Genomic DNA, 57671 nt, shown 5'->3' with positions numbered 1-57671 from the left:
CACGCACACAAACATTTGCAACTTTTTTCAAACGTCGAGAAATCTCATCAATAATATCAAGCTCATATAGGCTATCTACGTTGATGATGTAAAGATCGTTTTGGATAGCAAATTCTAAATCAACCGGTTTTTTAACCACACCGTTGAAAACAATTTGGCTGCCTGGGAAACCGATTTCTAAACATTTACGAACTTCAAACATTGAGTTAGCTTCTGCATAGATACCCGCATCTTTAATCGCTTTAAGCACACCCATTACTGAACATGTTTTTGACGCATAGAAAATCTTAGTATTTGGATGAGCTTTAAACGAATCTTTGATCTCCTGAATATTACGGTCAATTTCTTTTTCAGAAAATACGTAAAAAGGTGTTGGATATTTCTTTGCTAATTCTTCCAAATTCACACCATCAAAACAAAGTTTGCCGCCTTGAGCACTGAAACGACGATCTTTAGTTATAAGATCTGTGCGTATTTTGTTATAATTTGACATAATTGTGTCGGACATATGACCTCCAGTTAATTAGTACATAAAAAAGGTAAGTAAAAAGATTACTCACTTACAATGCAATCAACGTGCCAACTTAAAAAAACACAAACAATCAATTGTTTAACAGAATAATTACAAATTTAATATTAGTCATTTAGTAAAAAATATGTTTTTATGACAAAAATTTGTCACTTTTTTTAGTAATAATTGAAAGATATTTAAATTAACGCTCGCTATACTTAGTAAGAATCCAACTTTCAAAAGGTTTTAGTATCATGATAATTGATCCTGAATTATTACAAGCATTGGAAATATTTAAACATTTTTTTGATCTAATACATCAGCCTATGGCTATTATTGACAAAGAAGGTAAATATATTTACTACAATCAGGAAAGTGCAGAACTTGATGGCTACCCAATGGAACAAGCCATAGGTAAACCAATGCTTAAAGTTTACCCTAATTTGAAAAAAGAAGATAGTACTATGCTACAAGCTTTACAGGGTAAAGAATATCAAGATACCTATCAAACCTATTATAATCATGTGGGCAAATTAGTTGATTATCAACATACAACGGTTCCTCTTTATAATCACAAAAAAGAAATTATTGGCGCGGTTGAAATTGGTCGTAATTTATCTAATGTTAGACAACTGCAAGATCAGGTATTCAGTCTTAATAGAAAATTATATCAAAATAAAGAACAACCATTACCAGAAATCGTTTTTGCTTCAAAAAAAATGCAACAGGTGATCGACCAGACTAATATTTTAGGTAGTAATGATGTGCCAGTATTGATTGTTGGCGAAACCGGCACAGGGAAAGAGCTATTTGCTAGATTAATTCACCAAACTAGCCAACGCCGTGATAAAGCGTTTATTTCACTTAACTGTAGCGCTTTGCCTACAACATTGATTGAAAGTACTTTATTCGGGACTGTCAAAGGAGCATTTACTGGAGCTGAAAATCGCCAAGGTTATCTTGAACTTGCTAATGGTGGTACGTTATTTCTTGATGAACTTAACGCGATGCCACTTGAAATGCAAAGCAAACTGTTACGATTCTTACAAGAAAAAACCTATTGGCCACTAGGCGGGAATAAAGAGCAACATGCTGATGTTCGAATTGTTGCAGCTATGAATGAATCACCAGCTGATTTATTAAAAACAGGCAAAATGCGTAGTGATCTATTTTATCGATTAAATGTCGGATTAATTAAACTGCCAGCACTACGCGAAAGACAAGAAGATATTCCTGTATTGGCAAGATACTTTATTGATAAACATAAAACTGATGTAAGCGTTGTGATTACTGGTATTAGTGAACATGCATTACAGCAACTTATGTCAGCGCCTTGGCCAGGTAATGTGCGAATGCTAGAAAACGCTATTGTCCGTAGTATGGTTTTACAAAATGAGCCAGGAGAATTGCAGCAGATTATTCTGGATGAAGAATTATTTGACCTTCATACTCCTTATCCACAAGATGAAGCCAAGCTTGAAAAAACGACTACCAGCGAAATAACTGGTAATCTTACCGAACAAGTCGAAAATTATGAAAAGCAACTTATTATTGATGCATTAAATCAGGCCAATGGGAAAATTATTACTGCAGCAAAACTACTCGATGTTTCGAGAACCACCTTACAATATAAAGTTAAGAAATATGATATACATATGGGGGTAATTGATAATTAATCAAAGGCTTGAGCGCAAGCAAATGCACTGCTCCAAGCCCATTGGAAATTATAACCACCTAGCCAACCAGCTACATCAACAACTTCACCAATAAAATAGAGATTGAGGTGATTTTTCGCCTCCATCGTCTTTGACGATAAAGCATCACAGCTCACACCACCCAAAGTTACCTCAGCTGTACGATAGCCTTCCGTTCCATTCGGTGTAACCATCCACCTAGTTAATGTTTGGTAAAGCACTTGCTGCTGAGTAGGCGTTAATTGCTTAACGGTTAAATCGGCTATCAAATTTAATTGCATCAAAACTTCAATTAACCGCTTCGGTAATATTTGCGCCAAACAATTTTTAATGCTTTGATTGCGATTATTTTCTAACAAGCGTTGAAAATCACCTTCAAAGCTTACGTCTGGCAACAAATTAATGGTAATGGCTTCACCTGCTTGCCAATAACTAGAGATTTGTAAAATCGCTGGTCCAGATAATCCTCGATGAGTAAATAGCAAATTCTCTTTAAAAGATATTCGTTCATTAGATACTTCAACCGGCACGGCAATGCCCGACAAAGTGGATAATACTTCTAGCAAAGGTTTATGTAAGGTAAATGGCACCAACCCTGCTTTTACGGGCACAACAGGAATCAAAAATTTTTCGGCAATTTTATATCCGATAGCGGTCACACCTAGTGCTGGCATAGATTGCCCACCAGTTGCTACAATTAATTTATCAGTATGAACAAAACCTTGTGAAGTCGATAATTTAAATCCTTGCTGCTCAGCCTCAACATCTTCAAGCTGAGTGTTTAACATGAATTTAACTTGCCCCTTTTGGCACTCTTGGGCAAGCATATCAACAATATCTTGCGCTGAATTATCACAAAATAACTGACCATGATCTTTTTCATGATAGGCAATATTGTATTGATTAACCAGTTGAATAAAATCCCATTGAGTAAAGCGCTTTAATGCAGACTTACAAAAATGACGATTTTCTGAAATATAATGGGTCGATTCTACGTTAAGGTTGGTAAAATTACATTTACCACCACCAGACATTAAAATTTTGCGTCCTAATTTTTTACCATTATCAATAACAGTTACATCATAACCTTTTTGTCCTAATAATCCGGCACAAAAAAGCCCAGCAGCACCCGCACCAATAATTGTAATTTTATTTTGCATATAAAACCTATTACCCATAATAAAGATTATCTATTATATAAGAGTAGCGATTCTAACTCACTCATTCTTGAAAAAATGTGTAAAAATCGCCAATTTTGATGCTCAAAAACCCCGTTCCTCAACTTTTTTTAATCAAATATTAATTATTATTATGAGAAAAAAACCAATTTCTGAAACTTTTGTCTCTATTAAATTTTAATTATAGTATAAACAAATAGTTAATATGAGATATTAGCTTCATTAATAAATATAGACTGAGTTATTAAAAGATTGACTTATAAGTAATATTTATTTGACCAAAAACCTATTTTTAATTACCTTCACACCTATTATGGGATTAATGCCTATATCTTCTCAAAAAATAATAACGATGAATTAGAGGCAATGATATGTTATATAACCAGCATCATGAGAAAGATAACTGCGGATTTGGTTTAATCGCTCATATTGAAGGGCAACCAAGTCACAAAGTGGTGCGTACTGCAATCCACGGACTTGCTCGAATGCAACACCGTGGTGCCATTTTATCCGATGGTAAAACGGGCGATGGCTGCGGGCTTTTAATGCAAAAACCAGATCGATTTTTTAGAGTTGTCGCAGAAGATGCCGGATGGCGTTTGGCAACAAACTATGCTGTAGGCATGCTATTTTTAAGCCAAGATGAAGCCGAAGCCCAAGCAAGCCGTGATATTGTAGAAGAAGAGCTAGCCGAAGAAACTCTATCTATTTTAGGTTGGCGTGAAGTACCAATTGATAAAAGCGTTCTGGGTGAAATTGCCCTGTCATCACTGCCAAGAATCGAACAAGTTTTTGTTAATGCCCCTGCTGGATGGACAAAAATTGATTTAGAGCGTCGTTTATATATGGTACGACGCCGCATAGAAAAACGTGTGCAAGATGATACGTTTTACGTATGTAGTTTTTCAAATCAGGTCAATATCTATAAAGGCTTATGTATGCCTAAAGATTTACCTAGATTCTATTTAGATTTGGCTGATATTCGTATGGAAACAGCAATTTGTTTATTCCATCAGCGTTTTTCAACCAATACCGTACCGCGTTGGCCACTTGCTCAACCATTTAGACATTTAGCCCACAATGGTGAAATTAATACTATCGAGGGTAATCGGCAATGGGCTAAAGCGCGATCTTACAAATTCAAAACGCCACTTATACCAGATTTACAAGATGCCGCGCCGTTCGTTAATGTTACGGGCTCGGATTCAAGCTCGCTAGATAATATGCTTGAATTATTCTTAGTAGGCGGTATGGATATTGTTCGTGCTATGCGTTTACTTGTGCCTCCTGCATGGCAAAACAATCCGGATATGAATGAAGATCTACGTGCTTTTTTTGATTTCAACTCTATGCATATGGAACCGTGGGACGGCCCTGCAGGTATCGTTATGTCCGATGGACGTTATGCCGCTTGTAACTTAGATCGTAATGGCCTTCGCCCTGCACGTTATGTGATTACCACTGACAAACTAATTACTTGTGCATCCGAAATTGGTATTTGGGATTATCAACCAGATGAAGTAGTGACCAAAGGACGTGTTGGCCCGGGTGAATTACTAGTGATTGATACTGAAGAAGGTCGCATTTTACAATCGTCAGAAACGGATAACGATTTACAAAAACGTCATCCGTACAAAGAATGGATGGCTAAGAATGTAAAACGGCTGATTCCATTTGAAGATCTTCCTGATGATGATATCGGCTCTCGTGATTATGACCATACTTTACTAGCTACTTACCAAAAGCAATTTGGTTATAGCAGTGAAGAACTTGACCAGTGTATTCGAGTTTTAGGTGAAAATGGTCAAGAAGCAACAGGCTCTATGGGCGATGATACGCCATTTGCGGTATTATCAAGTCGTCCTCGCTTAATTTATGATTACTTCCGACAAAAATTTGCTCAGGTAACTAATCCACCTATCGACCCATTGCGTGAAGCACACGTGATGTCACTATCAACGAGCATTGGTCGTGAAATGAATGTGTTTGCTGAAGCTGAAGGTCAAGCTCATCGAGTTGCTTTTAAATACCCGGTATTAGTTCATTCGGATTTTAAACAATTAACGACCTTAGAATCACGCTACTACAAATCTGAAACGCTTGACATCACTTATGAAATTGATGGTAGCTTACGTGATGCAATTGAACAATTATGTGGTGATGCCGAAGCAAAAGTACGTGAAGGAACTGTACTACTAATCCTATCTGATAAAAATATAGCGCCAGATCGCTTACCTATTCCAGCCCCAATGGCTGTTGGCGCAGTGCAACAACGTCTAGTTGAAAAAAATCTACGCTGTGATGCCAATATCATTGTTGAAACCGCAAGCTGTCGAGATCCGCATCAGTTTGCAGTCTTGCTAGGGTTTGGCGCAACTGCAATCTATCCATATTTAGCTTATGAAACTTTAGCGCAAATGGTCGATAATGGTACGATGAATAAATCTTACCGTGAAGCGATTATTAATTACCGTAATGGTATTAATAAAGGCTTATATAAGATTATGTCAAAAATGGGGATTTCAACAGTCGCTTCTTACCGTTGCTCTAAACTATTTGAAGCAGTTGGTCTCCATGAAGAAGTCGTTGAGCTATGCTTCCAAGGTGTAACTAGCCGTATCAGTGGTGCCAATTTTGAGGACTTTGCTCAAGATCAGTTTAATTTATCTAAAAAAGCATGGTTACGACGTAAACCATTAGAACAAGGTGGATTACTCAAATTTGTTTATGGTGGTGAATACCACGCTTATAATCCAGATGTGGTGCAATCACTACAAAAAGCAGTTAATGAAGGTAATTATGAAGATTATCAACGTTATGCGGATATTGTAAATAATCGACCACCAGCAACTCTGCGAGATTTATTAAAACTAAATCCTCCTGAAAACGCGGCTATTTCGCTTGATGAAGTTGAACCAGAATCATCATTGTTTAAACGCTTTGACTCCGCTGCCATGTCAATCGGTGCCTTAAGCCCAGAGGCGCATGAATCATTAGCTGAAGCAATGAATACATTAGGTGGTTTTTCTAATTCTGGTGAGGGTGGAGAAGATCCCGCTCGTTACAACACGATAAAAGTATCACGTATCAAACAAGTGGCTTCTGGTCGATTTGGTGTTACACCAGGTTACTTAATGAGTGCCGATGTTATTCAAATCAAAGTAGCCCAAGGCGCAAAACCAGGTGAGGGAGGACAATTACCTGGTGATAAAGTCACCCCTTATATTGCAAAATTACGTTTTTCTGTGCCGGGAGTGACATTAATATCACCTCCTCCACACCACGATATTTATTCAATTGAAGATTTAGCTCAATTGATTTTTGACTTGAAACAGATTAATCCAACTGCAATGATTTCGGTTAAATTAGTCTCTGAACCGGGAGTAGGCACTATCGCAACAGGGGTTGCTAAAGCATATGCAGATTTAATCACCATTTCAGGTTATGACGGTGGTACTGGTGCCAGCCCATTAACATCAGTTAAATATGCGGGTTCCCCTTGGGAGCTTGGCTTGGTTGAAACCCAGCAATCATTAGTTGCTAATGGGTTACGTCATAAAATTCGTTTGCAAGTTGATGGTGGATTAAAAACCGGGGCAGATATTGTAAAAGCTGCAATTCTAGGCGCTGAAAGTTTTGGTTTTGGTACTGGGCCAATGGTTGCATTGGGTTGTAAATACCTCCGTATTTGTCACCTAAATAACTGTGCAACCGGCGTGGCCACTCAAGACGAAAAATTACGTAGCGAACATTATCATGGATTGCCAGAAAAAGCGATGAACTACTTCCGTTTTCTTGCGCGTAATACTCGAGAAGTTATGGCTGAACTTGGTGTTAGACAAATTGTTGATTTAATTGGTCGTACTGATCTGCTTATTGAACTAGATGGTATTACTGCAAAACAGCAAAAACTGGATTTATCAAGTTTACTTAAAACAGCATCACCTATTGAAGGCAAACCAGTTCATTGTATTGAAGATAACAAACCATTTGATAAAGGTGTGCTTAATAAAGAGATCATAACTCAAGCACAAGATGCGGTTGATAATCGTCAAACTAAAAGTTTCTACTTTGACATTCAAAATACAGATCGCTCTGTTGGTACCACTTTATCCGGTTATATTGCTAAAAAATATGGCGATCAAGGCTTGGTTACCTCCCCTATTTCATTGAACTTCAATGGTACTGCAGGTCAAAGTTTTGGCGTTTGGAATGCTGGTGGTGTGGATTTAACCCTTACAGGGGATGCTAATGACTATGTTGGTAAAGGCATGGCTGGAGGTCGCATTGTCATTCGTCCACCACAAGGTTCTGCATTTTTGAGCCATGAAGCAACCATTGCTGGTAATACCTGTTTATATGGCGCAACTGGCGGTAAATTATTTGCTGCTGGTCGAGCGGGTGAGCGTTTTGCTGTGCGTAACTCTGGAGCCATAAGTGTGGTTGAAGGCATTGGTGATAATGGTTGTGAATATATGACGGGCGGAATTGTCTGTGTTTTAGGAAAAACTGGCGTAAACTTCGGTGCTGGTATGACTGGTGGTTTTGCTTATATTTTAGATACCGATGGTGATTTGCATAAGCGTATTAATAAAGAGTTGGTGGAAATGTTAAATGTGGCTGACTACTCGATTCATGAAGAACATTTACGTGGTTTAATCATGGAACACGCACAGCTTACTCACTCATCTTGGGCAGAAGAGATATTAGCTAATTGGGAAGATTTTGCGAAACAATTTGTTTTAGTTAAACCAAAATCTAGTGATGTTAAAGCGTTATTAGGTCACCGTAGTCGCTCTTCAGCAGAGCTACGTGTGCAAGCACAGTAAGGAGAAAACACGATATGAGTCAAAATGTTTATCAGTTTATCGATTTACAACGTGTTGATCCGCCTAAAAAATCGCTAAACGTCCGTAAAATTGAGTTTGTTGAAATTTATGAAGGCTTTTCAGCCTCGCAATCTCAAGCACAAGCAGATCGTTGTCTGGCTTGTGGTAATCCTTATTGTGAATGGCGCTGTCCAGTACATAACTATATTCCTAATTGGTTAAAATTAATTAATGAAGGAAAGATTTTAGAGGCGGTTGAGCTATCTCACCAAACCAATAGCCTACCAGAGGTGTGCGGTCGAGTTTGTCCGCAAGATCGTCTTTGTGAAGGTTCCTGTACTTTAAATGCTGAATTTGGAGCCGTAACTATTGGCAGTATTGAACGTTATATTACTGATGAAGCCTTTAAAATGGGATGGAAACCAAATCTATCTAACGTTGAAAAAACTGGACTAAGAGTCGCAATTATTGGTGCAGGCCCTGCTGGATTAGCTTGCGCTGATGTCTTAGTACGTAATGGTGTTACACCAGTTGTTTTTGATCGTCATCCGGAAATTGGGGGCCTATTAACTTTTGGTATTCCTGCTTTCAAATTAGATAAAGAAGTCTTAATTCACCGCAGACATGTCTTTACCGAAATGGGAATTGAGTTTCGCCTTAATACTGAAGTGGGTAAAACTGTACAATTAGCCGATCTCATCAATGAATTTGATGCAGTTTTTGTTGGTACTGGTACTTATCAATCAATGCGTGCAGGCCTAGAAAATGAAGATGCCGATGGAGTTTATGATGCCCTACCATTTTTAATTGCTAATACCAAACATATTATGCAACACCAACAAACTGATGATGCGCCTTATGTCGATATGAAAAATAAACGCGTCGTGGTATTAGGTGGTGGTGATACAGCAATGGATTGCGTTCGAACGTCTATACGTCAAGGTGCAACTGAAGTGACTTGCGCCTATCGCCGTGATGAAGCTAATATGCCGGGTTCTAAACGCGAGGTTAAAAATGCTAAAGAAGAAGGCGCACAATTCCAATTCAATGTACAACCTCTGAGCATCGAAATCAATGATGCCGGTCATGTTACTGGTGTAAAAATGGTAAGAACGGAGCTTGGCGAACCTGATGCAAAAGGACGTCGTTCTCCGGTGATAATTCAAGGATCGGAATTTGTACTTCCGGCAGATGCAGTTGTAATGGCATTTGGCTTTAAACCTCATTCTATGCCGTGGTTAGCCGAACATGGTGTTGATTTTGATGATAGAGGGCGCATAATCGCATCACAAAGCAAAGGTTACCAAACCAGCCATCCAAAAATCTTTGCTGGTGGTGATGCGGTAAGAGGATCGGATTTAGTGGTGACTGCCATTAGCGAAGGTCGCAAAGGGGCAGAAGGGATTTTAGATTACTTAGAAGTATAAAGTGATTAACTAAGTAAACCTTATTTCCATTCCCTACTGAGTGGGAGTAAGGCTTATTACTTAATATTTATTGATCTGCCTAAACCATAACGTTTATTGATTACAACCTAAATATCGTCATTTATCGAGTTGAAATCGCCAATGCATATTCACTTTGATAATTGGCATTAATGACTATTAGCTGATAACATGAAATTGTATCAGCTAATAACCTTTAATTATTGTATTATTTGGTTATAAATAGACAATCTGAGAACCATTTTCAGGATTTTTAGTCGCCTCAGCAAACCCTTCTAAGAAAAAGGCTAGATGATCAGCTTCATCCCCTAAAAGGCGCCCTTTGACTTTATTCCAAGTTAATAACACGATAGCTGCTTGTGGTTCACAACAAATTAACATCGGTTGTTCAAGTTCTTCATTCCAATAAAACTCACCGCCGTATAATTTTTGGGCTGTCAGTAATAAGTAACAACCATACTCTTGAGCAATCATATTAAGCTGTTCTTCAGGGATACTAAAATTTTTATCAGCTAATTCACCAATAATAATTTCAACAACAGAAATACTTTTTTCGGAATAATCGAGCTGGTTAATACTCCACGTTGGGCTATGTAAAATGGCATTTTGTGCCCATGCTTCGATTTCTTGATATAATTCATTTTTTTGTTCAGTCATTTTGATTTACTTCGCTAGATAATTGTTCAGATTGTTTGACAATTTGCCATGCATCTTCCATTTCTTCAAGTGTTGCATCAATTAAATTTTGATTTTTTTGTTTAAGTAATAATTCTACCTGCTTAAAACGCCTTATAAACTTGTTATTGGCATTTTGTAAACATAACTCAGATTTAACTTTTAAATGTCTGGCTAAGTTAACGGTGGCAAAAAATAAGTCGCCAAGCTCTTCTTCAATTTTGGATTGATCTTGTGCGGTTTTATTCAATTCCTCTTCCACTTCGCTAAGCTCTTCTTTAACTTTATCAATAACAGGTTTTAACTCTACCCAATCAAATCCAACTGATGCACAGCGTTTTTGTATTTTTTCAGCTTTCATTAATGCTGGAATGGCGGTGGGAATATCATCTAATAGTGAATATTGTGCTCGTTTATCACGTTCTTGTTGCTTAAGTTGTTCCCAATTTGGCTTAACAGTAGTATCATTTGAAAAGACATGGGGATGACGACTAATCAGCTTATCAGCAACAGAGAGGCAGATATCATCAAAATTAAATAAACCTTGTTCATTTGCTAAGTCAGCATAAAAAACAATCTGAAACAGTAGATCACCCAGTTCATTTTTAAGTTCAGCCATATCTTTTTTTTCTATGGCATCTAAGACTTCATAAGTTTCTTCTAGAGTATATGATTTTAATGATTCAAAAGTTTGCTTACTGTCCCATTCGCAACCTTTAATTGGATTACGTAATTGTTTAGTAATAGCTTGTAAACGTTCTAATTGGTTCACGATATTTCTCACAAAGTAGTAATTGTTAAATAACATTGTATCAAAACAAAATAGTAATGTTTTAATAACTAAATAGTAAGCATCCAAAATTTAATAAAAATATTTCCATTTAAAAACAATGGATAAAAATTTAAAAACAATAAAATCACACAGATTTACACTCAAAACACACAATTAAGTATATAATACATTTAATTTAAACTTAAAAAACACTAAAAATATGAATAAACTACGAGAACTTACATTTAGAGGTATTATTCTTGGTGCACTGATAACAATGATTTTTACTGCATCAAATGTTTATCTGGGCTTAAAGGTCGGTTTAACTTTTTCATCTGCAATTCCTGCAGCTGTAATTTCTATGGCGATTTTGCGGTTTTTCCCTAATTCAACCATTTTAGAAAATAATATGGTTCAAACGCAAGCTTCTGCTGCAGGGACATTATCTTCAATCATTTTTGTTATTCCGGGCTTATTAATGATGGGATACTGGCATGATTTCCCATTTTGGTTAACCTTTGCTGTATGTTTGGCTGGTGGTATGTTAGGTGTGTTATTTTCTATACCGCTTCGACATGTCATGGTAGTAAAAAGCGATTTACCTTACCCTGAGGGTGTTGCTGCTGCCGAGATATTAAAGGCTGGGTCAAAGGCAGAAGGAAATGACGCTAATGGTGGATTAAAAGATATTTTATTCGGTGGCGTAATTGCTTCTTTAGTCAGTTTATTTACTAATGGATTTAAACTGCTATCTGGAAATACAGCTTATTGGTTCACAGCAGGCAAAGCAATATTTCAAATACCCTTAGGGTTTTCTTTAGCATTATTAAGTGCAGGCTATCTAATTGGTATTATTTCAGGTATTGCAATACTACTTGGGACTATTATTGCTTGGGTATTTGGCATACCGATTTTAACAGTTATCAACGGTTATGATTCAAGTTTACCTTTATCTCAAGTTGCCATGCAAATTTGGGACAACGATATCCGTTTTATTGGTGCAGGAACGATTGCTATTTCAGCTGTTTGGACTTTGCTCTCTTTAATAAAACCAGTTATTGAAGGAGTGAAAATTTCTTTTAAAACTCTACGTTCAGATGTGTCAATAAAAGACACAACAGAACGCGATCTATCCCCTAAATGGATTTTTTCTATTATGGGGATGATGTTAGTCATTTTAGTCGTGACTTTTTATTCATTTATAGCTGATAGTGGCTTATCTACAGGCATAGCTTGGTCATTAGTTGCATGTGCGGTATTGTTTTCTTTTATTATGGGTTTTTTAGTTGCTGCAGCTTGTGGATATATGGCTGGTTTAGTCGGATCATCAGCAAGTCCTATGTCTGGTATTGCAATAGTTGCAGTTATTGCTGTTTCACTTATTTTATTAGGACTAGGTGAAATTAATGGCATGTTATCAACGATTGAAGGATCGAATTTTGCAACAGCATTAGCATTATTTACGACAAGTACTGTTTTAGCAATAGCATGTATATCAAATGATAATTTGCAAGATTTAAAAACAGGCTATCTAGTCAATGCAACACCATGGAAGCAACAAGTTGCTTTATTAATTGGTTGCTTTGTGGGTGCTTTAGTTATAGCTCCTATTCTAGAAACCTTATATCACGCTTACGGATTTACAGGTGCTGTTCCTCGCAGTGATATGGATCTTTCTCAAGTTTTAGCTGCTCCTCAAGCATCTTTAATGACAACTATTGCACAAGGTATTTTTTCGCATAAACTTGATTGGACAATGATTTTTATTGGCCTAGTATTAGGGGGAATAATTATCATCACTGATTTAATTTTTGCTAAAAATAACTCAAAATTTAGATTACCAGCTCTTGCTGTCGGATTAGGCATTTATTTACCACCAAGTGTCACTACACCGATTTTTGTTGGCACATTACTATCTTGGATTATAAAACGTTATACTTATGCTAACGCAAAGAAAAATAATGTTGATCCAGAAATACAATTTAAAAAAGTGGATAGCAAAGCAGCATTAATTGCATCTGGCTTAATAGTTGGTGAAAGTTTAATTGGCGTTATATTAGCGGTAGTAATTGTGATAAGTATTACTAATGGAGGAAGTGATGCCCCATTGGCAATATTTAAAAACTTAGGTGATTTACCACAATACCTAGGATTATTGGTATTTATCCTTATCTGTTGGCTTTTTATTCGCAGAGCTTTGTCGGCAATAAAAAGTAAAATTTAAGTGATATTAATATTTAGGCAATTATTACATTAATTATTAAATATGATTTTTATTCAACATATTAATAAATAATCTTATTTTATCATTTTCCGCATTGTTTACCGTATCAATCATAAATATTCGATTCAAATGCAATGCGGATAAATCACCGGTAAAACGTATTGCATAAAGTTCTTTTTTTGTTAGCATAGCTTTTTTTTAGAGTAATAGATGGCAATATTATGATTGTTTTTGATTCTATCCAAATTCGTCGTGGTGTTAATCTGCTTTTAGATAACGCTTCAGCAACAATTAATCCTAAACAAAAAGTTGGATTAGTAGGTAAAAATGGTTGTGGTAAATCCACCCTTTTTTCATTAATTAAAGGCGAAATTCACTCTGATGCTGGAAGTGTATCAATACCTACACAATGGCAGCTTGCTTGGGTTAATCAAGAAACACCTGCTTTAGATGTTCCAGCTATTGAATACGCTATTGATGGGGATCGAGAATATCGCCAATTAGAACAAAAACTAACGATTGCTAATCAAGCAAATAATGGTGAGCAAATTGCGATTATTCACGAACAACTCGATACCATTGATGCTTGGACAATACGGGCAAGAGCCGCAACACTATTACATGGTTTAGGATTTTCTAACGAACAACTCAATTTACCGGTTAAATCCTACTCGGGCGGTTGGCGGATGAGACTAAATTTGGCGCAAGCGTTAATGTGCCGTTCTGATTTACTGCTGCTTGACGAACCAACTAACCACCTTGACTTAGATGCAGTGATTTGGCTTGAAAAATGGTTGAGTAATTATCAGGGAACGCTTATTTTAATCTCTCATGACCGAGACTTTTTAGATCCACTTGTTAATAAAATTATTCATATTGAACAAAAAAGTTTATTTGAATATACCGGAAACTATTCTTCATTCGAAAACCAACGTATAACTAAATTGGCACAACAACAATCATTATACGAAAGTCAGCAACAAAAAGTCGCCCATCTGCAAAGCTATATTGATCGCTTTAGAGCAAAAGCAACCAAAGCAAAACAGGCTCAAAGCCGAATTAAAATGTTAGAAAAAATGGAGCTTATTGCACCGGCACATGTGGATAATCCTTTCCATTTCAATTTTAAACCTTCTGAATTTTTACCAAGTCCATTATTGATGATGGATAAGGTGGTTGCTGGTTATGGAGATAAAATCGTCCTTGAAAAAATTAAATTAAATCTTGTTCCCGGTTCGAGAATTGGTTTATTAGGACGGAACGGAGCTGGTAAATCGACTTTAATTAAATTATTAGCGGGAGAATTACAACCTAAAGAAGGTCATATTAATTTAGCCAAAGGTGTTCAATTAGGCTATTTCGCTCAGCATCAGTTAGAGTATTTGCGTGGTGAAGAATCCTCACTTTGGCATTTAACCAAGCTTTCTGATCCTAAAATAACAGAACAAGAATTGCGTAATTACTTAGGTGGTTTTGATTTTCATGACGATAAAGTCAATGAACCTGTAAAAACATTTTCAGGTGGTGAAAAAGCTCGACTAGTTTTAGCATTAATTGTTTGGCAAAAACCAAACCTACTGTTACTTGATGAGCCAACTAACCATTTAGATTTAGATATGCGCCAAGCATTAACTGAAGCGCTTATTGATTTCGAAGGCGCGTTAGTTGTTGTATCGCATGATCGCCACTTACTACGCTCAACAACTGATGAGTTTTATTTAGTTCACGATCACAAAGTTGAACCATTTAATGGTGATCTCGATGATTATCAAAAATGGCTTGCCGACGAACAAAAAGCTGAAAATCAGCCACCGCAACAAGATGATAGTCATAATGACAATAGCAAAAATCTTTCTGCACAAGACCGTAAAGAACAAAAACGCAAAGAGGCCGATCGGCGAGCACAAATGCAACCGCTGAAAAAACAGTTACAAAAAGAGGAACAGACGCTGGAACAGTTAAGTAAGCAATTAAAATTGATTGAAGAGCAATTAGCCGATTCTTCTATTTATGAAGCAGATAAAAAGAGTGAGTTAACACAATTATTGTTACAACAAAGCCAGTTAAAAGGTAAGCAAGAAGAGTCAGAATTGGCATGGTTGGATTTACAACAACAACTTGAAGAGTTTGAATCAGCATAAAAGGATTGGTAAGAATTGAAAAATACCATGGAGTATAAGTCAATTCAGATATCGCCTTATTAATACTGTTCTACATTAATAAGGCAAAAAAAATCACAGAATTTATTCTGTGATTTTTTATATGGGTATTTTGAGATATTAGCTTTTTTCGACTTGGCTAAAATCAAGTTCAACCGGTGTTGAACGACCAAAAATGGATACCGATACTTTTAGGCGACTTTTTTCATAATCAACTTCTTCAACTACACCATTAAAGTCTGCAAACGGTCCTTCATTAACTCGAACAAGTTCACCTGGTTCAAATAGGGTTTTAGGACGTGGTTTATCACCAACTTGTTGTAAACGATTCATGATAGCGTCAACTTCACGCTGGCTGATTGGTGCTGGTCGATCTGAAGTTCCACCGATGAATCCTAAAGTTCTTGGAACACTTTTAACTAGATGCCAAGTCGCATCGTTCATCATCATTTCAACTAAAACATAACCTGGGAAAAATTTACGTTCACTTTTACGGCGTTGACCGCTTTTCATTTCGACAACTTCTTCGGTTGGTACTAAAACTTCACCAAAGGAATCTTCCATATTATGTAATTTAATATATTCACGTAATGATTGTGCAACACGTGCTTCATAGCCAGAATAAGCTTGGATCACATACCAGCGTTTTTGTTGTGTTTCACTCATATTAACGCCCTATTAATGTTAAATAAAAGATGACTGAACGGAATAAAGAATCCATACCCCAAAGAGCTGTACCAACAATAATTGTAATAACAGCTATTAATAAAGTTGTTTGTACTGTTTCTTTACGAGTTGGCCATACAACTTTTCTTAACTCTTTTCGTGATTCTTGCAGAAATGTTATAAATGATTTTCCTTTATTGGTTGTAAATGCAATAAATAAGGTTAAAAGCGAAATGACAACAACCGCAATAATTCGAACAGCTGTATTTGGTTGATATATATCATTAGGCGCAGAGAAATAAGAATTTCCCCAAACAATTAACGCAATTAATACTAGAACCAAAACCCATTTAAACTTGTCTAGAACTGTGCTTGTATCTTGACTCTCGTTACTTACTAGCATATAGAACCTATAATTATGTTATTTATAATATTATCCATTTTCCAAAATGCTCTTTTTAATAAAAACATTTTGCTAAACAGACTAGATAAGAAAGGGCATCAAACGACACCCTTTCTAAATAGTGCTTGCTTAAATTATTTAATAACCTTAGCAACAACACCAGCACCAACAGTACGACCACCTTCACGGATAGCGAAACGTAAGCCGTCTGCCATTGCGATTGGGTGAATTAATGATACTGTCATTTTGATGTTATCACCTGGCATTACCATTTCTACGCCTTCTGGTAATTCAATAGTACCAGTTACGTCAGTTGTACGGAAGTAGAACTGTGGACGGTAGCCTTTGAAGAATGGAGTATGACGACCACCTTCATCTTTGCTTAGGATATATACTTCTGATTCAAAATCTGTATGTGGTGTGATTGAACCTGGTTTTGCTAATACTTGACCACGTTCGATTTCTTCACGTTTTGTACCACGTAGTAATACACCTACGTTCTCACCAGCACGACCTTCGTCTAGTAATTTACGGAACATTTCAACGCCAGTACAAGTTGTTTTTGTTGTTGGTTTGATACCAACGATTTCAACTTCTTCACCAACTTTGATTACACCACGTTCTACACGACCTGTTACCACTGTACCACGTCCTGAAATTGAGAACACGTCTTCAATTGGAAGTAGGAATGGTTTATCGATATCACGCTCTGGTTCCGGAATATAGCTGTCTAAAGCTTCAGCTAATTCAACAATTTTTTCTTCCCATGCTGCATCGCCTTCTAACGCTTTTAACGCTGAACCACGAATTACTGGAGTGTCATCACCTGGGAAATCGTATTGAGATAGAAGTTCTCGTACTTCCATTTCAACTAATTCTAATAATTCTTCATCATCAACCATATCGCATTTATTTAAGAATACGATGATGTAAGGAACACCTACCTGACGACCTAAAAGGATGTGCTCACGAGTTTGTGGCATAGGACCATCAGTTGCTGCTACTACTAAAATAGCACCGTCCATTTGTGCCGCACCAGTGATCATGTTTTTAACATAGTCAGCATGGCCCGGACAGTCTACGTGTGCGTAGTGACGAGTTGGTGTATCGTATTCAACGTGTGAAGTGTTGATGGTGATACCACGTGCTTTTTCTTCTGGTGCATTATCGATTTGATCGAATGCGCGAGCTTGACCGCCGTATTTTTTAGAAAGTACAGAAGTAATAGCTGCTGTTAAAGTTGTTTTACCATGGTCAACGTGGCCGATTGTACCAACGTTAACGTGGGGTTTTGTACGTTCAAATTTTTCTTTAGACATTTATAGTCCCTCAATGTAATACAAATCGGTGGTGAATCACCACATTAACCAAGTATCATATTTAGTTTTAACATAATACTAATTTAAAATTAGCTTTGCATAATAACAGATAAAGCCATCTAGTGACAAGCTTTAAAGCTATTAAATATAATTTTTTAGAAGTTTAGGAAAGTGACAAGAATGGTGCTGATAGGCAGATTTGAACTGCCGACCTCACCCTTACCAAGGGTGCGCTCTACCAACTGAGCTATATCAGCAATTGGAGCGGGCAGCGGGAATCGAACCCGCATCATCAGCTTGGAAGGCTGAGGTAATAGCCATTATACGATGCCCGCATGTTCAAACTCGGCTACCTAAATGCTTCAATTAGCAATTGCTAATGTTAGATAATGGTGGTGGGGGAAGGATTCGAACCTTCGAAGTGTGACACGGCAGATTTACAGTCTGCTCCCTTTGGCCGCTCGGGAACCCCACCCCGAATCATTATAAACTGTTTACTTAGGAAAATGGTGCCGGCTGCCGGAATCGAACTGGCGACCTACTGATTACAAGTCAGTTGCTCTACCTACTGAGCTAAGCCGGCCTAAGTGCTGCGCATTATGGACTAGAACATTTAACCTTGCAAGCAAAAAAAACATTTTTTTTATTGTTTGCTTAAAAAAAAATCAAAAATATAAAAAAAACCTGAAATATAGACTATTTCAGGTTTTTATTTAATCAAAAATAATGTGTTAAATTATTTCTTTTTTGTCGCTTTTTTAGTCGTTGCTTTTTTCTTAGTTGAAGCAACACCTTTAGCTGCTGTATGTACTGCTACATCTTCGCTGATATCACCTTTATCTTGATATGCACGACCGTAATAAGTATCAAGTAGAATTTGTTTCAATTCTGCAATTAAAGGATAACGAGGGTTAGCACCTGTACATTGATCATCAAATGCATCAACTGCAAGTTGGTCAACTTGAGCTAAGAAAGCTTTTTCATCAATACCAAACTCTTTAATAGAGAATGGAATTTCAAGATCTTTTCTTAATTGATCTAACCAACCAATTAATTTCTCAACTTTCTTCTCGTCTTTGTCTGATGCAGCAGTTAAGCCTAAGTGGTCAGCAATTTCAGCATAACGTCTAACGGCTTGAGGATAACCATATTGGCTAAACGTACCTTGTTTAGTTGGTTTATCTGTTGCATTGAAGCGAACAACATTACTAATCAGCATTGCATTTGCCACACCATGAGGGATATGGAATGCAGCACCAATTTTATGCGCCATTGAGTGACAAACACCTAAAAATGCTTGAGCAAATGCAACACCAGCTAACGTTGCAGCACTATGCACTTTTTCACGAGCAACTGGGTTTTTAGCCCCTTCTTTATAGCTTGTAGGTAGATATGCTTTCAATATGCTCAATGCTTGTAATGCTTGTCCATCAGAGAACTCGCTTGCCATAATTGACACATAAGCTTCTAAGGCATGAGTTACCGCATCATAACCACCTGCAGCACAAAGTGATTTAGGCATATTCATTACTAAGTTAGCATCAACAATTGCCATATTTGGTGTAATTGCATAATCAGCTAATGGATATTTTTGGCCAGTTGCATCATCTGTTACTACCGCAAACGGTGTAACTTCAGAACCAGTACCAGAAGTAGTTGTCACACAAATTAATTTGGCTTTTTTACCCATATTAGGGAAATGACAAGTACGTTTACGGATATCCATAAAGCGCAATGCTAATTCATCAAATTTTGTTTCTGGATGTTCATAAAGTACCCACATAATTTTTGCGGCATCCATTGGAGAACCACCACCTAAAGCAATAACAGTATCCGGTTGGAATGCTATCATTGAGTCAGTACCTTTACGAACAACACTTAATGTTGGGTCTGCTTCAACATCAAAGAAAGTTTCACAAATTACGCCACGTTCTTCAAGTTGATCGGTAATTTGTTTAGAGTAACCATTGTTAAATAAGAATTTATCGGTTACTAAAAATACGCGTTTGGCACCTTGTTCAATTACTTCATTTAAAGCAACTGGAAGTGAGCCACGTTTAAAATAGATAGAACTTGGTAATTTGTGCCATAACATGTTTTCTGCTCTCTTAGCGATTGTTTTCTTGTTGATTAAGTGTTTCGGACCGACATTTTCTGAGACCGAGTTACCCCCCCAAGAACCACATCCTAGTGTTAAAGATGGCGCTAAATCAAAGTTATATAAATCACCAATACCACCATGAGCAGCTGGTTGATTAATTAAAATACGACATGTTTTCATTTTACTACCAAAGTAAGCAATACGATCACGATTGCTATCTTGGTCAGTATAAAGCACAGAGGTATGACCCATACCGCCCATTTCAACTAATTTTTCAGCTTTATCTACTGCTTCATTAAAGTCTTTAGCTTTAAACATAGCTAAAGTTGGAGAAAGTTTTTCATGAGCAAATGGTTCCGATAAGTCAACTTTACTCACTTCACCAACAAGCACTTTTGCACCTGCAGGCGCTTTAAATCCAGCTAATTCAGCAATTTTAGTTGCTGGTTGACCAACGATATTAGCATTTAAGGCTCCTTTATCATTTAAGATAATACCTTGTACTGCTTTGGTTTCCTTAGCATTTAAAATATAAGCGCCATATTGTTTTAATAAATTACGAACTTCGTCATAAACAGAATCAACAACCACAATAGCTTGTTCTGAGGCACAAATCATACCGTTATCAAATGTTTTAGACATCAACACTGATGCAACGGCACGTTTTAAGTCAGCTGTTTCATCAATTATTACAGGAGTATTACCTGCTCCAACACCTAATGCTGGTTTACCAGAACTATAAGCTGCTTTAACCATACCTGGACCACCAGTAGCTAAGATAGCAGACACATTATCATGATGCATCAATGCATTAGATAATTCGATAGATGGTTCATCAATCCAACCAATAATATCTTTTGGAGCACCAGCTTTAATTGCAGCATTTAGCACAATTCGAGCAGCTTCAATGGTAGATTTTTTAGCGCGAGGATGAGGTGAAAATACGATAGCATTACGAGTTTTTAAACTAATTAGTGATTTAAAAATCGCTGTTGATGTTGGGTTTGTAGTTGGAACGATACCACAAATAATCCCTAATGGTTCAGCTACAGTGATAGTGCCATATGGCTCATTTTCAGCAACAACACCACAAGTCTTATCATTGCGATATTTATTAAGAATATACTCAGCAGCAAATAGGTTTTTGATAACTTTATCTTCAACAATTCCCATTCCTGATTCAGCAACAGCTTGCTGTGCAAGAGGGATTCGAGCTGCGGCTGCAGCTGTTGCTGCTGCTACGAAGATTTTATCAACTTGCTCTTGAGTATAAGTAGAATAAGTTTCTTGAGCTTTTTTCACTCGAGTCATTAACTCATTTAACTCATTCATATTGGTTACTGCCATAGATTTCTCCTTGAAAATTAAAAAATAAACTTGGATCGTTTGGCGTCTTCCTTGAACATATTTATAATAGCAAAACGAAATTGTGGAATATCGTAAATCAGTTTTTTACTTAATACAATAAGATATTTAACAAAAAATGAATGTTCTTTAAAAGAACAAAATTTATTATTACTTTAAGCGAATTAAATTTGAAGATTTTAAGAAAATATAATTAATTAGCTAAAGGAAGCAAAATTGTTTCTTTAGCTAAATTAAATTTAAAATCAAACATTAATTAACTTATCTAATACATAACTCACAGCCACAAAACCAAAAGTCGCTGTCACGGTAGTAATAGCGCCAAATCCGGACTGACAATCCATTTTTTTGCTACCTTCAGCTTGGCTTTTAGTGGAACAAACCTGACCATTTTGAGCTGGATAAGTTAACTGCTCAGTCGAAAAGACGCACGCAATGACATACTTACCTTTGCTATCTTTATTGAGTTTATAATCATTTTTTAAGCGCTCACGCAATTTAGCCGCTAGCGGGTCTTGAACGGTTTTGGCTAAATCAGCAATTTTAATTTTGGTCGGATCTTTTTGCCCGCCTGCGCCACCAATGGTGATAACTTTTAATTTATTTCGCTTGCAGTGTGCTAAAAGCGCAGCTTTATCACGCACGCTATCAATGGCATCAATAATAAAGTTGAAGCGAGGTTTTTGTTTCGACCCTAAATAATTTGCAACATTATCCGGACTAATAAAATCATCGATGACATTGACGATGCATTGTGGATTGATCTGTAAAATTCGTTCAGCCATAACAGCAGTTTTAGCTTTACCAATATTGGTATTTAACGCATGAATTTGCCGATTAGTATTGGTGATACACACATCATCCATATCAATTAAGGTAATTTGCCCAATACCACTACGAGCAAGGGATTCGGCCACCCATGACCCAACACCACCAATACCAATGACACAAATATGAGCTTGTGAAAATTGCGTTAATGCCGCTTCACCATAAAGTCTTGCAATACCGCTAAAACGTTGAAAGTAGGATTCTGATTTCATAATTGATTATCGAAGGTGCTTATCGTCAAACACCCAACACTCCAAAAACTTGTTTACCAATAATAAAGACAATTTGCTTTGCTAACTAATTTATATATAAATAATGTCGATATATTCGTTTTCAAGGACTCAAGTTGCAATATATGCTTTGCAATGCACTTTAAATGTACATCCCGATGATGCGCAACCAGTGGGATATTATTTGTCATTAATTGTATTCGTTTCAATTATTTGTTTTTCCTAAAATATAGCTGGTTAATTATGCTTAATAAAGAGGAAAAGCAAATGCGCAAACCTAAAAAATTACTCAACGATCCTAACAATGTCAGGCAAGAAGTGATGCAAGGCTTAGTATATGGATATAATGGCAAACTCACTGCAATTCCAAACTACTTTGCCGTTTATGGTAATCACATCACAGATGATCAAGTTGTGGTTATTTCCGGTGGCGGTAGCGGTCACGAGCCAACTTTTGCCGGCTTTATCGGTGAAGGCAGCATTGACGGCTGTGCACTTGGCGAAGTGTTTACCTCGCCCTCGCCTGATCAAATAATTGAATTGACCAAAGCCACACATCAAGGTCATGGCGCACTATTTTTATATGGTAACTATTCCGGGGACGGGATGAATTTTGATATTGCTGCCGAAATTTTAGCCGAAGAAAATATTACCACCAAAACCATTCGCGCAACCGATGATATTGCTTCTGCTCCGCTTTCTAAAATCTCAGATCGTCGGGGCGTTGCCGGTATTATGTTTCTTTATAAAATAGCCGGCGCAGCAGCGCAATTGGAAAAATATGATCTTGACCAGCTTTATCAAGTCGTAGCAAAAGCCAATAACAACGTACGCACTATCGGTGTAGCGCTCAATGGTTGCGCATTGCCTCAGTCGAATAACTTTAACTTTGAACTGGCAGATAACGAAATTGAAATTGGTATCGGTATTCATGGTGAAGCCGGTTTACGCCGTCAAACAATGACCTCCACCGACGATGTGGTTAAAGAGATGATAGATAGATTGTGTGACGATCTACCTTTTGTGCGTACCGATCGGGTGTGCGTACTGATTAATAACTTAGGTGCAATGAGTAATACCGAACTTTTAATCATTGCCAGAAAAGTCGGTATTGAACTCGATTCACGAGGCATAATCAGCCATGATATTGCCATTGGCCATTTTTGTACCTCATTGGAAATGTCCGGCTTTTCGATCACCTTAATGAAATTAGATCAGCAGTTACAACACCTTTATGACCTACCTTGCCAAACCTTAGGATGGAGAAAATAGAATGAACTTGTCACAACTACGTAAAATGATGTTATTTGTCGCCGAAAAAATGGTGGAAAGTGAGCCAACATTAACCGCTTTAGATCAAATTGTTGGCGACGGCGATCATGGTATTGGTATGAAGCGAGGATTTGCGACATTGATAGTACTGTTACAAGACAATCAGTTTAAGCCAAATGATATTGGTGATTTTTTCAATCAAGTTGGTACAAAATTAATGACCAGTATGGGCGGGGCTTCCGGTGCAATATTTGGCACTTTATTTAGAGCTGGCGGTAAAAGTATTATTGGTGAGGCAGAATTTAATACCAGCACATTAGCAACACTACTTAATCAAGGTTGGCAAGCCGTCTATCAACGAGGCAATGCTAAACCGGGTGATAAGACCATGGTTGATGCTTTAGCAGCTGCGGCAACCAGCGCAAATGAATTATGCCAATTACCCTTGAAAGAGGCGTTACCTAAAATTGCCCAATCAGCAATGGAAGGCGCAGAGCAAACCAAACAGATGATAGCGGTATTTGGTCGAGCTAAAAACTTAGGTGAACGTGCCATTGGTCATATGGATCCGGGCGCTGTTTCAATGGCTTATATTTTAAAATATATGAATGAATATATTCAGATGTCTTAAAAAAATAAATCCGCTAACAGTGTTGGCGGATTTATTAACTTATTTGTTTCTGTCATTTAGGCGTGACTTTTCCTCTCTTTCATTATCCACCTACCCTATTGTTTAAATTTTATTTGGGAAGGATATGCCCAACTTTGTAACTCTTGCGGCGGGAATCCACCCGGATCTTTACCACCATTAATCAACAATGCGTGATAATAAATCTCTGCCATTTCTTCAATGTAGGCCGCTTTTAATACCGCTTCATAGGGATCTTTATCCACCGCAATGGCGCCATGTTTTTCCATTAAAATGGCATCGGCTCGCTTAATTGGCTCAATGACACTAGTTGACAGTTCCGGCGTACCAGGGCGACCATATGGCGCAACCGGAATCACGCCGTCTTTTAAATTCAAAATAGCACACTCATAAACAACTGCCGGAATGGGCTTTGCTAATACCGCAAATGCCGTTGCAAAAATTGAGTGGGTGTGTGAAACGGCAAACACATCCGGACGAGCCTTATAAATTTCCAAATGCATCAAACATTCACTAGTCGGTCTTAATCCGGATTGCGCTTCAATCACATTAGCATCTAGATCCATAACCACAATATCACGTGCGGTTAATAGTTGTTTATCAATGGTTGTTGGGGTAACTAGCACATAGCCGGTCTGTTTGTCCCGAACACTTGAATTACCTGCTTTATGTTTACAAAGTCCCCATTCACTGGATTTCTTAGCCATATCGACAACATATTGTTTTTGAATCTCTAACATTTTAACACTCCTTTTTAGGCAAAATATTCATTGATAGCGGGCAAATAATTCCCAAATTTCTTGATTATTTTTGGCTTGGCGTAAATGGGTTGAACCGTCATGAAGTTCTAATAACTCATTTAATTGCGCCAATGCTTTAAGATGTTTTTGTGGATTGTTGGTCGCTAGCACTACAATTAAATCGGCTTGCATATAGCCACCAATATCGATTTTGTCGGGTAACCTAAGTAGCGACATGGCAACTTGATTGACACCATCATCAATACCGGCATGCGCAATAATTAACCCTTCAACCAGCATAATGTAGGGCTGTTCAAATTGGATTTTATTGATCATTCGTTCCAGATAATAACGTTCAATAAATTGTCCGTTTAATAGTGGTTTAGCCGCTAATTCCAGTGCCTGTTGCCATGAAATATCGGCTGTTTGGGCAAGGTAGATATGCTCTTTTTGCATTAAATCCGCCAACGAAGGGATCTCTTGTTGGTTGATTCGTAGCGGATTGTCATTGAGTTCATCATTATACAGGTAGGCGGTAAGCTCTTTTTGTAGCGCCTTTCTGTCTTTTATATGGGTGAACTTTTCAACAATTAACATCAGTTCTTCAACTTGGATAATGCTTGGGTCAATCCCTTGTAATGTGCCAATAACTTGATTACGCAATGCGTTTTTATGCAAATTATTTAACGAAGGGTTAACGATAAAGAGCAGTTTATCGGTGGATAAATGTGAGGTTGAAAAAACAATGTCATAATAGTGTTTATACTTTTCAAACTCTCGTTTAGACATGGCATCAGAAAAGTGAAGTTCCGGAAGCAATACCTGTAAAGTCAAATATAAGTAAGTAGAGACTGTGGCGCTATTTTCACAAACAACTATAGCAATTTTCTTTGTTTTAATTTGGTTAATTAGCCCTTCTCGTGTTAACCAGCCGCCTAATAAAACGGTAATAAACGCCACTTCCTCATCCGGCATATTACAATGCAGTATCTTTTCAAACGGCGCTATGGCTTTACGTACCATTTCATGTAAATGCCCGAACTCTTGCAAAACAATATCGTAAACACTGTTGATGTTGGTAATATGGTAACGGATGCGATAATAGGCCGGTTTCCAGTGTTGATAAATACGTTCAATTAATTCACTTTTGTCCTGAAAGGTAATACAGCTGATCTGTTCAAAATTATCGATAACTTCAACTACACTCTCTAATAACACGGCATCGAGATGAAAATATTTGTCTGATAATGCTTGGATATTGGAACTTTGTACCAATACCGTTAAAAAAATCTGCTCATTCAGATCGGTAATGCCAAAGCGTTCAATTAATTTTTTCATTAATTGAAAATCACGACTGTTTGCTACATCGGTATAGTTTTCCGGCAATAACTCTATTTTTTTGTTGGTTTCAATTCGGTGTAGCATAAAACCAATAAAATAGGTTAATTCTTGCAGTTGTTCATCGGTAAAAACAATTTTTAATTTTCGTTCAATTTCACTAAACACTTGTCCGACTTGTTCTAATCGGCCTTGAGTAATAATCTTATTGTGCCGAAAAATTTTATCGGCTATTGGCATATTAATGATGCGATGAATTAACTTTAATAATAAATAGCGCTTATTAATTTCTGTGCCAACAATGCGATAACCATTTTCACGATCATAAGTTACCTGCATATGATATTGATCGAGCAGGGTTTGCACTTTTTTAATGTCATTAATCACCGTATTTTGGCTAACGGTCAGCGCTGAGGAGAGATGAATTAATGACAAGCGCTCAGTTCTGGTTAATAAAAAAAATAGCAGCAGATGCACTCTTTCATCTTCTGAATAGATATATCGACCAATAGAAAGCGAGACGGGTTCGTCTCTAAAGGTTTCAATCACGACTTTAGGAATGCTAAATTTTCCGGTTTTAAATCGTTTAATTAATTCAAGATTTGATGATTCAAGAAAATCATTAATCTTTTTTAAGGTATAACTAAGCTGTTTACGGGTTAACCCAAATTTATTTTGAAGCTCTACGCCACTGACACTTGGATTTTGAATTAATGCATTTAAAACAGCATGAATTCTTTTATCAACAACCATATAATTATTAGCCTCTTGCTAGTTATCTGATGATAACGAGCATTACCATCAGTTTGTACTAATTACCTGTTTACAAATAGTCCAGTTTTACTCATCTATTTTCAGATCAACACTATCTTGTTGTGCCTCTTTTTTCAGTTCACGTGCATAAAAGAAATAGCCAGTGCACCAATAAATAGCCAATATCAATGGAACAAAATAGCCTTGTAAACATTGCCAAATAAATGAAAATGCATAAGTAAAGACAGGTGCATCAATAGAGCTGTTAGAAATAAGTTGGTTGTTTGGAATATCAATCGCCTTAGTGGCTAAGCCTAAATCGGTAATAATTGGCGCAAATTGGGTGCCGACAAACAGAAAAAATGGCACACCGATGATAGCTAAAATCACCATTCTTAATGTATTGCCTTTGGTTAAAATATAAGCTGGCACAACCAGTGCGATATTAATAATGCCGGCAAATGGTAAGATTTTATTGCCGGGTAAAATCACTGCCCAAATTAAGGTGATAGGAATGGCGACAATTAAAGTAAACCAGATTTCACTTGCTCCCCCCATAAACGGCCAATCAAGACCCACAAACAGTTTACGACCGGCAAAGCGTTTATTCATATAATCGCTGATCGCTTCGGAAATCGGGGATAGCGCCTGCATAAATAATTTTGAGATCATCGGGAACAGCATTAAAGCGGTCGCCGCTTGTACTCCTAGCATTAAAATGGCCGCCACATCATAACCAGCAATAATCCCAAAAATGACACCTAATAAAAATCCGATGACGTGATTTTCAGCAAATACCCCTAGTTTAGAACGCAAGGTTGCTGCATCCATTGGCTTATTCAAAGCGGGGATTTTGCGTAATAGAAGATCAAAAGGATAATAAATGGCACTGAAAAATAGCATTCGGTGCGTACAAGTTACGCCCGGAATACCGGTTAACTTTTCGATTCGATGCTGATTAATATCACCGGAATTGAGCTCTAAAATAATTTGCAACGTTGCAACAACAAAAGCCAATATCAGCGCAATTATTCCGCCCACAAGTGGCGTTGCTACGGCAACAACAATAAAGGCAGTAAAAATTTTACCCCATACATTCCATAAATCAGCATTAAACGTATCGGTCTTTTTCAATACCAACATTAAGATATTGACGCCTACTTGCAGTGGAAACATTAAAAAAGCATATGGCCAAGCCCACGAAACATTTGCCATTGTTGTCCAACCACCGTCAACAATACTGAGCTCAATGCCGGTTCGCTCCATCATGGTTTGTGCAGCAGCGCCTATTGCGCCAACCATAAAACCAATCAGCATACTCATTCCAACAAACGCAACACCTAAAGTAATAGCGGCCGATGCCCCGTCTCGAAATTTCATACGTACAATTAAGCCCGCAATGAGCATTATGATAGGCACAAATACCGGTGCACCTAAATTCAAAATATAATTTATAACTGTTCCAAGAAAGTCCATAATTACACTCCTATTTGCAGGCATCGATAATTTTTTGCAGTTCTGCATCCATATTTATTCCGGTTAAAAAAGCAATGCCATTAATAACCGGGATAGGATATGTTTTCTCAATTTTGGTAATGGCAATATATGCCGCACTGTTTTTAATGTGAGAATCTACCGACTTAAGATCGACAACTTCCACTTTAATATCATTAAGATTTCTCTCTTTTAATAAGCGTGTCACTTTACTTGCAACCGTTTGTGATGTGGCCACTCCACTCCCACATGCAACAATAACCTTTTTCATAATGCCTCCTTATAAATGGATATTTGACGTCAATAAGTTAAAAACTTCATGTTCTGTTTTTGCCTGATATAGCGCCTCTAAAAAACATGAATTTACCAAGCAGGACATCAATTTTTGTAATAAATCAATATGTCCATCTTTTTGGTTAAATCCCAATAGAAAGATAAAATTAGCATCTAAAACATGATCATTATTTGCCATTTCACACCAAGGGATTGTTCCTTTCACTCGAGTAAAGAAAATGAATGGTCTAATAACATGTTCGATATCGGTATGTGGCATTGCCACCACATAAGGTTTGGTCGGTAAAGCGGTCGGAAATAAAGACTCTCGGTGTTTAATCGCTTCTAAGAATGTTGGATTAACATAACCACCACGTTGTAGAATTGAAAAAGTAAAATCAAAAAATTGATTTGAATTTTGGAAGTCTCTATCTAACACAATCAGATCGTTACAAAACAGCTGGTTATTAGATTCATTTTCCATTTCATCCTCCATCATTATGTCGTTAGTCATTTTTAAATCGGGCTGATTTTGATGACTAACTCATACAGTAATTATTTGATGTCATTGATTTTAGGAAATTAAAACAGCGCAGACTATTGGATTTGATACCAAAAAATATCCATAAAATTGCACATCATAGGGATAAAAGTTATCGCTAAAAAATGCGGGAAATATCTGAGAATAGTTATACCAAGTTAGATAGTTAGGCAATTGTGATTCTGCTATTAGCAATTTAATAGACAGAATCACAATAAGTATTGAAGGTTATTTAATTTTTGAAAGAGTGAATTGGTGCCGGAATTCGTCCGCCACGATGAATGAAATCAAATGAACTGAATTTACTCACCGGCATCACAGGAGCATGACCGAGTAATCCACCAAACTCAATATTATCACCCACCTTTAATCCCACAGCCGGAATAATCCGCACGGCTGTGGTTTTGTGGTTAATTACACCGATTGCCGCTTCGTCAGCAATAATAGCCGAAATCGTTTCAGCGGAGGTATCACCCGGTATGGCTATCATATCAAGACCAACTGAACACACACAGGTCATGGCTTCGAGTTTTTCCAAATTAAGTGCCCCGCAATTAACCGCATCAATCATGCCTGCATCTTCAGAAACAGGTATAAAGGCGCCACTTAAACCACCGACATGACCACACGCCATTACGCCACCTTTTTTAACGGCATCATTTAACATCGCTAAAGCTGCCGTTGTGCCATGTGTGCCGACCACTTCCAGTCCCATTTCTTCTAAAATATGCGCAACCGAATCACCAATTGCCGGCGTCGGTGCGAGCGATAAATCTACGATACCAAATTTCACACCTAAGCGCTCTGATGCTTCTTTTCCAACTAATTGCCCCATACGGGTAATTTTAAATGCAGTTTTTTTAATCGTTTCGGCAACCACATCAAAAGGTTGACCTTTTACTTTCTCAAGCGCACGTTTAACAACGCCAGGTCCACTCACGCCGACATTAATCACACAATCGGCTTCACCAACACCATGAAATGCGCCGGCCATAAAAGGGTTGTCTTCAACTGCATTGGCAAATACAACTAATTTTGCACATGCCATGCTACTATTATCAGCGGTTAACTCTGCCGCTTGTTTGATAATTTGCCCCATTTGCTTAACCGCATCCATATTGATACCGGTTTGGGTTGAGCCAACATTGACCGATGCACACACACGCTCAGTTTGCGCCAGTGCTTGCGGAATGGATTTAATTAAAATCTCATCACCTTTATGGTAGCCTTTTTGTACCAAGGCAGAAAATCCACCAATAAAATTAACGCCAACCGCTTTAGCTGCGCTATCAAGGGTTTTAGCAAAGGCAACATAATCTTTGTCATCGCTGGCACCGGCAATTAATGACATCGGCGTCACTGAGATACGTTTATTGATAATAGGAATACCAAATTCGGAAGTAATTTGATCCCCAACTTTGACAAGATCTTTAGCCAATGTGGTTATTTTGTCATAAATTTTTTGACGCGCTTTCTCACCATTACTATCGATACAATCAAGGAGAGAAATTCCCATGGTTATTGTGCGGATATCAAGTTTTTCTTCCTCAATCATTTTAATTGTTTCGAGGATCTGTTTTGTTTCCATTAGTCCTATCCTTAAATAAGAAATGTAGAATTAGAATTGAAATTACAAACGATGCATAGCATCGAAAATCTCTTCTCGTTGAATATTGACTTTAACCTTGAGTCTATCACCTGTTTGCGTTAATGAAGTTTTCACTTCATCAAACGAGACTTTTATTTTGGATAAATCAAGCAACATAATCATGGTAAAATATTCATCCATAATCGTTTGGCTCACATCTAAGATATTAATATCTAATTCAAACAGCTTTTGACTAATTCCGGCAATTATTCCGGTTTGATCTTTTCCTATAACAGTTAAAATCGTTTTCATCACATACTCCGCACAAAATTCACACAATTAAAAGATATTTATTGAGTTGATTATAATAACATCTTCAAAAATTATCGAAATAGGAGTAGATTGTTTTTTTCAACAAAAATAAAAATATTATTAGCATAAATTGAAAGGGCGAAGTTATGATAAATTTCCAAAAATCCAATAAATTGGATCATGTCTGTTACGACATCCGTGGACCTATCTTAGATCATGCAAAACGACTTGAAGAAGAAGGTCAAACTATCCTTAAACTCAATATTGGAAACCCCGCCCCTTTTGGTTTTGCCGCCCCTGATGAACTATTGGTTGATGTCATTCGTAATCTACCTTCTTCGCAAGGCTATTGCGATTCAAAAGGGCTTTACTCAGCTCGTAAAGCCATTATGCAACACTATCAAGCAAGAGGGATCACCAATCTTGATGTTGAAGATATCTATATCGGTAATGGCGTGTCTGAACTGATTGTGCAATCCATGCAAGCACTGCTCAATAGCGGGGATGAAATTTTAGTACCAATGCCCGATTATCCATTATGGACAGCGGCAGTTAGTTTATCCGGTGGCAATGCCGTTCATTATGTATGTGACGAAGAGGCTAACTGGTCACCGGATTTAGAGGATATAAAACGTAAAATCACGCCAAAAACCAAAGGGATTGTGATCATTAATCCTAATAACCCAACTGGCGCCGTGTATAGCAAAGAAGTGTTACTTGAGATTGCTGAAATTGCTCGCCAACATAATTTACTTATTTTCGCCGACGAAATTTACGATAAGATTTTATACGATGATGCTGTACATCATTCGATTGCCTCCCTTGCTCCTGACTTATTTGTCGTTACTATGAGCGGACTATCAAAAACCTATCGAGTAGCGGGCTTTAGACAAGGTTGGATGGCGCTTTGTGGACCTAAACAGCATGTAAAAGGCTACATTGAAGGACTAAATATGCTCGCTTCGATGCGTTTATGCGCCAATGTGCCATTACAACACGCTATTCAAGGTGCACTCGGTGGCTATCAAAGCATTAATGAATTTATTGTACCGGGCGGACGTTTATATGATCAGTGTATGTTAGCGTGGCGATTATTAAATGAGATCCCGGGCGTTTCATGTACTAAGCCACAAGGCGCTTTATACCTGTTTCCAAAACTGGATCAGCAAAAGTTTAATATTCACAATGACCAAAAGTTGGTATTAGACTTTTTATTACAAGAGAAAGTATTGTTAGTGCAAGGCAGTGGCTTTAATTGGCACAAACCCGATCATGTGAGAATTGTTGCACTGCCACATACCGGTGATCTGGAAGATGCTATTAACCGTTTTGGTAACTTTTTATCTAGTTATAAACAATAATTAGATACAAATAAAAAAAGCGCCAGAATTGGCGCTTTTTATTTAACCAGTAATATGAATTAATTATCTTTTTAATTCAGCTAATCTATTACGGATATTTTGTGCACGTTTAGATGAAGATGGATGGCTACTTAAAATTGATGATTCACCGCCACCTAATTTATCAAATGCTGTTGCAAGACCTGCTGGATTAATTTTTCTCTTGATTAAATAATCGAATGAGAAGTTATCCGCTTCTTGTTCTTGTGCTTGTGAGAATTGAGCATTGATAACTTTTTCTGCTAATTTACCAATACTTGATTTAGATAATTTAGCAACTGCTGCATTACCTGATGCTGCTGCTGCATCGCGAGCAATTTCTGTAGCATAAGCAACTTGAATTGCTTTTTTACTGTGACCTAAAGCTACGTGACCTAATTCATGACCTAAAACACCTTCGATTTCGTTGTCATTCATCATATCCATTAAACCGCTGTAAACACGTACACAGCCGTTAGCCATTGCCCATGCGTTAACATCTTTAGTAATATATACTTTATAGTTAACTGGTGTACCGTTTATATTATTACCAAGAGCTTTAGCAATTTTATTTAAACGTTTAGCGTAAGCACTTTTAGCTGGAGCAATTTTTGATTGAGCATCCATTTGTGCACATGATTTTTGGCTTAATGCTTTCACATCATTATCACTGAGTGTTGCCGCTTTCAAACCTTTCATGCCAAGACTAGTTAAATCGTTAGCACTCATGTTTTTACAACCAGCTAACGACATAGCTGCAACTAAAGGTAGTGCAACAAGCAAAGTTTTTTGATGTTTTTTCATACTCTTTTCCTTATATTAACAAAATTTACTTTTTTCTAACTTAAAGCTAGATTTTTTGAATTTTAACGCAAATTTAATAATAATCAACAAATAATTACTTGCTTAGTCATTATTAGCACTTTAGACTAGTGCCTCATTTTTTGAGGAACACAAATATGCAACTGTCAGATTTTGATTTTACACTCCCAAAAGAACTGATTGCAAAATACCCATCAGAAACAAGAAGTTCATGCCGATTATTATCACTTAACAGCCGTACAGGTCATATTGAAGATAAAGTATTTACTGATATCACTGATTACATCAATCAGGGGGATTTACTTATTTTCAATAACACAAAAGTGATTCCGGCTCGAATATATGGGAAAAAAGCATCGGGTGGAAAAATTGAAATATTGATTGAGCGTTTATTAGAAGATAATCGAGCTCTTGCACATATAAAAGCATCTAAATCACCTAAAGCAGGTGCTGAACTCATTTTAGGTGAGGAAAATAATATTAGCGTTACCATGCTTGCTCGCCATGATACTTTATTCGAATTACAATTTCCTGATGATGTACTTAAAATTTTGAATGAAATTGGACACATCCCTTTACCACCTTACATAGATAGACCTGATGAAGATCAAGATCGTGAGGTATACCAAACTGTTTATAGTAAAGTACCTGGTGCAGTTGCTGCACCAACAGCAGGTCTTCATTTCGATGAGCCTTTATTAGAAAAGCTTAAAAACAAAGGTGTCGAAATGGAATTTGTAACGTTGCATGTCGGTGCAGGTACATTCCAACCAGTAAGAGTTGAAAATATAAAAACGCATATCATGCATGCTGAATATGCAGAAGTGCCAGAATCAGTTGTCAAAGCAGTTTTAGAATGCAAAGCCCGAGGAAATAAGGTCATTGCTGTCGGTACAACATCAGTCAGAGCGTTGGAAAGTGCAGCAAAACAATCTGGCAAAATTGCACCTTTTTTTGAAGATACTCAGATATTTATTTATCCAGGTTTTGATTTTAAAGTAATCGATGCACTTATTACTAATTTTCATTTACCTGAATCCACTTTAATAATGTTAGTTTCTGCATTTGCTGGCTATGAAAATACCATGCGAGCTTATCAACATGCAGTAAACGAAAAATATCACTTTTTTAGTTATGGTGATGCCATGCTAATTACTAAATAAGTTATAGCCAATTAAATTTTACCTAAATTTAATTGGCAAAATATAAAAATACTAATAATGCTTTAACTTGTTAGTGATGTTATTAATACGATTTATATTAGTTGGATGGGATGTTGGTTGATTTTTAGCATGAATTGGCATTTTTGTTAACATATTAACCAATCCTTTGGGATCTATTTTTTCCTTAACTAATAAATCAAAAGCATAATTATCTGCTTCAACCTCATATTGATGGGAAATTTCTTCTTTTACCATAATCACTATTTCATTGGATTTATCAGTAATCTCAATATAAGGCGCATGTCTAAGTAAACTTATTCCGTGTTTTAGTGCAATATGAGCCTGTTCATGAGCAATCACTGCTTGTAACTCATCATCTTCAAGTAATTTCATCAATCCACTATTTATTCGAATACAACCATTAGCTGTAGACCAAGCATTAGGTTCACTATCAAGATAAACTTTGTAACTTAATTCAATATTATTTGTTTTTCTAGGTAACTTATTGTTAAGATTAGATAATCTCTTACTAAGAAAATGATAATCAGGTGCAATAATTGCCTTCTTATCATTTTCAATGCAAGCTTGTTGGCTAATAGCTAATATATCAGAGTCAGATAATGTTTTAATTCGTTCAGATGAAATGATAGTTGGCTGTATTTGATTTTGACATCCAACTAACATTACTACAAATAATAAAATAATATATTTCAAAAGCTCAAAGATCCTTATAGATATTGTCTATTTAGGTTTAGCACGATAAACTACGCACCGCAAAAATAATACGATAACGTATTATATCAATAATTAGCGCCAAACTGTTTATTTGGTCGCAAGAGGTTAACACAAAAAATGAAATTTGAACTAGATAATACTGACGGCTTAGCTCGTCGTGGACGAATGAAGTTCGATCGTCGTGGTGTTGAATATACAGTTGAAACACCCGCATTTATGCCAGTTGGCACTTATGGTACCGTCAAAGGTATGACCCCTGAAGAAGTCGCTGCTACAGGTGCACAAATTTTATTGGGTAATACTTTCCATTTATGGTTAAGACCTGGACAAGAAATTATGCGTAAACACGGTGATTTGCATGATTTTATGCAGTGGCCAGGCCCGATTTTAACCGACTCTGGAGGGTTCCAAGTTTTTAGTCTTGGTGATATTCGAAAAATTAAAGAAGAAGGCGTCTATTTCCGTAACCCTATCAATGGTGATTCAATCTTTTTATCACCTGAAATTTCAATGGAAATCCAATATGATCTTGGTTCTGATATCGTCATGATTTTTGATGAATGTGCGCCGTTTCCTGCCGAGTGGGACTATGTCAAAAAATCAATGGAAATGTCTCTACGCTGGGCAAAACGTAGTCGCCAACGTTTTGACGAATTGGGCAATAAAAATGCCTTATTTGGTATAGTACAAGGCGGTATACATCAAGAATTACGTGATATCTCGATTAAAGGATTAACCGAAATTGGTTTTGACGGCTATGCCGTTGGCGGATTAGCGGTGGGTGAGCCGAAAGCCGATATGCATCGTATCTTAGAAGGAACTTGCCCACAATTACCAGCTGATAAACCACGTTATCTAATGGGTGTTGGTAAACCTGAGGATTTAGTTGAAGGTGTTCGTCGTGGTATTGATATGTTTGATTGCGTGATGCCAACTCGTAACGCACGTAACGGGCATCTGTTTGTTACTAATGGGGTCATTAAAATCCGTAATGCAAAATATAAAGATGACACGACCCCACTCGATCCTGAGTGTGATTGTTACACCTGTAAAAATTACACTAAATCTTATCTTCATCATTTAGACAAATGTGGAGAAATATTAGGGGCACGACTCAATACCATTCATAATTTACGTTATTATCAACGCTTAATGGCTGAAATTCGTGAAGCGGTTGCTAATCAACGTTACGAAGCATTTGTCGCCGAGTTTTACCAAAGAATTGGCAAAACCCCCGCTCCTTTCACAAAATAAAAATTATCATTATAATTTTTAGGCGTAACTATTGACACATCGAGGTTAGCGCAGTATTATGCGCATCCTAACGGCGAGTAGCGCAGCTTGGTAGCGCAACTGGTTTGGGACCAGTGGGTCGGAGGTTCGAATCCTCTCTCGCCGACCAATTTAAATAAAAAAGCCTGCTCATTGAGTAGGCTTTTTTATTATTCACTTCAGTCTAGAGGATGAGAACCGACGGAGGTTAGAGCCGAGCGCAGCGAGACAACGTTGCTTTAGCAACAACCAGAAGAGTTAGTATGAAATGCAAGGAATTCTCTCTCGCCAACCAATTTCATGAAAAGCCCGTTCTCGTTAATAGGCTTTTTTAAAACTAACTTATTTAAATTTAACTTCAAGTTAACTACAACAATCCTTCTTATTATCCTAAATTTTTAAAGCTATAAACTCGCTCTTGAACATATCATTGGTTCTAATGATGGCATGTCTGGGGTTAAATCATCTTCTTTATTTATTAAGTTATTCAGCAATAAACGAGCAATATATTCCCCTTTATTATTTGAAGGCAAAGAAACTGTTGTCAATGTTGGAAAACTCACCTTACTAAATTCGCTATCTCCAAACCCACAAACAGCTAACTGGTATGGAACACGAATATGCCTCCGCTGGCATTCATAAAGAACCCCACAAGCTAATTCATCTGTTGTACAGATTAATGCATCTATTTCTGGCCAATTCAATAGAATGTCTGATAGTAACTCACTTCCTGTCGTAAAGTTGGCTGGTTTGGCTGCATTAATGATTCTGTGTGTGGGTAAATGTTTACTTAACATAACTTTATGCCAGCCATGTAACCTTTGTTGGAATATATGATATTGGTGATTAGCACAAAGTAATCCTATATTTTTGTATCCTTTGTCAATTACATGTTCAGTTAACATTGACATTGCTAGACTATCATCTAATCCGATTTTAATGTTTGAGCATTCTTCATAATGTTTACCTACATTAAAAATAGGAATTGTTTTATTATTAGTAAGAAGTTTTAAGAAATCATCATCTTCAAAATAGAAAAGCAATATAGCTTCAAGATTATGACTATAAAGAATATTTAGCAGTTGAGATTCTCGCTTATAATAAAGATTAGATTCAAATATAAGGATTGTATAACCTTGTTTAGCTAAATATGTTTGTAACGAATTTAATGATATTTGTATAGAATGTTCGAAAATTTTTGTAGTTATAACAGCAATAACTTTATTGGCAGAAGCTGAAGCTAACAAACTGGCAGAAATATTTGGTTTATAACCTAATGTATCGACGGCTAATTGAATTTTTTGGCGAAGTTTATCTGATACCTTATCTGGAGTTCTTAAAGCACGCGAAACTGTCATGGCTCCAACACCTGCGTATTTAGCCACATCAAACAAGGTTGTTTGGCCTGTACCCTTACGTTTTTTTACATCCTGCATACTTAATCTCAAAAGAACAAATCTAATTCATACTATTTATATATTATATCATTTAGGTAATATGAAAAGTTTGTTAGATAAAATGCACTTATTAATATAATATCATTACGTTAAAACAATTAGCTTTTAGCAATATATCAAAAATGCTACCTAAATCACATAATCGAAAAAAAACGCACCAAAAATGATAGCGCTATCACATTTTTATCTTTTTTAAATTTTTATAGTTAGACAATATGTTAATTTTCAATAGAAACATATAGAGATCTATTTCGGAGGTAAAATGTTAAATCAATGGCTAAATTATCAAACCGTCAAAACTATTGATTCTGTACAAGATTGGAAAGAGGCAATAAAAATTTGTGCAGAACCTTTATTAAATAACCATTCAATTTCTTCTAACTATATTGATGCTATTTTTCAACTACATGAATCAATTGGCCCTTACTATGTATTAGCTCCAGGTATTGCAATGCCACATGCTCGTCCAGAACAAGGGGTAAATAAGCTAGGTTTATCTATGTTGCTTGTAAAAAAAGGCGTTAATTTCAATTCAGCAGAAAATGATCCAGTTTATTTAATCACTTTATTAGCCGCTAATGACAGTACTAGTCATATCGAGTTATTAACTCAATTAGCAACATTATTCGCCGAAACAAAAGATATTCAGACAATTTTCAATGCAAAAAGCAGCGATGAAATTTTGTCTGTAATTAATCGTTATTAATCAAATTAAACAAATAAAAGGATAAACAATATGAAAATTATGGCAGTTTGTGGCTCAGGCCTTGGTAGTAGTTTTATGGTAGAAATGAATATCAAAAAAGTACTCAAAAAACTAAACATTGATGCAGAAGTCACTCACGCTGATCTAGCTTCAGCAACCCCCGATCAAGCTGATTTGTTCGTGATGACAAAAGATCTAGCTACCAGCTCAGGAATTCCAACCGAAAAATTAGTAGTATTAAATAATATTATTGATATCAACGATTTGGAAAAGAAACTCGTTGAACATTTTGCCAAAAACTAAGCAAATTTTGAGGTGTTACTATGATTCAGGAAATAGTAAAATTTATTGTTGATATCCTAAAAGTTCCAGCGGTACTTGTTGGTTTAATCGCAATGGTAGGATTATTGGCTCAGCGTAAATCGTTTGCCGATACGGTTAAAGGAACCATTAAAACTATTTTAGGTTTCTTGGTATTAGGCGGTGGTGCAACAGTACTCATTAGTGCCATTACCCCATTAGGCTTAATGTTTGAACAAGCATTTGAACTACAAGGAATTGTTCCCAACAATGAAGCCATTGTTTCAATGGCATTAAATGAGTATGGCACAGCAACTGCTTTAATTATGGCGTTTGGCATGATTGCAAATATTATCGTTGCTCGATTTACTCGTTTAAAATACATCTTTCTAACTGGTCATCATACTTTTTATATGGCTTGTATGATTAGTATTATTTTAACTGTCTCAGGGTTTAAAGATTGGCAATTAGTCTTTACTGGCGCATTAGTTTTAGGGCTAATTATGGCGTTTTTCCCAGCTTTAGCTCAACCACAAATGCGCAAAATTACTGGTAATGACGATGTCGCGTTTGGTCACTTTGGTACACTAGGTTATGTCTTAGCTGGTTGGCTTGGAATGGCAGTTGGAAAAGGATCTCGTTCAACCGAAGAGATGAATTTGCCAAAAAACTTAAGCTTCTTACGTGACAGTTCAATTTCAATCTCGTTAACCATGATGATTATCTACCTTATTTTAGCTGTATTTGCCGGTTCAAATTATGTTGAAAGCAATCTTAGCAGTGGTGATAATTATTTAGTTTATGCCATTATTGAGGCGATTACTTTTGCAGCGGGTGTCTTTATCATATTGCAAGGCGTACGTCTAATTCTTGCCGAGATTGTCCCAGCATTTACAGGGTTTTCAGAAAAATTAGTTCCGAATGCCAAACCAGCTTTAGATTGTCCTGTGGTATTTCCTTATGCCCCTAATGCTGTATTAATTGGCTTTTTATTTAGCTTTTTAGGTGGCTTAGTCGGATTATTTGTTTTAGGTCAACTTAACGCCGTACTGATTTTACCGGGCGTGGTTCCACATTTCTTCTGTGGTGCAACTGCTGGTGTATTTGGTAATGCAATGGGCGGACGTCGAGGTGCAATGCTTGGTGCATTTGCTAATGGTTTATTAGTGACATTCTTACCTGTAGTATTATTACCTGTGTTAGGATCACTTGGTTTTGCCAATACAACGTTTTCTGATGTCGATTTTTGTGGTGTAGGCATTTTACTTGGTAATATGGCAAAATGGTTTAATAAAGATGTTATCATGATGATTATTGTTAGTATCTTCGCTTTATTAGTTGTGTATAACTATGTAGCTAAACCGAAATGCGATATCCATAATGATTAATAGATAATATTGTATCGATTAAAATCCATCTAATTTGCCAGACTAATCAGTCTGGCAATTTCATAAAAAAAGTCATTGTATAGTTATTTTTTATAGGAATAAAAAATGAATGATAACCAACAAAATGGAATTTATGGCATGGCCAAACAAATGCGAGTCAGATACGGCTAACTTTTTAGCAGATTGTTTTATTAAACATCAACGAGATGAAACTAAAACCTATATCATTTTAAATAATAACATACCAGTTGGATTACTTTCCTTTAACCACATTGATAGATAAAAGCAATAAAACAGCTTATATAGGCTATTGGCTAGATAGCAAAGCACAAGGAAAGGGTATTATTACACAAGCTATCCAAGCACTCACACATTATTATGCGATAAAAAACTTATTAAACGTTTTGTCATTAAATGTTCTGTCACTAATTTAAAAAGTAATCAAGTCGCTAAGCGTTGTGGTTTTGATTATGAAGGAACACTTAAACAAGCAGAATATCTTAATGGCACTTATTATGATCAAAATATTTATAGCTTAATTTCAAGTTATATCTAAGTTTAAAAAAATAAACCGACAATAGTCGGTTTATTGAATGTATTTATTAAGGAATATATTTCAATTAATTATATAACCATATACAATTAATGCAGTTATAAAGATTAAAGTTCCACAAGCAATAACGTATTGTGTTTTGACTCGATATTTTTTCATTTCACCAAGCGAAAGCTCTTTATTATGATTTTTTCTGTGATAATAGTAGTACAAAGGTAAGCCTATCAATGTCAAACAGATTGAAGCAATACCGTTTACAGTTTGATAAATCAACATACCATAAATAACATAAGCTGCTCCGCTTATAGCCACAATGGGAATAATAGGATAACCGATAACTTTATAAGGCCTAGGCACGTCAGCATATTTTTTTCTGGCAATAATCACGCCAACAAAAGTAAGTAGATAAAATACCCAAATCGCAAACATTGAAATCTCAGATAACCGATCAGCATCTAGTAATATTGAATACAAAAATGAAAAAAAGACCAAAACAATAATGGCATTAACCGGAGAACGGCTATCTTCATCAATAGTACTTAAAAAACGTGCTCCAATAATCGTACCTCGTTCCGCCATACTAAACATAGTTCGGGATAACGTCATGATATAACCATTGATACCGCCTAAAATTGAAACCATAATGCCAACTGCAACTAAATTACCACCTAAATGTCCAAACATTCGTTGTGAAGCCACCGCAGATGCATCATGTCCAAGCGTAACCATTTCTTTTACAGGAAATATTTTGAATAATGCAATATTAATACAGGCATAAACTATTACTAAAAATATAATGCCGAGAATAATGGCTTTGGGTAACACTCTTGATGGATTACGAATTTCACCAGCAACGGACGCTACTTGCGCCCAACCATCATAAGCAAACAAGGTTGCCAATATTGCTACTGCAAATGGCGCAGTAGTTTCAATTCCCTGGCCGCTTGAACTAAATAATGCAACTTGACCATTACCTTTCCATAATCCAAATATTGCTAACAACAAAATTGGAATGAGTTTACAAAAAGTAGCGATGGTTTGCAGATATCCAGCTTGTTTAACCCCTATTGAATTGATACATGCAATGAACCCCAAAACCCCAGCACTAACCGCCAATCGATAAGAATCATTGATATCAAATAATAAACAACAAACTGAGCTAAAATATCCTACCAATGCGCCTACTAATGATGGCGCAAATAAAACGGTTATCATCCAACCATATAAATGTGAAACTTTTGCACCATAAATCTTTTCTAAATAAACCAACATGCCACCTGTTTTCGGGAACATAACGCCCAATTCACAGAGTGTTAAACCACCACAAATAGAAAAAGCACCACCGATTATCCAAGCTAACAATGCAAAATTATAATCCCCAGCTACTTCCAGTACCGCTGGCGGTTTCATAAAGGCACCAGCCCCTAAAACCATTCCAACAACTAGTGATAGTGCAGAAAGTAAACCCAAATCTTTCCGCAAATTATTCTCTAAATTGTGCTCAGACATAAACAACCCCTTAAATCTATCAATTAAGCAAGCAAAATTGGCTTATGATAGGGTTTTATTTATAAAACACAAGAAAGATTATTCTTAATCTAAAAAAAGTCATACAAGTTGTAAAATAGTTAACATTCTGTTTAATAAAAAAGTCAGCATAAAGCTGACTTTTAACAATTCAATGATAATTATTATTTTTTCTTCATTTTCATATCGATAACCATACGACCACGAATTTTACCCGCTTTCATTTCATCAATCATATTATTGATATCTTCAAATGGGCGTTTTTCAACTATTGGCACAACTTTACCTTCAGCACTAAAACGAAATGCTTCGGCTAAATCTTCACGTGTACCAACTAGCGAACCTAAAACTTGAATACCATCTAAAACTGTCTTAGGAATACTTAAATCCATTGTTTCAGAAGGAAGACCTAATGCAACAACACGACCTAATGGACGAACAGAACCTATAGCCTGATTAAATGCAGTTTTAGTAACTGAAGTCACAACTGCACCATGAACACCACCACCTGTATGCTCTTTAATATAAGCACCAACATCTTCCACCTTTTTAGGATTAATAACTAAATCAGCACCAAGTTTTTTACACAATTCTAACTGGCTATCACTGTTACTAATAGCAACAACTTTGTTATTAAAAACATTCTTACCATATTCAATAGCCAACGTTCCAAGACCACCAATTCCAAATACTGCGAGCCATTGACCTGGTTTAGTATCAGCTACCTTAATTCCTTTATAAGTGGTAACCCCCGCACAAGTTACACTTGTTGCTTGAGCTGGATCTAATCCATCAGGGACTTTTACCGCATAATCAGCTTTAACAATACATTGCTCAGCCATACCGCCATCAACAGTATAACCAGAATTTAATGCACTACGACAAAATGTTTCGTTACCGGAAATACAATATTCACAAGTACCACAACCTGCATGGAACCATGCAATACTGACACGATCACCAACTTTCAAGCTTTTTACATCAGGCGCAATTTTAGTCACGATACCGACACCTTCATGACCAATTACACGACCAGGTTTTTTACCGAAATCTCCAGCTGCAACATGAAGATCGGTATGACAAAGTCCACAATATTCAACCTCAACTAAAGCTTCCCCCGCTTCTAAAGGACGTACAGGAATATCTTTAATTTCAACTTGACCATCGCACTCTTGTCTAATAACTGCAGCTTTCATTTGTTTCTCCTAGATAATTACAATTTAAAAACATAACTGCTTTTATTTTAGCCTATTTATTTAGAAAAAATATGCGCTATTTCACAATTATCAATAAAAATGAGAATTATTTTTAATTTATTGTGTATATGCGATATTTACCCTAAACATCTAAAAAAACTGGTGATCATAAAAATTCTACAAGTTAGCCTAGCGAGTAAATATATAACTAAAAGTAATATAAATATGCGATATCGGCATTTCTCAAATTTACTAAAAATTTTTATAGTTAAATCCTAAAAATTTTCATTGTTATAAATACCGAAAATATGGTGACAACAAGGAGCATACATGAAATTATTCAATATTAAACAAATATTTATTATAGGACTACTGTCAATTTTGTTGCCATTTTATTCGGTGGCGGATGAAAAAACACCACAACGAGGTGGAACACTAGTTGTCCATTATTCTGGAGAACAAAGGGTTCTCAACCCTGCTTTACGTGCATCAACAGGTGTATATGAAGTATCAGGAAAAGTAGTTGAATCATTAGTTGATCTCGATGCAGATGGCCAAATTGTTCCTGTTCTTGCTACATCATGGACTTCCTCACCAGATGGAAAAACAATAACATTCAAATTACGCGAAGGTGTCAAATGGCACGACGGTAAACCCTTTACATCACAAGATGTAAAATATAACGCACTAGAGTTTTGGAAAAAAAGATTAAATTTCTCAACTGCATTACAACTTAATTTAACCTCTGTCGATACACCCGATGACCATACAGTAGTATTCAATTATTCTCGTCCAATGCCATTAGATTTACTATTAAGAGCTTTAGTTGATCTTGGCTATGTTGTTCCCAAACATTTGTACGAAGGCACCGATGTATTAAATAATCCTTATAACACCGCACCCGTAGGGACTGGGCCATTCAAGTTCGTTGAATATCAACGAGGACAACATATTATTGTTGAACGCAATGCTGATTATTGGCGAAAAGGATATCCTTATTTAGATAAAATAATCTGGCGCATTATTAACGATAACTCTTCAGCATCAGCTGCACTTGAAAGTGGACAAATTGATTTAAGTGCATACTCAAAATTAAGCCTTGCTGATATTAATCGATTCAAACAAAACTCAAAATTTGAGGTTTTAACAAAAGGTTCTCAAGCAAATATTTTCAATAATACTTTAGAATTTAACTTCCGCAATCCGATCATTGCTAACCTAAACGTTCGCAAAGCAATTGTTCAATCACTCGATATTCCTTTCTTCATCGATGACTTTTTATACGGATTTGGTAAGCCTGCAACAGGTATTATTCCATCATCAAACGTTTTTTACCCTAAAGACAGTAAAATTGTTTACCCTTTTGATAGAGAAAAAGCTGAACAATTATTAGATGAAGCGGGTTATCCACGAAAAGCTGACGGCACTCGTTTTACCTTAAAATTAGTCCATATTAATAATGGTGAAGATGTTCCACTTTTTGCAACATTTATCCAACAATCTTTAGCTGAAATCGGCATTAATGTGGTTATCGTTAATCTCGACACTGCTGGCGCTTTAAATGCCGTTTATAAACTCCACGATTTTGATATTGCAACAGGGTGGCACCAATATAGAGGCGATCCAGCAGTATCGACAACTGTTTGGTTACGTTCTGGCAGTCCTGAAGGAGCGCCTTGGACAAATCAATATGGCTGGAAATCTGATGCTGTCGACCAATTAATCGATAGTGCCGCAACTGAAATAGATCCAGTCAAACGTAAAGCACTTTATGGTCAACTAGTTGATGTCGTGAATACTGAACTACCACTCTGGTTCGCAACAGAACGTGAATTCATCTCAGTGATTAATAACAAAGTACACAATCATCATAATACAGCACGTTGGCCATCAAGTAGTTGGTTTGATGTATGGATAGAACACTAAGTTAAGGTGAAATGATGACGCATATACTGACTTTAGCACTTAGACGATTATTAACCACGATTCCAGCACTGGTTATCATACTAATTGCGCTATTTTTATTATTGCAATTGGCGCCTGGCGATACAGTGGATGCTTTACTTGCCCAAATTGGTGGTGCCGAATCAAGCGTTATTGATGAAATGCGTCATCATTATGAACTTGACCAATCAACAAGTTCACGATTAATCAATTATTTATGGCGATTAGTTCATTTAGATTTGGGGCAATCAGCAATATATAATAAGCCAGTTAGCCATATGATCTTAGAACGTTTACCGGCTACATTACTATTGATGGTTTGCGCAATGTTCTTAGCGTTTACCTTCGGTACAATCCTTGGCATTTTATCCGCTCAAAAAGTGAATCGTTGGCCAGATACACTCATTTCAGTACTGGGACTAATTTTTTATTCAACACCTTCATTTTGGTTAGCTCTCATGGGAATTGTCTTCTTCTCAATTTATTTGAATTGGTTACCACCTAGTGGGTTTGGCAGTATCGGCGAATCATTAACGGGTATTTCAGCATTTTTTGATATTGCATGGTATTTAATCTTGCCAACTACCACCCTAGCTTTAGTTTATCTAGCAATCTATTTACGCATTATGCGCGCTTCATTACTTGAAGTATCGACCTTAGACTTTGTTAAAACTGCTAAAGCAAAAGGATTAAGTAGCCGCCAGATACTGGTTAATCACATACTACGTAACGCCATGTTACCAATGATAACGCTAATCGGTCTACAAGCAGGCACCATGTTAGGCGGTTCGGTGGTTATTGAAACCATTTTTGCTATTCCAGGATTAGGACGACTTGCCTATGATTCTGTAGTACAAAGAGATCTAAACACTTTACTTGGCGTAGTATTTGTTTCAGCAATACTCGTTATCATTATTAATTTTATTGTCGATATGCTTTACGCAAAGCTCGATCCACGCATTACAGGACATTAATGATGGCGATATTAAAAGACTATTTTCGTAGCCCAATTGCTAGAATTGGTACAATTTTACTGTTATTAATTATCATAATTGCATTAAGCGCAGATTGGTTTTTTCCTGGCAATCCGCTTCGCTTAGCGGGTCGCCCATTACAATGGCCTTTTACAAATCCTAAATTTATCCTGGGAACAGATCAGGCAGGAAGAAATATCGCTGCCCAGCTTTTTCATGGTGCAAAAGTATCACTGATTATCGGACTTATCTCAACATTCATAGCAATTATTATTGGTGTGGTTATTGGTGCCATCTCAGGATTCTACGGAAGATGGGTTGACGACATACTGATGCGCCTTACAGAAGCATTCCAAATTTTACCTAACTTTTTACTATTACTCGTTGCTGTTGCGGTATTTGGTTCAACAATCAATATTGTGGTGATTGCAATTGGTGTTGTTTCTTGGCCGCCCGTTGCAAGGTTAACTCGAGCAGAATTTTTATCATTACGCAATCGTGAATTTGTTCAGGCGGGAAAAACCATAGGCATGAGCTCAACTAGACTCATGTTTAAAGAGATTTTACCAAACGCATTACCGCCAGTAATTATGTATGCCAGTGTTATTTTATCAACCGCGATATTAATGGAAAGTGCGCTAGCTTTTTTGAGCCTTTCCGATCCCAATATTTCATCATGGGGGAATCTGGTCGGTAATGGACGACTAGTATTACGTCAACAATGGTATGTTTCAGCTATTCCTGGCATTGCAATATTGCTAACCGTTTTATCTGCATCATTAGTTGGACAAGGAATAAATGATGCACTCAATCCAAGGTTAAAAAAACGATGAATCAAAAAAGACTAACTATTAAAAATTTAACCCTAGATTTGCCTCATGGTTCGGATCGAAAATATGCGGTTAATGATGTGTCACTCGATCTTTATGCTAACGAAATCCTATGTATTGTTGGTGAAAGTGGTTCGGGTAAATCTTTATTATCCAATGCAATCATGGGATTATTACCTGACGGTATTATTGCTTCTCAAGGTGAGATTGATTTCGACGGAAACAACTTACTCACTTACCATGATGAACAAATGCGTAAAATTCGTGGTGCGCATATTGGTATGGTTTTCCAAGACCCGATGACTGCGCTAAATCCATTAAAAACCATCGCTAATCAAATTAGTGAAATGTTCACTATCCACACTAAGTTAACTAAACAAGAGATAAACCAAAAAGTTATCCAATTATTAACGGATGTGCAAATGCCCAATCCACAGTCTGTTGCTAAAGCTTATCCACATCAACTTTCTGGTGGCCAGCGTCAACGTGCCATGATTGCTATGGCATTAGCATTAGAACCCGCTATTTTGATTGCTGATGAACCAACAACAGCTTTAGATGTCACAACTCAAGCATGCATATTAGAATTGATTCGCGAACTACAATCACGCAAAGGTACCGCAGTATTATTCATTACTCATGATTTTGGTGTAGTTGCTGATATTGCAACTCGTATTGCGGTTATGCAGAAAGGACAACTCGTTGAGCAAGGCTTAGCGAGTGACGTATTAAATTCACCAACACATCCTTATACACAAGCGTTAATAGCCGCTGTCCCTCCCCTTACTCCTGGGGATGTTCGACGTATTAATAAAGAGATTATTCTTGAAGTGAACAACCTATCAAAAACGTATCACAATCATAGCTTTTTTAAGCAAAACCGACGTACAACCTATGCGGTTAATAATGTTAGCTTTAAGTTACATAAAGGTAGTACTTTAGGCGTTGTGGGAGAAAGCGGCTCAGGTAAATCAACGTTAGCCAGATGCATTATTAAATTATTAGAAATAGACAGCGGTCAAATCAACTTTGAAGATGTAGATATTGCCAATTTAAAAGGGAAAAAACTTAAACAATATTCACGCCATATTCAGATGGTCTTTCAAGATCCCTATGCGTCATTAAATCCACGTCGAAAAGTCGGCGATCAAGTTACGATTGGACCAATACTTCACGGAACAAACAAACACGAAGCCATCAAAAGAGCAAAAGCGTTATTCAACATGGTGGGATTGGAAAGCGAGGCATTAAACCGTTATCCTCATGAATTTTCAGGAGGACAAAGGCAACGAATAGGCCTTGCTCGAGCATTAGCATTAGAGCCGAAAATATTGATTGCTGATGAACCGGTATCGGCGCTTGATGTTTCAGTTCAGGCACAAGTTCTTGAACTATTAACGCAATTACAAAAAAAGCTGGATTTAACGGTTCTATTTATCACCCATGACCTGCGAGTTGCTGCACAAATTTGTGATCATATTATTGTAATGAAATCAGGAAACATCATCGAGCAAGGTATCGCATCACAAGTCTTTCTAAATCCGACAGTATCTTATACCAAAGATCTACTTGATGCGGTTCCTGGTAAAGGATGGAATCCACATCGATTAATTGATATGTCTCCCGCTATTCATATTTAAGGAGTGAATATAATGACAATACTTAGTCCACAAATTGATCATGTTGTAATCACCGTATCAGATCAGCTCGATCAAGCAAATTCTCAATATCAAAAACTGGGATTCACAACAACCCCAAGGGGCCACCATTCACTAGGAACAAGTAACAATTTAGCGATATTTACGACCACATATCTTGAGCTTTTAGGTTTTGAACCTCAAAATGCGGGTAAAGTAGATAAAAGTTGGTGTTTTGCTGACGGGCTAACTGGATTAGTTTTCAAAACCAAAGATGCCAACAAACTTTATCAACAACTTGTTAGCCAAAGTATAAAAGTTGAGGGTGACGGCCCTAAATCCTTTTTTAGACCTGTCGAATTAAATGATGGCACTAAACCTGAAGCGCGTTTTAAAACCGTCAGATTAGACCCTTCCTATACTCCAAATGGACAGATCTTTTTTTGCGACCAACTGACCCCGGAACTCGTTTGGCGTAAAGAGTGGCAAACGCACCCAAATGGTGTAATAAATATTAATCAAGTCATTATTGAAGCTCAAAAACCCCGCTCCTCAATTAAATTGCTTGAAAAAACTTTCCCTTCAGCAAAAATTATCGAAATTGACGGAGGCGTACGTCTAAAAGCTGAAGATAAATTTATTGATTACCTTACACCAAGTGCAATACAGCATCTTTTTGGCTCGTCAGTAAGTAAAGCGAATAACGACCAAGATCGTAAAGTTGCTTTAGGCTTCACAACAAAATCATTAGCGCAAACCCAACAAGCACTAGAAAAAGGAAAAATTAAATACAATTTACAAAATGATACGATTATCGTACCTGCCAGTGAAACATATGGTGTAGTTATGATTTTTAGCCAATTATAAATAGGAACTATGAGTATGAGTAAAATTTTATTTATAGGTAGTGGCCATATGTCTGAAGCGATTATTAGCGCTTTGATAAAAAATAAAACATATGAACCCCAAAATATATTAGTGAACGATATTGTTAAATCTCGCTTAGACTATTTACATTCAACTTATGGCGTTACCCCAACTGACAAAATCGTCAATGCAGATATTATTGTATTGGGTGTTAGACCTCAAGATGCATGGAGTAAGATAGTTCAACAATTGGATGTTAAAGAGACTGTTATCATTTCAATCATTGCTGGAGTAACAATTGCCCAAATAAAACAATCCTTAAAAGTTGATCTTCCTGTTATTAGAACGATTCCAAATACACTTACCGATACAGGTTTTGGTTATTCAGGTATTGCTACCGACGAGAATGATCAGGCTGTTGCAAAACAAAAGTCCGTCACCCAATTCTTCAAAAGTTTTGGTAAACTTGAATATATTGACGAATCACTGCTTGATATTTTTACTGGCTATGCTGTTGCAGGACCGAATTATATTTATTATTTTTATGAATCGTTAGTTGATGCTGGAGTTTTAGTTGGATTGCCCCGAGATATGGCCAAACGTATTGCGATCGAAAATTTACACGGCGCAGCCTCAATGCTTCAATTAAGTCAAAAACATCCAAGACAATTGCTTGATATTAATAACTCGCCAGCTGGAGTTGGAATACATAGTTTGTATGAACTAAATAATAGTGATTTTGCAGCAGGGTTACAACGAAGCGTGAAAGCTGGAGTCATTCGAACTATTGAGCTGGGAAAAAGCAGTAAAATAAGCTAAATATAACTGTTGAGGAACTTAAAAACCCCGCTCCTCAACTTTTTTTTATTATCTATTAAATGTTAAGAGATATCTTTTGCTATATATTTTTGGCTATTATTATTGATTAATAAAAATAGCCCAATCAATGCACCTAACACAAATAATCCAACAACATAAATAGCGGGCGCCATTTTACTCACAAAATCACTAAAAAATGAGATTAGTAATGGCGTTAAGCCACCAGCTATGGCATAAGCCATATTAAATGAGAACGACACACCGCTATAACGCACCTGAGTTGGAAACACTTTAACCATAAAATAAGCAAAAGAACCGACAATTCCAACACTAAAACCTGCTAATGAATAAGTGATAAATAGAAGATTCGGATTATCTAGTGATAGATAAAATATAGCAATCATGATAGCAGCCACGATACAACCAACAACAAGTACTTTGCCCATCGAAAACTTATCCATCATCATACCGTAAAACGTACAACTGATAATCAGTCCGATGATAGCCAATATATTCCCTTGCAAAGCTTCAATTGCTGAATAACCAAATTGCTTTTGTAACAAAATTGGCGTCATTAACATTATCACCATAATACCCGCTGACAACACCCAAGTAAGTAGCATCGATAAAATTGTTTGGGGTAAATATTGGGTAATCACAGTAATTACTGGCAACTTTCTTGATAATTCTTGATTTTTACGCTTTTGAATTTCAAGAAAAATCGGCGTTTCTTTTAGCCAACGACGTAGATACATAGCGATTAAACCGAAAATACCGCCGATAATAAATGGAATTCGCCATCCCCACTCATTCATTTGTTCTACCGAGATACTTTTACTCATTATTGTCGATACCAGTGAACCAAGCAGGATACCTAAACTTAATCCACTAGTTAAAATACCACACGCTAGACCTATTTTATTTTTAGGAACATGTTCGGCAACAAATGTCCATGCTCCAGGAACTTCACCACCAACGGCAAGTCCTTGGCATAATCGCATCATTAACAGTAATAATGGCGCAAAAATACCGATATTGGCATAAGTTGGTAGACAGCCAATAAATAATGTTGGTAAAGCCATTAATAGGATGCTAAGTGTAAACATTCTTTTGCGGCCAAATATATCACCAAAATGAGCCATCACAATACCACCAAAAGGGCGAATCAAATACCCGGCAGCAAAAATGCCAAAAGTCTGAACTTGACTTAACCATGTAGGCATATTAGTCGGAAAAAATAAATGGCTAATCGTTATTGAAAAAAAGACAAAAATAATAAAATCATAAAACTCTAATGCGCCACCTAACGCGGAAAGCGCTAAGGTTTTATAATCCTGATTATTTAATGTTCTCACATTTTTGGAAATTGCAGAATTTGGCATAATCATCCTTGTAAATAATTGTTTACAATAAGTCTATTAAATTGTACTACTATACAAGAACTAACTGTTATTTAAAAGAAAATATCTAAAAGCAAACAAAAATCAAAACTAGCACTAAATGATTAATAGTTAGCCATACAAATACCTACAATAACAAAATCTTAACAAATGGAGAGTTCTAAAATGGCAACAAAACGCATTTCTCGTGGAAAATTCAACCGTATGCAACAATTATCTAACCAAGATGGCGTAATTGCAGCATTAGCAATCGATCAGCGTGGTTCAATGGTAAAAATGATGCAAAATGCCGTTGGTCAAGAGCGTTATCACATTGACATGGTTTATGAATTTAAAGAGCTTGTTTCTCAGGAATTAACCAAATATGTTAGTGCCATTTTGCTTGATGAAGAACTTGGTTTCAAAGGTATGGCGGCAAAAAATAAAAATGCTGGCTTAATCATGTCTTATGAAAAAACTGGTTATGATGCCAATACTCCTGGTCGTTTACCCGATATTTTGCCTGAAGATTCACTGCAACGTTTATTGAAAAAAGGTGCTGATGCAGCAAAAGTCCTTGTTTATTATAATCCGGATGATCCTCAAGATATCTTAGATAAAAAACATGCCTTTTTAGAACGTTTAGGCAATGAAGCGAGAGCCGCTGATATTCCGGTATTTGTCGAACCAATTGTCTATGATAATGTGGTGACTGATGATAAAAGCCCTGAATTTGCAAAAATCAAACCTCAAAAAGTGATCAAAACTATTGAGGAGTTTACTAAAGATCACTATTACATCGATATCTTAAAAGTAGAAGTGCCAGTTCTATTTAAAAATGTTGAAGGATTTAACGACAATAATCCTGTGGTATATACCCAAAAACAAGCGGCTGAATATTTTAAACAAGCAAGTGACGCTGCTACACGCCCATTTATCTACTTAAGTGCTGGTGTACCAACCAAAACTTTCCATGAAGAGCTTATTTTTGCTGGCGAACATGGCGCTAAATACAGTGGTATTTTAGGCGGTCGTGCAACTTGGTTTGAAGGCGTAGCAGCATATGCTAACGGCGGTAAAGATGGCTTAAAACGTTGGCTAGATACAACTGGTCGTGAAAATGTTGAGCACCTTAACAAAATCTTAAAACAATACGCAACACCTTGGTATGATGTTTATGGTGGTAAAGACAAGATTGAAATTATTGATCCTGTATTAAGCAATTAATTGATTATTTTTTAAAATTTATAACGAAGATTTAATACAAAAAAGAGTACAAGTTTTCTTCCTACTTGTACTCTTATAATTAGCAATTAATTAGCTGATTACTTTTTGATACTCCTGCAAATATCTCCAATTAGATAGCTTTATCAAAAAATAAATTTACTTTACTTTTTTTAGACATAGATTCTAAATATTCTCTGATTTTAGTCGGAAATTTAAGTCCTTTAACACATGTCAAATTGCGTAATATTGGGAACAAACAAATATCATCCCAAGATAACGAGCCATTACATGCATTAGGCGATGCGATTAAGGATTCAAGTTGAGTGAATAAATCAGCAACCTTAGCGATTAACGAATCAGTTTGAGCAAGGCATTCATCAAACGATCCCATCTTTTTACTCTTATTTGTGACAAAATTATCAATAGCATCTTGAGTAGCAAATTCAGCTAAACCAAGTTTGATATAACGCGGACACTCTAACTTATAGTCATATTGTTGAAGTTGTTTTATCAATGCTTCAATTTTTGGATTTTTAGGTCCTGTTAAAATAGGGCTACCGCCATAATTGCTATCGATATAAGCAACAATATCCAAACTTTCTGGCATATAGCTACCATCTTCTTTTTGTAAGATGGGTACCATTTTTTCGCCAATCATGCTTTCTGGTGATTTAGCATCATTACTTAGAAAAACATGCTGCTCAACCGGAATATTTTTCAAGCCAAAAATCATTCTTGCACGTACACAAAAAGGACAGTGTTCATAAATAAATAATTTCATATTCGTCTCCTAAAACAATCAATGCCCCATAATAAAAAAGCCAAGACTAAAAACAGCACAAAAACCAATCCAGAGGAATAAAGCGCTTTAGCGTAACCAACCTTCACTACATTAATAAAAGGATAGGGATATTGATTAGTAAAATAACCTCTTGTGAAGATATAAATACCATAAATTAGCATTGACAAAAACGAGCCAACGATAACCTTGAAATGAATGCGTCGAAATGGCCCCCATATTAACCAACTTAATACGCCAGCAATAGGTAAAACGGCATGTAAACTCTCATTAGTAAATTGTAATAATGTACTCGGTGGTTTATGAATACTTCTTAATATTAGATTATAGACAACAGCCGTTATAATTACGCCAATTAAACCATTTAATCGAATCACTTTAAATAAATATCGATTACAGTTTGGATTAAAGGCTAACCACAAACAGCTAAATGCCAACATGAGATTAGACAACACGGTAAAAAAACTGTAATAAAAAACCATTCTCCCGATAGGTGTTCCTGGTTGCCAAGGCCGAAGTCGTGTATGCCAATAAATATAAGTTTCAAGACCTATTACCAAAAAAGCATATAGCACAATAAAAAGATTAATATTTCGTTTCAGCATAACTTATTATAAAAAATAACCGATAGTGCAGTATATCGTAGGCTAAAGAAAAGATACAAAAGATTCTTCCAACATAAACTAAAGTGAATAGTTATTAGCAGTTAGTATATAATAGGAAAAATCGTCGAAAAAAGAGTTGGCTTTTAATGTCTGATAAAGAAATATCATCACAAAATAAAATATTAATTGAACAATTTTTAGACTCAATTTGGTTGGAACGAAATCTTTCTGAAAATACTATCGAATCTTATAAACTCGACCTGTTTGCTTTAAGCCAATCACTGCAATCACAGCAAGTTAATTTCATCACTGCGCAATCAATTAATTTGCAGGAATTTTTATTGCAACGCGTTAAAGATGGTTATAAAGCAAGTAGTTCAGCTCGTTTACTTAGTGCGACTAAACGTTTTTTTCAATATTTATATCAAGAAAATTATCGTACGGATGATCCATCAGCTATATTATCATCACCCAAATTACCCAAAAAGTTACCCAAAGATCTAACTGAATTACAGGTTGATGCTCTTCTTGAATCACCAAGTATTGATGATCCAATAGAATTGCGAGATAAAGCGATGTTAGAAGTGCTTTATGCAACAGGGCTACGCGTTTCGGAGTTAGTCAATCTGGAGATTAGCGATGTAAGCCTTAGACAAGGAGTAGTTAGAGTCGTTGGTAAAGGAAATAAAGAGCGTTTAGTTCCTTTGGGAGAAGAGGCTATTTATTGGCTTGAATACTATTTCAAATATGCGCGCAACGATCTTTTAAAAAATGGTCCTGTTGATGTTCTTTTTCCAAGTCGATTGGGTAAAAAAATGACACGACAGACTTTCTGGCATAGGATAAAATATTATGCCATACTAACGGGCATTAATATAGAAGCCCTTTCGCCTCATGTACTTAGACACGCTTTTGCAACGCATTTACTTAATCATGGTGCCGATTTGCGTGTTGTACAAATGTTACTTGGGCATAGTAGTTTATCAACTACACAGATTTATACACATGTTGCAACAGAAAGATTAAAACAGTTGCACAGCAAACATCATCCTCGCGCATAGCGGTTCAATAAACTAAGGATAATTGAATGAAAAAATTAGTAATCAGTTTAGGTTTAGCATTGATCTCAACTTCAGTATTAGCCTCTAACGCCGATATTACAAAAACAATGGAAAAGTTAGGTTTTTCTAGCAAAGAAATTACAATCGAAAATAATCCAATACAAGGGCTAAAAAGTGTTACCACACCAGATGGTATCTTTTATGTCACTGATGATGGTAAATTCTTAACTCAAGGGCCAATCTATAATCTTGAAGGCAGTGAACCAGTAAATATTGCCAACAGCAATAACTTAAAATTAATGAAATCAATTGAAAAAGATGCCATTGTTTATCAAGCTCCAAATGAACAATATATTATCTCAGTTTTTACCGATTACACATGCCACTACTGTAAATTATTACACGAAAATATTGAGCAATATTTAAATGCAGGCATCTCAGTTCACTATTTTGCTTTTCCACGAGCAGGAGCAGATAGTGAAGTAGGTAAAAATATGCAATCCATTTGGAGTGTAGTTGATCGCAAAGCCGCTTTTGAAAATGCATATAAAGGTAATAAAATTTCACCTGCTAATAGCATGATCCCTTATGTAACACAACAATTTAACGTTGGTAAAAAACTCGGTATTAGTGGAACACCAGCAATAGTATTACCTGATGGACAACTTGTCTCTGGTTACGTTCCGGCTGATAAATTAATCGAAATTTTAAAAAAGAAATCTAAAAACTAGTACTGTATAATTTATAATCTTTAAATTATAGAATACAAAAAATTGTTAGCGCATACGCGCTAACATTCATCATATGAAAGCAGATAAATTAATACATCGTAAGTTACCCGAAACGCTACCAGAATTATCAAATGACATTCCGTTATTGTTGCAGCGAGTATATGCATTGCGCGGAATAACGTCTATGCAAGAACTAGACTATACCACTCGTAATCTATGTAACTACGACAATCTAGATGGGACCAATAAAGCTGTTGACATTCTTTATTCTGCAATGAAGAACAATGAGCGAATAATGATTGTTGGAGACTTTGATACCGATGGCGCAACCAGTACCGCATTAACGGTAAAAGCGTTAAAAAAAATGGGGTGTCAATTTGTCGATTATATTATTCCAAATCGTTTTGATGATGGATATGGCTTAAGTATTAACGTCGTAAAGAAAGCAATTTTACAAAAAGCGGATCTTATTATTACTGTTGATAACGGTGTTTCTGCTGTTGAGGCGGTCGAATTTGCAAAACAGTCGAATTTAACCGTCATTATTACCGATCACCACTTATGTCCAGAAAAACTACCTCCTGCGGATGCAATTATCAATCCTAATTTACCAAATTGCACTTTTCCTTCAAAACATTTAGCAGGTGTTGGTGTAGCTTTTTATTTTATGCTGGCATTACGGTCAAAATTACGCAAGGAAAACTGGTTCACCACACATAATTTAGAAGAATTTAATATTGCTAGCTTATTAGACTTAGTTGCCCTTGGCACTATTGCCGATGTGGTAAAACTCGACCTAAATAACCGAATACTAGTCCATCAAGGTGTTAGCCGTATCCGAGCAGGCTATTGTTGTGAAGGAATTAAAGCATTATTAAATATTTCCAGACGAGATCCCCTTACGTTCACCTCAACAGATCTTGCTTATTATATAGCCCCAA

50 protein-coding genes, 5 tRNA genes and 1 other RNA gene (2 of these 56 cut by a window edge) are annotated in these 57671 nt (G+C 36.4%); 28 read left to right on the top strand and 28 right to left on the bottom strand.

The annotated features are described in order from the left end of the window. On the bottom strand, nucleotides 1-508 hold the 5' end (the start) of the coding sequence (gene lysA, locus J3T98_RS05745; protein ID WP_065563732.1) for a diaminopimelate decarboxylase. The gene continues 890 nt to the left of window position 1, outside the view; 508 of the gene's 1398 nt are visible here — the first part of the coding sequence; its start codon is at nucleotides 506-508; the stop codon falls past the left edge of the window. Nucleotides 509-762: 254 nt separating this feature from the next. Here lysA and J3T98_RS05740 point away from each other — a divergent pair, with 254 nt between their 5' ends. Next, on the top strand, nucleotides 763-2187 hold the full coding sequence (locus tag J3T98_RS05740; protein ID WP_416380625.1) for a sigma-54 interaction domain-containing protein: 1425 nt from the start codon (nucleotides 763-765) through the stop codon (nucleotides 2185-2187). Here the strand turns inward: J3T98_RS05740 and J3T98_RS05735 are convergent. Next, nucleotides 2184-3365, bottom strand: a complete 1182-nt coding sequence (locus tag J3T98_RS05735) for an NAD(P)/FAD-dependent oxidoreductase (RefSeq protein WP_267357089.1) — start codon at nucleotides 3363-3365, stop codon at nucleotides 2184-2186. The two genes, J3T98_RS05740 and J3T98_RS05735, sit on opposite strands and share 4 nt — an antisense overlap. 389 nt (nucleotides 3366-3754) lie before the next feature. Here J3T98_RS05735 and gltB point away from each other — a divergent pair, with 389 nt between their 5' ends. Together gltB and J3T98_RS05725 are read left to right on the top strand one after the other, a co-directional pair. Beyond that, nucleotides 3755-8212 (top strand): glutamate synthase large subunit, encoded by a 4458-nt coding sequence (gene gltB / locus J3T98_RS05730; RefSeq protein WP_267362357.1) that lies wholly within the window; start codon nucleotides 3755-3757, stop codon nucleotides 8210-8212. Nucleotides 8213-8226: 14 nt separating this feature from the next. Next, nucleotides 8227-9639 carry an FAD-dependent oxidoreductase gene (locus tag J3T98_RS05725; protein WP_267357085.1) on the top strand — a complete coding sequence of 471 codons (1413 nt, stop codon included), beginning with the start codon at nucleotides 8227-8229 and terminating at the stop codon, nucleotides 9637-9639. A gap of 234 nt (nucleotides 9640-9873) precedes the next feature. Here J3T98_RS05725 and J3T98_RS05720 read toward each other — a convergent pair whose 3' ends face one another. Next, a complete protein-coding gene (locus tag J3T98_RS05720; protein ID WP_065735074.1) occupies nucleotides 9874-10314 on the bottom strand; it encodes a hypothetical protein in 441 nt (146 codons plus the stop codon). Next, nucleotides 10307-11104 carry a nucleoside triphosphate pyrophosphohydrolase gene (mazG, locus tag J3T98_RS05715; protein WP_267357083.1) on the bottom strand — a complete coding sequence of 266 codons (798 nt, stop codon included), beginning with the start codon at nucleotides 11102-11104 and terminating at the stop codon, nucleotides 10307-10309. The genes J3T98_RS05720 and mazG overlap by 8 nt, the downstream gene beginning before the upstream one ends. A gap of 220 nt (nucleotides 11105-11324) precedes the next feature. Here mazG and J3T98_RS05710 point away from each other — a divergent pair, with 220 nt between their 5' ends. Together J3T98_RS05710 and J3T98_RS05705 are read left to right on the top strand one after the other, a co-directional pair. Further along, complete coding sequence (locus J3T98_RS05710) at nucleotides 11325-13328, top strand: OPT family oligopeptide transporter (RefSeq protein WP_267352907.1); 2004 nt, start codon at nucleotides 11325-11327, stop codon at nucleotides 13326-13328. Between the two features lie 221 nt (nucleotides 13329-13549). Then, a complete protein-coding gene (locus J3T98_RS05705) occupies nucleotides 13550-15469 on the top strand; it encodes an ABC transporter ATP-binding protein (protein ID WP_267357079.1) in 1920 nt (639 codons plus the stop codon). 138 nt (nucleotides 15470-15607) lie between these two features. On the opposite strand, the gene nusG is transcribed toward J3T98_RS05705, so the two are convergent. The 9 genes from nusG to tcdA all read right to left on the bottom strand — a co-directional run bounded on the left by nusG (nucleotide 15608) and on the right by tcdA (nucleotide 22381). Then, nucleotides 15608-16153, bottom strand: a complete 546-nt coding sequence (nusG, locus tag J3T98_RS05700) for a transcription termination/antitermination protein NusG (protein WP_065563741.1) — start codon at nucleotides 16151-16153, stop codon at nucleotides 15608-15610. Between the two features lies 1 nt (nucleotide 16154). Continuing rightward, nucleotides 16155-16556, bottom strand: a complete 402-nt coding sequence (gene secE, locus J3T98_RS05695) for a preprotein translocase subunit SecE (protein ID WP_267362353.1) — start codon at nucleotides 16554-16556, stop codon at nucleotides 16155-16157. Between the two features lie 134 nt (nucleotides 16557-16690). Then, the gene (gene tuf / locus J3T98_RS05690; RefSeq protein ID WP_065733704.1) at nucleotides 16691-17875 is read right to left on the bottom strand and encodes an elongation factor Tu; all 1185 of its coding nucleotides are present in this window, start codon (nucleotides 17873-17875) and stop codon (nucleotides 16691-16693) included. Between the two features lie 181 nt (nucleotides 17876-18056). After that, nucleotides 18057-18132: transfer RNA gene (locus tag J3T98_RS05685), tRNA-Thr, on the bottom strand. 3 nt (nucleotides 18133-18135) lie between these two features. Continuing rightward, nucleotides 18136-18210, bottom strand: a tRNA-Gly gene (locus J3T98_RS05680). A gap of 55 nt (nucleotides 18211-18265) precedes the next feature. Next, nucleotides 18266-18350, bottom strand: a tRNA-Tyr gene (locus J3T98_RS05675). Nucleotides 18351-18382: 32 nt separating this feature from the next. Further along, nucleotides 18383-18458, bottom strand: a tRNA-Thr gene (locus J3T98_RS05670). A gap of 153 nt (nucleotides 18459-18611) precedes the next feature. Further along, nucleotides 18612-21323, bottom strand: a complete 2712-nt coding sequence (gene adhE, locus J3T98_RS05665) for a bifunctional acetaldehyde-CoA/alcohol dehydrogenase (RefSeq protein ID WP_065562060.1) — start codon at nucleotides 21321-21323, stop codon at nucleotides 18612-18614. Nucleotides 21324-21586: 263 nt separating this feature from the next. Beyond that, the gene (gene tcdA / locus J3T98_RS05660) at nucleotides 21587-22381 is read right to left on the bottom strand and encodes a tRNA cyclic N6-threonylcarbamoyladenosine(37) synthase TcdA (RefSeq protein WP_267358181.1); all 795 of its coding nucleotides are present in this window, start codon (nucleotides 22379-22381) and stop codon (nucleotides 21587-21589) included. 285 nt (nucleotides 22382-22666) lie between these two features. Between tcdA and J3T98_RS05655 the strand changes: the two genes are divergently transcribed. Continuing rightward, complete coding sequence (locus tag J3T98_RS05655) at nucleotides 22667-23671, top strand: dihydroxyacetone kinase subunit DhaK (protein WP_267358180.1); 1005 nt, start codon at nucleotides 22667-22669, stop codon at nucleotides 23669-23671. Nucleotide 23672: 1 nt separating this feature from the next. Continuing rightward, nucleotides 23673-24302, top strand: a complete 630-nt coding sequence (gene dhaL / locus J3T98_RS05650; protein ID WP_267330979.1) for a dihydroxyacetone kinase subunit DhaL — start codon at nucleotides 23673-23675, stop codon at nucleotides 24300-24302. A gap of 95 nt (nucleotides 24303-24397) precedes the next feature. On the opposite strand, the gene J3T98_RS05645 is transcribed toward dhaL, so the two are convergent. From J3T98_RS05645 to J3T98_RS05615, 7 genes are all read right to left on the bottom strand, one after another. Then, entirely contained in the window at nucleotides 24398-25060 is a 663-nt protein-coding gene (locus J3T98_RS05645) for a class II aldolase/adducin family protein (protein WP_065562056.1), read from the bottom strand. 27 nt (nucleotides 25061-25087) lie between these two features. Further along, on the bottom strand, nucleotides 25088-27151 hold the full coding sequence (locus J3T98_RS05640) for a BglG family transcription antiterminator (RefSeq protein ID WP_267362352.1): 2064 nt from the start codon (nucleotides 27149-27151) through the stop codon (nucleotides 25088-25090). 87 nt (nucleotides 27152-27238) lie between these two features. Continuing rightward, complete coding sequence (locus tag J3T98_RS05635; protein ID WP_220218835.1) at nucleotides 27239-28627, bottom strand: PTS galactitol transporter subunit IIC; 1389 nt, start codon at nucleotides 28625-28627, stop codon at nucleotides 27239-27241. 10 nt (nucleotides 28628-28637) lie between these two features. After that, nucleotides 28638-28916: a PTS sugar transporter subunit IIB gene (locus J3T98_RS05630; RefSeq protein WP_220218834.1), complete on the bottom strand. Its 279-nt coding sequence runs from the start codon at nucleotides 28914-28916 to the stop codon at nucleotides 28638-28640. A 9-nt stretch (nucleotides 28917-28925) separates the two neighbouring features. Continuing rightward, nucleotides 28926-29432, bottom strand: coding sequence for a PTS sugar transporter subunit IIA (locus J3T98_RS05625; protein WP_267362351.1), 507 nt, complete (start codon nucleotides 29430-29432; stop codon nucleotides 28926-28928). Between the two features lie 259 nt (nucleotides 29433-29691). After that, nucleotides 29692-31047 (bottom strand): PFL family protein, encoded by a 1356-nt coding sequence (locus J3T98_RS05620; protein WP_267339197.1) that lies wholly within the window; start codon nucleotides 31045-31047, stop codon nucleotides 29692-29694. A gap of 42 nt (nucleotides 31048-31089) precedes the next feature. Next, nucleotides 31090-31359 carry an ACT domain-containing protein gene (locus J3T98_RS05615; RefSeq protein ID WP_065562050.1) on the bottom strand — a complete coding sequence of 90 codons (270 nt, stop codon included), beginning with the start codon at nucleotides 31357-31359 and terminating at the stop codon, nucleotides 31090-31092. A 146-nt stretch (nucleotides 31360-31505) separates the two neighbouring features. Here J3T98_RS05615 and J3T98_RS05610 point away from each other — a divergent pair, with 146 nt between their 5' ends. Continuing rightward, nucleotides 31506-32720, top strand: coding sequence for a pyridoxal phosphate-dependent aminotransferase (locus tag J3T98_RS05610; protein ID WP_267362350.1), 1215 nt, complete (start codon nucleotides 31506-31508; stop codon nucleotides 32718-32720). A gap of 63 nt (nucleotides 32721-32783) precedes the next feature. On the opposite strand, the gene J3T98_RS05605 is transcribed toward J3T98_RS05610, so the two are convergent. Beyond that, complete coding sequence (locus J3T98_RS05605) at nucleotides 32784-33542, bottom strand: M48 family metalloprotease (RefSeq protein WP_267362349.1); 759 nt, start codon at nucleotides 33540-33542, stop codon at nucleotides 32784-32786. A gap of 155 nt (nucleotides 33543-33697) precedes the next feature. On the opposite strand from J3T98_RS05605, the gene queA reads away from it, so the two are divergent. Beyond that, nucleotides 33698-34723: a tRNA preQ1(34) S-adenosylmethionine ribosyltransferase-isomerase QueA gene (gene queA, locus J3T98_RS05600; RefSeq protein ID WP_065735062.1), complete on the top strand. Its 1026-nt coding sequence runs from the start codon at nucleotides 33698-33700 to the stop codon at nucleotides 34721-34723. Nucleotides 34724-34774: 51 nt separating this feature from the next. On the opposite strand, the gene J3T98_RS05595 is transcribed toward queA, so the two are convergent. Next, on the bottom strand, nucleotides 34775-35437 hold the full coding sequence (locus tag J3T98_RS05595; protein WP_267362348.1) for a M48 family metalloprotease: 663 nt from the start codon (nucleotides 35435-35437) through the stop codon (nucleotides 34775-34777). 138 nt (nucleotides 35438-35575) lie between these two features. Here J3T98_RS05595 and tgt point away from each other — a divergent pair, with 138 nt between their 5' ends. The 3 genes from tgt (at nucleotide 35576) to J3T98_RS05580 (ending at nucleotide 37025) form a co-directional block, all read left to right on the top strand. After that, the gene (tgt, locus tag J3T98_RS05590) at nucleotides 35576-36712 is read left to right on the top strand and encodes a tRNA guanosine(34) transglycosylase Tgt (RefSeq protein WP_267358173.1); all 1137 of its coding nucleotides are present in this window, start codon (nucleotides 35576-35578) and stop codon (nucleotides 36710-36712) included. 71 nt (nucleotides 36713-36783) lie between these two features. Next, a tRNA-Pro gene (locus J3T98_RS05585) sits at nucleotides 36784-36860 on the top strand. 40 nt (nucleotides 36861-36900) lie between these two features. After that, nucleotides 36901-37025: non-coding RNA, RtT sRNA (locus J3T98_RS05580), on the top strand. Nucleotides 37026-37134: 109 nt separating this feature from the next. Here J3T98_RS05580 and J3T98_RS05575 read toward each other — a convergent pair. Then, nucleotides 37135-38115: a LacI family DNA-binding transcriptional regulator gene (locus tag J3T98_RS05575; protein WP_267362346.1), complete on the bottom strand. Its 981-nt coding sequence runs from the start codon at nucleotides 38113-38115 to the stop codon at nucleotides 37135-37137. A 334-nt stretch (nucleotides 38116-38449) separates the two neighbouring features. Here J3T98_RS05575 and J3T98_RS05570 point away from each other — a divergent pair, with 334 nt between their 5' ends. The 6 genes from J3T98_RS05570 (at nucleotide 38450) to J3T98_RS11205 (ending at nucleotide 41137) form a co-directional block, all read left to right on the top strand. Further along, the gene (locus tag J3T98_RS05570) at nucleotides 38450-38893 is read left to right on the top strand and encodes a PTS sugar transporter subunit IIA (protein ID WP_065735058.1); all 444 of its coding nucleotides are present in this window, start codon (nucleotides 38450-38452) and stop codon (nucleotides 38891-38893) included. Nucleotides 38894-38923: 30 nt separating this feature from the next. Next, nucleotides 38924-39196 carry a PTS sugar transporter subunit IIB gene (locus J3T98_RS05565; protein WP_065562042.1) on the top strand — a complete coding sequence of 91 codons (273 nt, stop codon included), beginning with the start codon at nucleotides 38924-38926 and terminating at the stop codon, nucleotides 39194-39196. 20 nt (nucleotides 39197-39216) lie between these two features. Further along, the gene (locus J3T98_RS05560; RefSeq protein ID WP_267362345.1) at nucleotides 39217-40581 is read left to right on the top strand and encodes a PTS ascorbate transporter subunit IIC; all 1365 of its coding nucleotides are present in this window, start codon (nucleotides 39217-39219) and stop codon (nucleotides 40579-40581) included. Nucleotides 40582-40690: 109 nt separating this feature from the next. After that, nucleotides 40691-40864, top strand: coding sequence for a hypothetical protein (locus J3T98_RS05555; protein ID WP_267362344.1), 174 nt, complete (start codon nucleotides 40691-40693; stop codon nucleotides 40862-40864). Further along, on the top strand, nucleotides 40830-41015 hold the full coding sequence (locus J3T98_RS11210; protein ID WP_416380619.1) for a GNAT family N-acetyltransferase: 186 nt from the start codon (nucleotides 40830-40832) through the stop codon (nucleotides 41013-41015). Before J3T98_RS05555 ends, J3T98_RS11210 begins: the two co-directional genes overlap by 35 nt. Beyond that, nucleotides 40976-41137 (top strand): GNAT family N-acetyltransferase, encoded by a 162-nt coding sequence (locus tag J3T98_RS11205; protein WP_416380624.1) that lies wholly within the window; start codon nucleotides 40976-40978, stop codon nucleotides 41135-41137. The genes J3T98_RS11210 and J3T98_RS11205 overlap by 40 nt, the downstream gene beginning before the upstream one ends. Before the next feature lie 60 nt (nucleotides 41138-41197). On the opposite strand, the gene J3T98_RS05550 is transcribed toward J3T98_RS11205, so the two are convergent. Both J3T98_RS05550 and adhP read right to left on the bottom strand, forming a co-directional pair. Continuing rightward, nucleotides 41198-42643: an APC family permease gene (locus tag J3T98_RS05550; RefSeq protein WP_267362343.1), complete on the bottom strand. Its 1446-nt coding sequence runs from the start codon at nucleotides 42641-42643 to the stop codon at nucleotides 41198-41200. Between the two features lie 182 nt (nucleotides 42644-42825). Next, nucleotides 42826-43857, bottom strand: coding sequence for an alcohol dehydrogenase AdhP (gene adhP / locus J3T98_RS05545; protein WP_065562038.1), 1032 nt, complete (start codon nucleotides 43855-43857; stop codon nucleotides 42826-42828). Nucleotides 43858-44187: 330 nt separating this feature from the next. Between adhP and J3T98_RS05540 the strand changes: the two genes are divergently transcribed. From J3T98_RS05540 to J3T98_RS05515, 6 genes are read left to right on the top strand one after another with little or no spacing between them, the layout of a single operon-like run. Continuing rightward, a complete protein-coding gene (locus J3T98_RS05540; RefSeq protein ID WP_267362342.1) occupies nucleotides 44188-45783 on the top strand; it encodes an ABC transporter substrate-binding protein in 1596 nt (531 codons plus the stop codon). Between the two features lie 14 nt (nucleotides 45784-45797). After that, on the top strand, nucleotides 45798-46775 hold the full coding sequence (locus J3T98_RS05535; protein WP_267329299.1) for an ABC transporter permease: 978 nt from the start codon (nucleotides 45798-45800) through the stop codon (nucleotides 46773-46775). A 2-nt stretch (nucleotides 46776-46777) separates the two neighbouring features. Continuing rightward, entirely contained in the window at nucleotides 46778-47608 is an 831-nt protein-coding gene (locus J3T98_RS05530; RefSeq protein WP_220225593.1) for an ABC transporter permease, read from the top strand. Next, entirely contained in the window at nucleotides 47605-49245 is a 1641-nt protein-coding gene (locus tag J3T98_RS05525; RefSeq protein ID WP_267362341.1) for an ABC transporter ATP-binding protein, read from the top strand. Before J3T98_RS05530 ends, J3T98_RS05525 begins: the two co-directional genes overlap by 4 nt. A gap of 12 nt (nucleotides 49246-49257) precedes the next feature. After that, on the top strand, nucleotides 49258-50109 hold the full coding sequence (locus J3T98_RS05520) for a VOC family protein (RefSeq protein ID WP_267362340.1): 852 nt from the start codon (nucleotides 49258-49260) through the stop codon (nucleotides 50107-50109). 15 nt (nucleotides 50110-50124) lie between these two features. Continuing rightward, nucleotides 50125-50928 carry a pyrroline-5-carboxylate reductase family protein gene (locus J3T98_RS05515; protein WP_065562032.1) on the top strand — a complete coding sequence of 268 codons (804 nt, stop codon included), beginning with the start codon at nucleotides 50125-50127 and terminating at the stop codon, nucleotides 50926-50928. Nucleotides 50929-50990: 62 nt separating this feature from the next. Here J3T98_RS05515 and J3T98_RS05510 read toward each other — a convergent pair whose 3' ends face one another. Then, complete coding sequence (locus tag J3T98_RS05510) at nucleotides 50991-52310, bottom strand: MFS transporter (RefSeq protein ID WP_267339209.1); 1320 nt, start codon at nucleotides 52308-52310, stop codon at nucleotides 50991-50993. Between the two features lie 183 nt (nucleotides 52311-52493). Here J3T98_RS05510 and J3T98_RS05505 point away from each other — a divergent pair, with 183 nt between their 5' ends. Beyond that, entirely contained in the window at nucleotides 52494-53534 is a 1041-nt protein-coding gene (locus J3T98_RS05505; RefSeq protein ID WP_267358166.1) for a tagatose 1,6-diphosphate aldolase, read from the top strand. Nucleotides 53535-53664: 130 nt separating this feature from the next. Here the strand turns inward: J3T98_RS05505 and grxB are convergent, their stop codons facing one another. Next, nucleotides 53665-54315, bottom strand: coding sequence for a glutaredoxin 2 (grxB, locus tag J3T98_RS05500; RefSeq protein ID WP_220225588.1), 651 nt, complete (start codon nucleotides 54313-54315; stop codon nucleotides 53665-53667). Continuing rightward, nucleotides 54312-54938, bottom strand: a complete 627-nt coding sequence (locus J3T98_RS05495) for a Pr6Pr family membrane protein (protein ID WP_267362337.1) — start codon at nucleotides 54936-54938, stop codon at nucleotides 54312-54314. The genes grxB and J3T98_RS05495 overlap by 4 nt, the downstream gene beginning before the upstream one ends. Before the next feature lie 146 nt (nucleotides 54939-55084). On the opposite strand from J3T98_RS05495, the gene xerD reads away from it, so the two are divergent. From xerD to recJ, 3 genes are all read left to right on the top strand, one after another. Then, nucleotides 55085-55999, top strand: coding sequence for a site-specific tyrosine recombinase XerD (gene xerD, locus J3T98_RS05490; RefSeq protein WP_065562027.1), 915 nt, complete (start codon nucleotides 55085-55087; stop codon nucleotides 55997-55999). A gap of 26 nt (nucleotides 56000-56025) precedes the next feature. Beyond that, the gene (gene dsbC / locus J3T98_RS05485; RefSeq protein ID WP_267358164.1) at nucleotides 56026-56730 is read left to right on the top strand and encodes a bifunctional protein-disulfide isomerase/oxidoreductase DsbC; all 705 of its coding nucleotides are present in this window, start codon (nucleotides 56026-56028) and stop codon (nucleotides 56728-56730) included. Between the two features lie 73 nt (nucleotides 56731-56803). Next, nucleotides 56804-57671, top strand: the 5' portion of a protein-coding gene (gene recJ / locus J3T98_RS05480; protein ID WP_267362335.1) for a single-stranded-DNA-specific exonuclease RecJ. 863 nt of this gene lie beyond the right edge of the window; 868 of the gene's 1731 nt are visible here — the first part of the coding sequence; its start codon is at nucleotides 56804-56806; its stop codon lies off the right edge, out of view.

The organism is Gilliamella sp. B2772 (genome assembly GCF_026536985.1).
Taxonomy (GTDB): Bacteria; Pseudomonadota; Gammaproteobacteria; order Enterobacterales; family Orbaceae; genus Gilliamella; species Gilliamella apicola_E.
Note: the sequence above shows the minus strand (reverse complement) of the source record. Positions and strands in the feature narration are given on the sequence as shown.

Excerpts from the sequence above, each read along its gene's own strand:
- J3T98_RS05735 (WP_267357089.1), bottom strand. The coding sequence starts at position 3,365 with ATGCAAAATAAAATTACAATTATTGGTGCGGGTGCTGCTGGGCTTTTT.
- gltB (WP_267362357.1), top strand. The coding sequence starts at position 3,755 with ATGTTATATAACCAGCATCATGAGAAAGATAACTGCGGATTTGGTTTA.
- J3T98_RS05725 (WP_267357085.1), top strand. The coding sequence starts at position 8,227 with ATGAGTCAAAATGTTTATCAGTTTATCGATTTACAACGTGTTGATCCG.
- J3T98_RS05720 (WP_065735074.1), bottom strand. The coding sequence starts at position 10,314 with ATGACTGAACAAAAAAATGAATTATATCAAGAAATCGAAGCATGGGCA.
- J3T98_RS05710 (WP_267352907.1), top strand. The coding sequence starts at position 11,325 with ATGAATAAACTACGAGAACTTACATTTAGAGGTATTATTCTTGGTGCA.
- J3T98_RS05705 (WP_267357079.1), top strand. The coding sequence starts at position 13,550 with ATGATTGTTTTTGATTCTATCCAAATTCGTCGTGGTGTTAATCTGCTT.
- nusG (WP_065563741.1), bottom strand. The coding sequence starts at position 16,153 with ATGAGTGAAACACAACAAAAACGCTGGTATGTGATCCAAGCTTATTCT.
- secE (WP_267362353.1), bottom strand. The coding sequence starts at position 16,556 with ATGCTAGTAAGTAACGAGAGTCAAGATACAAGCACAGTTCTAGACAAG.
- tuf (WP_065733704.1), bottom strand. The coding sequence starts at position 17,875 with ATGTCTAAAGAAAAATTTGAACGTACAAAACCCCACGTTAACGTTGGT.
- adhE (WP_065562060.1), bottom strand. The coding sequence starts at position 21,323 with ATGGCAGTAACCAATATGAATGAGTTAAATGAGTTAATGACTCGAGTG.
- tcdA (WP_267358181.1), bottom strand. The coding sequence starts at position 22,381 with ATGAAATCAGAATCCTACTTTCAACGTTTTAGCGGTATTGCAAGACTT.
- J3T98_RS05655 (WP_267358180.1), top strand. The coding sequence starts at position 22,667 with ATGCGCAAACCTAAAAAATTACTCAACGATCCTAACAATGTCAGGCAA.
- dhaL (WP_267330979.1), top strand. The coding sequence starts at position 23,673 with ATGAACTTGTCACAACTACGTAAAATGATGTTATTTGTCGCCGAAAAA.
- J3T98_RS05645 (WP_065562056.1), bottom strand. The coding sequence starts at position 25,060 with ATGTTAGAGATTCAAAAACAATATGTTGTCGATATGGCTAAGAAATCC.
- J3T98_RS05640 (WP_267362352.1), bottom strand. The coding sequence starts at position 27,151 with ATGGTTGTTGATAAAAGAATTCATGCTGTTTTAAATGCATTAATTCAA.
- J3T98_RS05635 (WP_220218835.1), bottom strand. The coding sequence starts at position 28,627 with ATGGACTTTCTTGGAACAGTTATAAATTATATTTTGAATTTAGGTGCA.
- J3T98_RS05630 (WP_220218834.1), bottom strand. The coding sequence starts at position 28,916 with ATGAAAAAGGTTATTGTTGCATGTGGGAGTGGAGTGGCCACATCACAA.
- J3T98_RS05625 (WP_267362351.1), bottom strand. The coding sequence starts at position 29,432 with ATGACTAACGACATAATGATGGAGGATGAAATGGAAAATGAATCTAAT.
- J3T98_RS05620 (WP_267339197.1), bottom strand. The coding sequence starts at position 31,047 with ATGGAAACAAAACAGATCCTCGAAACAATTAAAATGATTGAGGAAGAA.
- J3T98_RS05615 (WP_065562050.1), bottom strand. The coding sequence starts at position 31,359 with ATGAAAACGATTTTAACTGTTATAGGAAAAGATCAAACCGGAATAATT.
- J3T98_RS05610 (WP_267362350.1), top strand. The coding sequence starts at position 31,506 with ATGATAAATTTCCAAAAATCCAATAAATTGGATCATGTCTGTTACGAC.
- J3T98_RS05605 (WP_267362349.1), bottom strand. The coding sequence starts at position 33,542 with ATGAAAAAACATCAAAAAACTTTGCTTGTTGCACTACCTTTAGTTGCA.
- queA (WP_065735062.1), top strand. The coding sequence starts at position 33,698 with ATGCAACTGTCAGATTTTGATTTTACACTCCCAAAAGAACTGATTGCA.
- tgt (WP_267358173.1), top strand. The coding sequence starts at position 35,576 with ATGAAATTTGAACTAGATAATACTGACGGCTTAGCTCGTCGTGGACGA.
- J3T98_RS05570 (WP_065735058.1), top strand. The coding sequence starts at position 38,450 with ATGTTAAATCAATGGCTAAATTATCAAACCGTCAAAACTATTGATTCT.
- J3T98_RS05565 (WP_065562042.1), top strand. The coding sequence starts at position 38,924 with ATGAAAATTATGGCAGTTTGTGGCTCAGGCCTTGGTAGTAGTTTTATG.
- J3T98_RS05560 (WP_267362345.1), top strand. The coding sequence starts at position 39,217 with ATGATTCAGGAAATAGTAAAATTTATTGTTGATATCCTAAAAGTTCCA.
- J3T98_RS05555 (WP_267362344.1), top strand. The coding sequence starts at position 40,691 with ATGATAACCAACAAAATGGAATTTATGGCATGGCCAAACAAATGCGAG.
- J3T98_RS05550 (WP_267362343.1), bottom strand. The coding sequence starts at position 42,643 with ATGTCTGAGCACAATTTAGAGAATAATTTGCGGAAAGATTTGGGTTTA.
- adhP (WP_065562038.1), bottom strand. The coding sequence starts at position 43,857 with ATGAAAGCTGCAGTTATTAGACAAGAGTGCGATGGTCAAGTTGAAATT.
- J3T98_RS05540 (WP_267362342.1), top strand. The coding sequence starts at position 44,188 with ATGAAATTATTCAATATTAAACAAATATTTATTATAGGACTACTGTCA.
- J3T98_RS05535 (WP_267329299.1), top strand. The coding sequence starts at position 45,798 with ATGACGCATATACTGACTTTAGCACTTAGACGATTATTAACCACGATT.
- J3T98_RS05530 (WP_220225593.1), top strand. The coding sequence starts at position 46,778 with ATGGCGATATTAAAAGACTATTTTCGTAGCCCAATTGCTAGAATTGGT.
- J3T98_RS05525 (WP_267362341.1), top strand. The coding sequence starts at position 47,605 with ATGAATCAAAAAAGACTAACTATTAAAAATTTAACCCTAGATTTGCCT.
- J3T98_RS05520 (WP_267362340.1), top strand. The coding sequence starts at position 49,258 with ATGACAATACTTAGTCCACAAATTGATCATGTTGTAATCACCGTATCA.
- J3T98_RS05515 (WP_065562032.1), top strand. The coding sequence starts at position 50,125 with ATGAGTAAAATTTTATTTATAGGTAGTGGCCATATGTCTGAAGCGATT.
- J3T98_RS05510 (WP_267339209.1), bottom strand. The coding sequence starts at position 52,310 with ATGCCAAATTCTGCAATTTCCAAAAATGTGAGAACATTAAATAATCAG.
- J3T98_RS05505 (WP_267358166.1), top strand. The coding sequence starts at position 52,494 with ATGGCAACAAAACGCATTTCTCGTGGAAAATTCAACCGTATGCAACAA.
- grxB (WP_220225588.1), bottom strand. The coding sequence starts at position 54,315 with ATGAAATTATTTATTTATGAACACTGTCCTTTTTGTGTACGTGCAAGA.
- J3T98_RS05495 (WP_267362337.1), bottom strand. The coding sequence starts at position 54,938 with ATGCTGAAACGAAATATTAATCTTTTTATTGTGCTATATGCTTTTTTG.
- xerD (WP_065562027.1), top strand. The coding sequence starts at position 55,085 with ATGTCTGATAAAGAAATATCATCACAAAATAAAATATTAATTGAACAA.
- dsbC (WP_267358164.1), top strand. The coding sequence starts at position 56,026 with ATGAAAAAATTAGTAATCAGTTTAGGTTTAGCATTGATCTCAACTTCA.